General features: G+C 60.9%; 58 protein-coding genes, 1 tRNA gene, 2 pseudogenes and 1 riboswitch (1 of these 62 running past the window's edge). Of the genes and pseudogenes, 31 read left to right on the top strand and 30 right to left on the bottom strand.

The genetic code is table 11. From position 1 onward, the window contains the following. The coding region (locus tag BSG20_RS03725; protein ID WP_177309805.1) for a transposase at positions 1-346 on the top strand (346 nt) is incomplete at its 5' end. Positions 347-473: 127 nt separating this feature from the next. Here BSG20_RS03725 and nrdE read toward each other — a convergent pair. Genes nrdE through nrdH form a run of 3 tightly spaced genes read right to left on the bottom strand, consistent with a single transcriptional unit; the run spans position 474 to position 3,243 of the window. Next, complete coding sequence (nrdE, locus tag BSG20_RS03735; RefSeq protein ID WP_072369212.1) at positions 474-2,627, bottom strand: class 1b ribonucleoside-diphosphate reductase subunit alpha; 2,154 nt, start codon at positions 2,625-2,627, stop codon at positions 474-476. Further along, entirely contained in the window at positions 2,615-3,010 is a 396-nt protein-coding gene (nrdI, locus tag BSG20_RS03740; RefSeq protein ID WP_072369214.1) for a class Ib ribonucleoside-diphosphate reductase assembly flavoprotein NrdI, read from the bottom strand. The genes nrdE and nrdI overlap by 13 nt, the downstream gene beginning before the upstream one ends. A gap of 11 nt (positions 3,011-3,021) precedes the next feature. Further along, positions 3,022-3,243: a glutaredoxin-like protein NrdH gene (gene nrdH, locus BSG20_RS03745; RefSeq protein WP_072369216.1), complete on the bottom strand. Its 222-nt coding sequence runs from the start codon at positions 3,241-3,243 to the stop codon at positions 3,022-3,024. Between the two features lie 255 nt (positions 3,244-3,498). Next, positions 3,499-3,723, bottom strand: a riboswitch (cobalamin riboswitch). Between the two features lie 123 nt (positions 3,724-3,846). On the opposite strand from nrdH, the pseudogene BSG20_RS35475 reads away from it, so the two are divergent. Then, positions 3,847-3,933, top strand: a pseudogene (locus BSG20_RS35475) (3-hydroxybutyryl-CoA dehydrogenase); the annotation flags it as partial. Positions 3,934-4,041: 108 nt separating this feature from the next. On the opposite strand, the gene BSG20_RS03755 reads toward BSG20_RS35475, so the two are convergent. Then, complete coding sequence (locus tag BSG20_RS03755) at positions 4,042-4,572, bottom strand: hypothetical protein (RefSeq protein ID WP_072369221.1); 531 nt, start codon at positions 4,570-4,572, stop codon at positions 4,042-4,044. Positions 4,573-4,814: 242 nt separating this feature from the next. Continuing rightward, entirely contained in the window at positions 4,815-5,477 is a 663-nt protein-coding gene (tlpA, locus tag BSG20_RS03760; RefSeq protein WP_072369223.1) for a thiol:disulfide interchange protein TlpA, read from the bottom strand. A gap of 41 nt (positions 5,478-5,518) precedes the next feature. On the opposite strand from tlpA, the gene argH reads away from it, so the two are divergent. The 6 genes from argH to BSG20_RS03790 all read left to right on the top strand — a co-directional run bounded on the left by argH (position 5,519) and on the right by BSG20_RS03790 (position 12,415). After that, positions 5,519-6,919 (top strand): argininosuccinate lyase, encoded by a 1,401-nt coding sequence (gene argH / locus BSG20_RS03765; RefSeq protein WP_072369225.1) that lies wholly within the window; start codon positions 5,519-5,521, stop codon positions 6,917-6,919. 77 nt (positions 6,920-6,996) lie between these two features. Further along, entirely contained in the window at positions 6,997-7,191 is a 195-nt protein-coding gene (gene lptM / locus BSG20_RS03770) for an LPS translocon maturation chaperone LptM (RefSeq protein WP_072369228.1), read from the top strand. Positions 7,192-7,203: 12 nt separating this feature from the next. Continuing rightward, a complete protein-coding gene (gene lysA / locus BSG20_RS03775; protein ID WP_072369230.1) occupies positions 7,204-8,472 on the top strand; it encodes a diaminopimelate decarboxylase in 1,269 nt (422 codons plus the stop codon). Positions 8,473-8,699: 227 nt separating this feature from the next. Continuing rightward, positions 8,700-11,342 carry a TIGR02302 family protein gene (locus BSG20_RS03780; protein ID WP_177309812.1) on the top strand — a complete coding sequence of 881 codons (2,643 nt, stop codon included), beginning with the start codon at positions 8,700-8,702 and terminating at the stop codon, positions 11,340-11,342. A gap of 118 nt (positions 11,343-11,460) precedes the next feature. After that, positions 11,461-11,793, top strand: a complete 333-nt coding sequence (locus BSG20_RS03785; protein WP_072369234.1) for a hypothetical protein — start codon at positions 11,461-11,463, stop codon at positions 11,791-11,793. A gap of 172 nt (positions 11,794-11,965) precedes the next feature. Next, positions 11,966-12,415 carry a hypothetical protein gene (locus BSG20_RS03790; protein ID WP_072370129.1) on the top strand — a complete coding sequence of 150 codons (450 nt, stop codon included), beginning with the start codon at positions 11,966-11,968 and terminating at the stop codon, positions 12,413-12,415. Positions 12,416-12,744: 329 nt separating this feature from the next. Here BSG20_RS03790 and BSG20_RS03795 read toward each other — a convergent pair whose 3' ends face one another. From BSG20_RS03795 to BSG20_RS03805, 3 genes are all read right to left on the bottom strand, one after another. Beyond that, complete coding sequence (locus tag BSG20_RS03795) at positions 12,745-13,104, bottom strand: response regulator (RefSeq protein ID WP_007789408.1); 360 nt, start codon at positions 13,102-13,104, stop codon at positions 12,745-12,747. A gap of 118 nt (positions 13,105-13,222) precedes the next feature. Then, complete coding sequence (gene hpt, locus BSG20_RS03800) at positions 13,223-13,765, bottom strand: hypoxanthine phosphoribosyltransferase (protein ID WP_024316197.1); 543 nt, start codon at positions 13,763-13,765, stop codon at positions 13,223-13,225. A gap of 64 nt (positions 13,766-13,829) precedes the next feature. Beyond that, on the bottom strand, positions 13,830-14,459 hold the full coding sequence (locus tag BSG20_RS03805) for a hypothetical protein (RefSeq protein ID WP_244541244.1): 630 nt from the start codon (positions 14,457-14,459) through the stop codon (positions 13,830-13,832). A gap of 203 nt (positions 14,460-14,662) precedes the next feature. Between BSG20_RS03805 and ftsE the strand changes: the two genes are divergently transcribed. The 4 genes from ftsE to BSG20_RS03825 all read left to right on the top strand — a co-directional run bounded on the left by ftsE (position 14,663) and on the right by BSG20_RS03825 (position 17,984). Beyond that, positions 14,663-15,322: a cell division ATP-binding protein FtsE gene (gene ftsE / locus BSG20_RS03810; protein ID WP_024316195.1), complete on the top strand. Its 660-nt coding sequence runs from the start codon at positions 14,663-14,665 to the stop codon at positions 15,320-15,322. 55 nt (positions 15,323-15,377) lie between these two features. After that, the gene (locus BSG20_RS03815; protein WP_368516298.1) at positions 15,378-16,325 is read left to right on the top strand and encodes a cell division protein FtsX; all 948 of its coding nucleotides are present in this window, start codon (positions 15,378-15,380) and stop codon (positions 16,323-16,325) included. Between the two features lie 69 nt (positions 16,326-16,394). Further along, positions 16,395-17,102 (top strand): YdcF family protein, encoded by a 708-nt coding sequence (locus BSG20_RS03820; RefSeq protein ID WP_177309806.1) that lies wholly within the window; start codon positions 16,395-16,397, stop codon positions 17,100-17,102. Positions 17,103-17,186: 84 nt separating this feature from the next. Continuing rightward, the gene (locus tag BSG20_RS03825) at positions 17,187-17,984 is read left to right on the top strand and encodes a lysophospholipid acyltransferase family protein (RefSeq protein WP_072369243.1); all 798 of its coding nucleotides are present in this window, start codon (positions 17,187-17,189) and stop codon (positions 17,982-17,984) included. 2 nt (positions 17,985-17,986) lie between these two features. Here the strand turns inward: BSG20_RS03825 and BSG20_RS03830 are convergent, their stop codons facing one another. Next, entirely contained in the window at positions 17,987-18,520 is a 534-nt protein-coding gene (locus BSG20_RS03830; protein ID WP_072369245.1) for a gamma-glutamylcyclotransferase, read from the bottom strand. Between the two features lie 51 nt (positions 18,521-18,571). Between BSG20_RS03830 and BSG20_RS03835 the strand changes: the two genes are divergently transcribed. Further along, complete coding sequence (locus BSG20_RS03835) at positions 18,572-19,570, top strand: DUF2125 domain-containing protein (RefSeq protein WP_072369247.1); 999 nt, start codon at positions 18,572-18,574, stop codon at positions 19,568-19,570. Between the two features lie 269 nt (positions 19,571-19,839). On the opposite strand, the gene BSG20_RS03840 is transcribed toward BSG20_RS03835, so the two are convergent. The 3 genes from BSG20_RS03840 to BSG20_RS03850 all read right to left on the bottom strand — a co-directional run bounded on the left by BSG20_RS03840 (position 19,840) and on the right by BSG20_RS03850 (position 22,752). Next, positions 19,840-20,766, bottom strand: a complete 927-nt coding sequence (locus BSG20_RS03840) for a prephenate/arogenate dehydrogenase family protein (RefSeq protein ID WP_047521569.1) — start codon at positions 20,764-20,766, stop codon at positions 19,840-19,842. Continuing rightward, positions 20,763-21,872, bottom strand: a complete 1,110-nt coding sequence (gene hisC / locus BSG20_RS03845) for a histidinol-phosphate transaminase (protein ID WP_072369249.1) — start codon at positions 21,870-21,872, stop codon at positions 20,763-20,765. Before hisC ends, BSG20_RS03840 begins: the two co-directional genes overlap by 4 nt. A gap of 103 nt (positions 21,873-21,975) precedes the next feature. Continuing rightward, entirely contained in the window at positions 21,976-22,752 is a 777-nt protein-coding gene (locus BSG20_RS03850) for a class I SAM-dependent methyltransferase (RefSeq protein ID WP_024316187.1), read from the bottom strand. A 54-nt stretch (positions 22,753-22,806) separates the two neighbouring features. Here BSG20_RS03850 and gloB point away from each other — a divergent pair, with 54 nt between their 5' ends. Next, complete coding sequence (gene gloB, locus BSG20_RS03855; RefSeq protein ID WP_072369250.1) at positions 22,807-23,577, top strand: hydroxyacylglutathione hydrolase; 771 nt, start codon at positions 22,807-22,809, stop codon at positions 23,575-23,577. Beyond that, entirely contained in the window at positions 23,577-23,999 is a 423-nt protein-coding gene (locus tag BSG20_RS03860; protein ID WP_072369252.1) for a cupin domain-containing protein, read from the top strand. Before gloB ends, BSG20_RS03860 begins: the two co-directional genes overlap by 1 nt. On the opposite strand, the gene yddG is transcribed toward BSG20_RS03860, so the two are convergent. Continuing rightward, the gene (gene yddG, locus BSG20_RS03865; protein ID WP_072369254.1) at positions 24,000-24,896 is read right to left on the bottom strand and encodes an aromatic amino acid exporter YddG; all 897 of its coding nucleotides are present in this window, start codon (positions 24,894-24,896) and stop codon (positions 24,000-24,002) included. Between the two features lie 32 nt (positions 24,897-24,928). Then, on the bottom strand, positions 24,929-25,705 hold the full coding sequence (locus BSG20_RS03870) for a DUF3108 domain-containing protein (protein WP_072370132.1): 777 nt from the start codon (positions 25,703-25,705) through the stop codon (positions 24,929-24,931). Positions 25,706-25,943: 238 nt separating this feature from the next. Here BSG20_RS03870 and rpmB point away from each other — a divergent pair, with 238 nt between their 5' ends. The 3 genes from rpmB (at position 25,944) to BSG20_RS03885 (ending at position 27,556) form a co-directional block, all read left to right on the top strand. Further along, positions 25,944-26,240 carry a 50S ribosomal protein L28 gene (rpmB, locus tag BSG20_RS03875; protein WP_024316182.1) on the top strand — a complete coding sequence of 99 codons (297 nt, stop codon included), beginning with the start codon at positions 25,944-25,946 and terminating at the stop codon, positions 26,238-26,240. A gap of 116 nt (positions 26,241-26,356) precedes the next feature. Further along, a complete protein-coding gene (locus BSG20_RS03880) occupies positions 26,357-26,992 on the top strand; it encodes a queuosine precursor transporter (protein WP_072369255.1) in 636 nt (211 codons plus the stop codon). A gap of 222 nt (positions 26,993-27,214) precedes the next feature. Beyond that, positions 27,215-27,556: a hypothetical protein gene (locus tag BSG20_RS03885; RefSeq protein WP_072369257.1), complete on the top strand. Its 342-nt coding sequence runs from the start codon at positions 27,215-27,217 to the stop codon at positions 27,554-27,556. 258 nt (positions 27,557-27,814) lie between these two features. Here BSG20_RS03885 and BSG20_RS03890 read toward each other — a convergent pair whose 3' ends face one another. Further along, complete coding sequence (locus BSG20_RS03890) at positions 27,815-28,777, bottom strand: AraC family transcriptional regulator (protein WP_072369259.1); 963 nt, start codon at positions 28,775-28,777, stop codon at positions 27,815-27,817. Positions 28,778-28,904: 127 nt separating this feature from the next. Here BSG20_RS03890 and BSG20_RS03895 point away from each other — a divergent pair, with 127 nt between their 5' ends. After that, positions 28,905-29,792, top strand: a complete 888-nt coding sequence (locus BSG20_RS03895; RefSeq protein WP_072369261.1) for an SDR family oxidoreductase — start codon at positions 28,905-28,907, stop codon at positions 29,790-29,792. Between the two features lie 10 nt (positions 29,793-29,802). Here BSG20_RS03895 and BSG20_RS03900 read toward each other — a convergent pair whose 3' ends face one another. The 4 genes from BSG20_RS03900 to BSG20_RS03915 form a co-directional block, all read right to left on the bottom strand. Next, positions 29,803-30,834 carry an esterase-like activity of phytase family protein gene (locus BSG20_RS03900; protein WP_072369262.1) on the bottom strand — a complete coding sequence of 344 codons (1,032 nt, stop codon included), beginning with the start codon at positions 30,832-30,834 and terminating at the stop codon, positions 29,803-29,805. A 20-nt stretch (positions 30,835-30,854) separates the two neighbouring features. Continuing rightward, positions 30,855-32,756, bottom strand: coding sequence for a cobaltochelatase subunit CobT (cobT, locus tag BSG20_RS03905; RefSeq protein WP_072369264.1), 1,902 nt, complete (start codon positions 32,754-32,756; stop codon positions 30,855-30,857). A gap of 12 nt (positions 32,757-32,768) precedes the next feature. Continuing rightward, positions 32,769-33,761, bottom strand: coding sequence for a cobaltochelatase subunit CobS (gene cobS, locus BSG20_RS03910; protein ID WP_024316174.1), 993 nt, complete (start codon positions 33,759-33,761; stop codon positions 32,769-32,771). Positions 33,762-34,075: 314 nt separating this feature from the next. Continuing rightward, positions 34,076-34,687, bottom strand: a complete 612-nt coding sequence (locus BSG20_RS03915) for a J domain-containing protein (protein WP_007528067.1) — start codon at positions 34,685-34,687, stop codon at positions 34,076-34,078. Between the two features lie 100 nt (positions 34,688-34,787). On the opposite strand from BSG20_RS03915, the gene BSG20_RS03920 reads away from it, so the two are divergent. Continuing rightward, positions 34,788-35,069: a BolA family protein gene (locus BSG20_RS03920; RefSeq protein WP_037081939.1), complete on the top strand. Its 282-nt coding sequence runs from the start codon at positions 34,788-34,790 to the stop codon at positions 35,067-35,069. Positions 35,070-35,139: 70 nt separating this feature from the next. On the opposite strand, the gene BSG20_RS03925 is transcribed toward BSG20_RS03920, so the two are convergent. The 4 genes from BSG20_RS03925 to BSG20_RS03940 form a co-directional block, all read right to left on the bottom strand. Further along, entirely contained in the window at positions 35,140-35,619 is a 480-nt protein-coding gene (locus BSG20_RS03925) for a DUF2938 domain-containing protein (RefSeq protein ID WP_072369266.1), read from the bottom strand. 68 nt (positions 35,620-35,687) lie between these two features. Continuing rightward, positions 35,688-36,998 carry an HlyC/CorC family transporter gene (locus tag BSG20_RS03930; protein ID WP_072369268.1) on the bottom strand — a complete coding sequence of 437 codons (1,311 nt, stop codon included), beginning with the start codon at positions 36,996-36,998 and terminating at the stop codon, positions 35,688-35,690. Beyond that, a complete protein-coding gene (gene aroB, locus BSG20_RS03935; protein ID WP_072369270.1) occupies positions 36,995-38,125 on the bottom strand; it encodes a 3-dehydroquinate synthase in 1,131 nt (376 codons plus the stop codon). The genes BSG20_RS03930 and aroB overlap by 4 nt, the downstream gene beginning before the upstream one ends. Beyond that, entirely contained in the window at positions 38,122-38,712 is a 591-nt protein-coding gene (locus BSG20_RS03940) for a shikimate kinase (protein WP_072369272.1), read from the bottom strand. Before BSG20_RS03940 ends, aroB begins: the two co-directional genes overlap by 4 nt. A 147-nt stretch (positions 38,713-38,859) precedes the next feature. Here BSG20_RS03940 and BSG20_RS36280 point away from each other — a divergent pair, with 147 nt between their 5' ends. The 5 genes from BSG20_RS36280 to BSG20_RS03965 all read left to right on the top strand — a co-directional run bounded on the left by BSG20_RS36280 (position 38,860) and on the right by BSG20_RS03965 (position 42,651). Further along, positions 38,860-39,036, top strand: a complete 177-nt coding sequence (locus BSG20_RS36280) for a hypothetical protein (RefSeq protein ID WP_037122335.1) — start codon at positions 38,860-38,862, stop codon at positions 39,034-39,036. Positions 39,037-39,040: 4 nt separating this feature from the next. Further along, positions 39,041-39,994 (top strand): site-specific tyrosine recombinase XerD, encoded by a 954-nt coding sequence (xerD, locus tag BSG20_RS03950; protein WP_072369274.1) that lies wholly within the window; start codon positions 39,041-39,043, stop codon positions 39,992-39,994. A gap of 63 nt (positions 39,995-40,057) precedes the next feature. Further along, a complete protein-coding gene (locus BSG20_RS03955) occupies positions 40,058-41,011 on the top strand; it encodes an acetyl-CoA carboxylase carboxyltransferase subunit alpha (RefSeq protein ID WP_024316165.1) in 954 nt (317 codons plus the stop codon). Between the two features lie 187 nt (positions 41,012-41,198). Continuing rightward, positions 41,199-42,422 (top strand): L,D-transpeptidase family protein, encoded by a 1,224-nt coding sequence (locus tag BSG20_RS03960; protein WP_072369276.1) that lies wholly within the window; start codon positions 41,199-41,201, stop codon positions 42,420-42,422. Positions 42,423-42,426: 4 nt separating this feature from the next. Further along, the gene (locus tag BSG20_RS03965; RefSeq protein ID WP_072369278.1) at positions 42,427-42,651 is read left to right on the top strand and encodes a sulfurtransferase TusA family protein; all 225 of its coding nucleotides are present in this window, start codon (positions 42,427-42,429) and stop codon (positions 42,649-42,651) included. A 1-nt stretch (position 42,652) separates the two neighbouring features. Here BSG20_RS03965 and BSG20_RS03970 read toward each other — a convergent pair whose 3' ends face one another. Beyond that, positions 42,653-43,813, bottom strand: coding sequence for a CobW family GTP-binding protein (locus BSG20_RS03970; RefSeq protein WP_072369280.1), 1,161 nt, complete (start codon positions 43,811-43,813; stop codon positions 42,653-42,655). Positions 43,814-43,825: 12 nt separating this feature from the next. Continuing rightward, complete coding sequence (locus BSG20_RS03975; RefSeq protein WP_072369282.1) at positions 43,826-44,950, bottom strand: D-alanyl-D-alanine carboxypeptidase family protein; 1,125 nt, start codon at positions 44,948-44,950, stop codon at positions 43,826-43,828. 159 nt (positions 44,951-45,109) lie between these two features. On the opposite strand from BSG20_RS03975, the gene BSG20_RS03980 reads away from it, so the two are divergent. The 3 genes from BSG20_RS03980 (at position 45,110) to BSG20_RS03990 (ending at position 47,282) form a co-directional block, all read left to right on the top strand. Beyond that, the gene (locus BSG20_RS03980) at positions 45,110-46,273 is read left to right on the top strand and encodes a M20 aminoacylase family protein (RefSeq protein ID WP_072369284.1); all 1,164 of its coding nucleotides are present in this window, start codon (positions 45,110-45,112) and stop codon (positions 46,271-46,273) included. Between the two features lie 72 nt (positions 46,274-46,345). Further along, positions 46,346-46,422 (top strand) — tRNA-Arg (locus BSG20_RS03985). Positions 46,423-46,751: 329 nt separating this feature from the next. Continuing rightward, positions 46,752-47,282, top strand: coding sequence for a dihydrofolate reductase family protein (locus BSG20_RS03990; protein WP_072369286.1), 531 nt, complete (start codon positions 46,752-46,754; stop codon positions 47,280-47,282). Positions 47,283-47,839: 557 nt separating this feature from the next. On the opposite strand, the pseudogene BSG20_RS03995 reads toward BSG20_RS03990, so the two are convergent. Then, positions 47,840-48,974, bottom strand: a pseudogene (locus tag BSG20_RS03995) (IS110 family RNA-guided transposase). A gap of 159 nt (positions 48,975-49,133) precedes the next feature. On the opposite strand from BSG20_RS03995, the gene rpiB reads away from it, so the two are divergent. After that, positions 49,134-49,583, top strand: coding sequence for a ribose 5-phosphate isomerase B (gene rpiB, locus BSG20_RS04000; RefSeq protein ID WP_072369288.1), 450 nt, complete (start codon positions 49,134-49,136; stop codon positions 49,581-49,583). 226 nt (positions 49,584-49,809) lie between these two features. Here the strand turns inward: rpiB and BSG20_RS04005 are convergent, their stop codons facing one another. From BSG20_RS04005 to BSG20_RS04020, 4 genes are read right to left on the bottom strand one after another with little or no spacing between them, the layout of a single operon-like run. Next, positions 49,810-50,607, bottom strand: coding sequence for a 3-methyl-2-oxobutanoate hydroxymethyltransferase (locus tag BSG20_RS04005; RefSeq protein WP_072369290.1), 798 nt, complete (start codon positions 50,605-50,607; stop codon positions 49,810-49,812). Between the two features lie 29 nt (positions 50,608-50,636). Then, on the bottom strand, positions 50,637-51,863 hold the full coding sequence (locus tag BSG20_RS04010) for an NAD(P)/FAD-dependent oxidoreductase (protein WP_072369292.1): 1,227 nt from the start codon (positions 51,861-51,863) through the stop codon (positions 50,637-50,639). A 10-nt stretch (positions 51,864-51,873) separates the two neighbouring features. Next, positions 51,874-52,188, bottom strand: coding sequence for a MocE family 2Fe-2S type ferredoxin (locus tag BSG20_RS04015; protein WP_072369294.1), 315 nt, complete (start codon positions 52,186-52,188; stop codon positions 51,874-51,876). Positions 52,189-52,221: 33 nt separating this feature from the next. Then, a complete protein-coding gene (locus BSG20_RS04020) occupies positions 52,222-53,310 on the bottom strand; it encodes a fatty acid desaturase family protein (RefSeq protein ID WP_072369295.1) in 1,089 nt (362 codons plus the stop codon). A 143-nt stretch (positions 53,311-53,453) separates the two neighbouring features. Between BSG20_RS04020 and BSG20_RS04025 the strand changes: the two genes are divergently transcribed. Then, on the top strand, positions 53,454-54,485 hold the full coding sequence (locus BSG20_RS04025; RefSeq protein WP_083539839.1) for a LacI family DNA-binding transcriptional regulator: 1,032 nt from the start codon (positions 53,454-53,456) through the stop codon (positions 54,483-54,485). A 114-nt stretch (positions 54,486-54,599) separates the two neighbouring features. Beyond that, positions 54,600-55,214, top strand: partial view of a phosphoethanolamine transferase gene (locus BSG20_RS04030; protein ID WP_072369296.1) — the start only. Its footprint extends 1,056 nt past the window's final position; the window shows 615 of its 1,671 coding nt (coding positions 1-615); it begins with the start codon at positions 54,600-54,602; its stop codon lies beyond the right edge, outside the window.

The following is a 55,214-nucleotide window of genomic DNA, read 5'->3' on the forward strand; positions in this document are numbered from 1 at the left end:
TCCCTACTGCGACACCGACGCCATGAACCAGCATCTGCTCGAAATCAGCCAGGCCGTCGATGAAGGTGCTCATGCCGTGCTGATCGTTGATCAGGCTGGATGGCACGTCACGCCGAAACTCAAAGTACCCGACAACATCACGCTGCTGTACCTGCCGCCGCGATCGCCCGAATTGAACCCTGTCGAGAGCCTGTGGCAGTTTATGAGGGAGAACTGGTTGTCCAACCGGATATTCAAAGACTACGACGACATCGTTTCCCATTGCTGCGACGCATGGAACAAGCTGGTCGCGCAGCCGTGGAAGATCATGTCGATTGGAATGCGTGATTGGGCGCACCGGTTTTGATTAGCGCTCGTTGGTATCAGGCGGTTCCAGACCTCGAGGTCCTTGTCGTCCTCGACACGGTTCCAGTTGATGGCGCGCACGCGACTTGCGGGCTTGATTTGGATATTCATTGGACGTCCTTGCAAAGTCAAAGTGTGCAGGAAACGCAGCCCTGCACCTCGGTGCCGGACAACGCCATCTGGCGCAGGCGGATGTAGTAGATGGTCTTGATGCCCTTCTTCCAGGCGTAGATTTGTGCCCGGTTGATGTCGCGGGTGGTTGCCGTGTCACGGAAGAACAGCGTCAGGGACAGCCCTTGATCGACATGCTGAGTCGCCGCCGCGTAGGTGTCGATGATCTTCTCTGGCCCGATCTCGTAGGCATCCTGGTAATATTCGAGATTGTCATTGGTCATGAAGGCCGCCGGATAGTAGACACGGCCGATCTTGCCCTCCTTGCGGATTTCGATCTTCGAAACGATCGGATGGATCGAGGAGGTCGAGTGATTGATGTAGGAGATCGAACCGGTCGGCGGCACAGCCTGCAGGTTCTGGTTATAGAGGCCCGAGGTCATTACCGCCTGCTTCAGCACAAGCCAGTCTTCCTGCGTCGGAATATCGATGCCGGCTGTCTCGAAGAGTTCCTTGATCCGCTCGGTTGCCGGCACCCAGGCCTGCTCCGTGTATTTGTCGAAGTATTCGCCGGTTGCATACGTCGAGTTCTCGAAGCCCTTGAAACTTTTGCCGCGCTCCCCCGCCAGCCGGTTCGAGGCACGGATGGCATGGTAGGTCACCGTGTAGAAATACATATTCGTAAAATCGACGCCTTCGTCCGAACCATAGTAGATGCGCTCGCGGGCGAGATAGCCGTGCAGGTTCATCTGGCCGAGGCCGATCGCATGGCTGTCGTCATTGCCCTTCTCGACCGACGGTACCGAGGCGATATGGCTCAGGTCGGAAACGGCGGTCAGCGCGCGGATCGAAGTCTCGATCGTCTTGCCGAAGTCGGTGGAATCCATCGCCGCGGCGATATTGAGCGAGCCGAGGTTGCAGGAGACGTCCTTGCCCATATGCTTGTAGGAGAGATCATTGTTGAACTCGCTCGCCTCGCTCACCTGCAGGATTTCCGAGCAAAGGTTGCTCATCGTGATGCGGCCGGCGATCGGATTGGCGCGGTTCACCGTGTCTTCGAACATGATGTAGGGATAGCCGCTTTCGAACTGGATTTCGGCGATCACCTGGAAGAAGTCGCGCGCCTTGATCTTTTTCTTACGGATGCGGCTGTCGGCCACCATCTCGCGGTACCTTTCCGTCACCGAAATCTCGGTGAAAGCCGCGCCATAGACCCGCTCCACATCGTAAGGCGAGAAGAGGTACATGTCCTCGTTGTTCTTTGCGAGCTCAAAGGTAATGTCGGGAATGACGACGCCGAGCGACAGTGTCTTGATCCGGACCTTCTCATCGGCATTTTCGCGTTTGGTGTCGAGGAAGCGCATAATGTCGGGATGGTGCGCATTGAGGTAGACCGCCCCTGCCCCTTGGCGTGCGCCGAGTTGGTTGGCGTAAGAGAACGAATCTTCCAAAAGCTTCATGACAGGAATGACGCCGGAAGACTGATTCTCGATCTGCTTGATCGGAGCACCTGCTTCCCGCAGGTTCGTCAGAGAGAGTGCAACACCCCCGCCGCGCTTCGACAACTGAAGCGCCGAATTGATGCCTCGCGCGATCGACTCCATGTTGTCCTCGACGCGCAGGAGAAAGCAGGACACGAGTTCGCCGCGTTGCTTCTTCCCGGCATTGAGAAAGGTCGGCGTCGCGGGCTGAAACCGCCCGGCGATGATCTCATCGACCATATCACGGGCGAGGTTTTCGTTGCCGCAGGCCAGCGTCAGGGCAACCATGCAGATGCGGTCCTCGTAGCGCTCCAAATAGCGCTTTCCGTCGAAGGTCTTCAGCGTATAGCTGGCGTAATACTTGAAAGCCCCGAGGAAGGTTGGGAAGCGGAACTTTTTCGCATAGGCATGGTCGAAGAGTTCGCGCACGAAGTTGAACGAATATTGATCCAGGACCTCCTGCTCGTAATAGCCCTCGGTCACCAAGTAATCGAGCTTTTCCCTGAGGTTATGGAAGAACACGGTGTTCTGGTTCACATGCTGCAGGAAATACTGCTTGGCCGCCAGCCGATCCTTGTCGAGCTGGATTTTGCCGTCCTCGTCATAGAGGTTCAGCATGGCATTGAGGGCGTGGTAGTCGAACGCGGCTTCTGCTGCCTTCAGAGGTCGATCGAGCGTTAGCGTGTCCAAAATCGTTCCAATCCGTGTCTGACGTTGTCGACATCCGCCGCCGTGCCCAGCAGCTCGAACCTGTAGAGGTACGGAACCTGGCACTTGGCGGAGATGATGTCGCCGGCGATCCCGAAGGTCGCTCCGAAGTTGCTGTTGCCCGCGGCGATGACCCCGCGGATGTTCGAACGGTTTTCCGCGTCGTTGAGGAAGCGGATCACCTCTTTGGGCACGGCCCCCTTGCGGCCTTCGCCGCAATAGGTGGGGACGATCAGAACGAAAGGACTGCCAACCGCAAGGTTAGCGTCGCCGCCGATCGGGATGCGTTGGGCCGGCAGACCCAGCTTTGTTACGAAGCGATGGGTGTTTTCCGACCGACTGGAAAAATAGACGATCTCGCCCATCGTCCTTGCCGTCACACCAGCGCGCTGATCATATCGGGGCGAAACCCGGCCCAATGCTGCTCACCGGCGACGACCACGGGCACCTGGCGATAGCCGAGCCCCTGCACCAGTTCGTAGGCCGCAGAATCGGTGGAAACGTCGATCACGGTGTATTTGATGCCCTGGCGGTCGAGTGCGCGGGTGGTCGCGGTGCACTGGACGCAGGCCGGCTTGCTGTAAACAGTAATGCTCATCAATATATCCTCGTGTATCAGGAAGGCATAAGGGATCGTTCGGACATCCGCCGATGTCCGTGCGACAGGAACTCGAAAATGAAGACAGCTATTGCCGATTGCCGGGCACGCTAAATGCCCGTCACTCGCGCAGATGCAAATCGAAACTCAAGGACATAAGACTTCACCCCGAAGTGGCTCATGCGGGGCATTAGCGGAAGCGAAGATCGCGGCATCGTGCACAATCCAACGCTCGCCATCCGGACACCCCGCCCGTGGACGTTGCTGATCGAGGCAGGTCTCCTGGCTTGCAGGTCATAGCGCTCATTCTCGCCTTCCCGAAATCAAAGACTTCAGTGGCTTTGTCGAACGAATGCTCGCCGCTTACAGTTGCGGGGGCAGCTCCGGCATTGCTCGGCCCATCATGGACGTCGCGCACCGTATTCCCGTCTTAGCTTCCGATCCTTGCGAATCTGAAGAACCTCGAACACTACATATAGTATATGAGGTTAATTTCCCGTCAATGGCTATGTTCACACCAGCCGGTGAAAGTCTGGGAAATCGCGATGCCACTCCGGAGGGTGTCGCACGGATCGACCTGGATCGTAAATTGGAGCAGCTGGTAAACATGTCGAGGCCGGCTGGCTTTGCCGCAAGTCCGGCCGTGGCTTCTACGACTATCGCAGCGAACCGCCGGACCCGACCCGCTGAGACGCCAAATGATCTCGCGGATCGGCGGGTTCCATTCCTGCTATTTGAGGTTGGCTGCTCACACCAGATCGATAAGCTGATGATGTGACCTGGCAAAAACTACAACGCCTATACGCCACGAGCGTCGCGCTTTGCCTGTGAAACAGCGCCAGCCTTCCGCAATCTACCTCGCTCCATAGGACGGATGAGATTTTTGCGCTTTGAACTTTCGATCGAGTGCATGCCTGCATGAGCCTGGCGTGCGTTAAATGACTCGTCTTTCTCGCTTTTCGCTTCTTTCTTTCGCGCCAACACGGCTCGCATGTTCTCGACCATCTGAACTTTAGCGAGCATTCTACGCCGACGCGCCTGTTCGGCATTTACACTACGCACGCCCATTGCCAGAACTTCGAGTTTGGCTCTCGTGCCCGTATCCTTGCGCGCCGGCGCCGCCCCTTTGGGTTGCGCCTTGCCTCTCATTTCCCTGCGCTGTCTATTCGCCTCGCTTTGCGCACGATCGCGCCTTTCACGTATTCGCTTGGCGAGGTCCGAGAGATCAGCATCCGGCAGGCCCTGCATTGCCGGATGGTGGGTTTTTTGAACGAGTTGCCATTCGTCCGCTGTTAGCAAACGCTCTGCCTGCTTGCGCGAAATTGCCATCTACGCCTCCTACGCTGTCGCACCAGTAAACTGACTTGCGTTCGATAGGGCTCGCCTGCCCCTTGAGCGAAGCGAGCTAAAGCTTCAAAAGCTTGGGAGACGCCGTCTCCTTCGCGGATTCGACTTAAGCACGCGACTTCGTCTCGTTCACAATCTAGCGACGCACGGCAAGGTCCGCAATGGGCCTTCAATATCGGTGGTCGTCTGGCGTCTTTCGAGGGAGTATTCTAAGTTGTCGACGCTCACGACCCCACGGCACCCTTGATCAGCGCCTTGGCATCTTCGCTATCCCAGGCCGCCGGCCCGTTCATGGCAGAGATCAGGCAGCCCTTGTCGTCGATCAGCAGCGTGACGGGCAGGCCGAACGCCAGGCCCTGCTTCTTCAGGCTGTTGAACACCTCGATCGTGTTGTCGCGATAGAGCTTGAGCGCATCGACGCCGATCTCGCTCAGGAAAGCCTTCGGTTTCTCGTCGTCGCCGGTATCGATGTTGACGGGAACGACCTGGAACCTGTCGCTGCCCAACTCCTTCTCCAGCGCGTTCAGGGCCGGCATTTCCTCGCGGCAGGGCACGCACCACGTCGCCCAGAGATTGAAGAGCACGGTCTTGCCGGCGAAGTTGTCGAGCGTCATCGGCTTGCCGTCGGCGCCCTTGAAGGCGACAGTGGTGAGCTTGCGGTGCTCGTCGGCGGCAACCATTGCTGCGACCTGGCCCTTCAAGAGCGGCGAAATCCTGGCGGCGACGTCCTTTGCCGCCGCGCATTCGCCCGATGCCGTTTGCGCCCCGCCATTGCCAGACCCGGCTTCCCTGATGTAAACCGCTGCCGCACCGGCAATAATGCCTGCGACGGCCGCGATCCCGATGAGCTTGAGGGATGGCAGGCGCAGGGGCGTTCTTGTCGTCATTTCGTTCTCCGAGACACGCGTTCTTCAAGGCAGGCATCTTCATGGCCGACAGCACGGACACCAAATCCTCCAACCAGATGTGGGGCGGACGTTTCGCTTCCGGCCCAGATGCGATCATGGAGGAGATAAATGCCTCGATCGGTTTCGACAAGAAGCTGTTTGCACAGGACATCCGCGGCTCGATCGCGCACGCCACCATGCTCGCCCACCAGGGCATCATTCAGTCCGATGATAAGGACAAGATCGTCGAGGGGCTAAACACGATCCTGTCAGAGATCGAAAGCGGCAATTTCGCATTCTCCCGCCAGCTCGAAGACATTCACATGAATGTCGAGGCACGGCTCGCGACGCTGATCGGCCCGGCCGCCGGCCGCCTGCACACCGCCCGTTCGCGCAACGACCAGGTCGCGCTCGATTTCCGCCTCTGGGTGAAGGAAGAGCTTGAGAAGACCGAGCAACTGCTCACCAACCTGATCGCCGCCTTCCTCGACCGCGCCGAAGAGCATGCCGAAACCGTCATGCCGGGCTTCACGCATTTGCAGACGGCACAGCCCGTCACCTTCGGCCATCACTGCATGGCCTATGTCGAAATGTTCGGCCGCGACCGCTCGCGCGTACGCCATGCCATCGAGCATCTCGATGAAAGCCCGATCGGCGCGGCGGCGCTGGCCGGCACCGGCTATCCGATCGACCGCCACATGACCGCCAAGGCGCTCGGCTTCCGCGAACCGACCCGCAACTCGATCGACACCGTCTCCGACCGCGATTTCGCCATCGAGTTCCTGGCGCTGGCCGCCATCTGCAGCATGCACCTGTCGCGTCTGGCCGAAGAGATCGTCATCTGGTCGACCCCGCAATTCGGCTTCGTGCGCCTGTCGGATGCCTTCTCCACCGGCTCGTCGATCATGCCGCAGAAGAAGAACCCCGACGCCGCCGAACTGGTGCGCGCCAAGACCGGCCGCATCAACGGCTCGCTGATCGCGCTTCTGACCATCATGAAGGGCCTGCCTCTCGCCTATTCCAAGGACATGCAGGAAGACAAGGAGCAAGTCTTCGACGCCGCCGAGAGCCTGGAACTGGCCATCGCTGCCATGACCGGCATGGTCCGCGACCTGACGATCAATACCGCGCGCATGAAGGCCGCAGCCGGTTCCGGCTACTCGACTGCCACCGACCTTGCCGACTGGCTGGTGCGCGAGGCCGGCCTGCCGTTCCGCGACGCCCATCACGTGACCGGCCGCGCCGTGGCGCTTGCCGAGAGCAAGGGTTGTGATCTCGCCGACCTGTCGCTTGCCGATCTGCAGGCGATCAATCAGGCCATTACCGACAAGGTCTACGACGTGCTGACGGTCGAGGCATCGGTTGCAAGCCGCAAGAGCTTTGGGGGCACGGCACCTGAGGAAGTGCGCAAGCAGATCGCCTACTGGCGCGCCCGCAACTGACCTCAACAATCAGGGTGCACAAGGTGGATAAACTTCGCTATGAAGGTGTCCACCAGTGCCGCTCCAAGAGGAATTCCATGCAGAAGAGCTTGCCGCAGATCGTCCGCTTGACGGTTGTTTTCGCCGTAATCGGCCTTGCCGTCGCCGGGTGCGGGCGTAAAGGCGATCTCGATCCGCCGAGCGCGAACGCAACGAAGACCGGCGACTCGTCGAAGCCGACGCCGCAGCCAGGCACCGTGGATAGACCCTTCATCCTCGATCCGCTTCTCTAAGAGGCAACTGACGTGAACCATTTCCAGTATCGCGACGGCGTCCTCTACGCCGAAAACGTTCCCGTTCCGGAGATTGCCAAGGCCGTCGGCACACCTTTCTACTGCTATTCCACGGCGACGCTCGAGCGCCACTATCGGGTGTTCGCCGAAGCATTCAACGATGTCGACGCCATGGTCTGCTACGCCATGAAGGCGAATTCCAATCAGGCCGTACTGAAGACGCTCGGCAATCTTGGCGCCGGCATCGACGTCGTCTCCGAAGGCGAGCTGCGCCGCGCGCTCGCCGCCGGCATCCCGGCATCGCGCATCATGTTCTCCGGCGTTGGCAAGACACCGCGCGAAATGGACTTTGCGCTCGAGGCCGGCATCTACTGCTTCAATGTCGAGTCCGAGCCGGAACTCGAGATCCTTAACCAGCGCGCCATCAAATCGGGGAAGAGGGCACCTGTCTCCTTCCGCATCAATCCCGATGTCGACGCCAGGACGCATGCGAAGATCTCGACCGGCAAGAAGGAAAACAAATTCGGCATTTCCTGGGAACGCGCCCGCGCCGTCTATGCCCGCGCTGCGACCCTGCCCGGCATCGACGTGACCGGTATCGACATGCATATCGGCAGTCAGATCACCGAACTGCAGCCGTTCGAGGACGCCTTCAAACTGCTGCGCGAGTTGGTGAGCACGCTACGCGCTGACGGCCACGACATCCATCACGTCGATGTCGGCGGTGGCCTTGGTATCCCCTACCGGGATGACAACAACCCGCCGCCGCATCCGGAAGCCTATGCCGAAATCGTCAAGGGCCAGCTGCGCGAACTGAATTGCAAGATCGTCACCGAGCCCGGCCGCCTGATCGTCGGCAATGCTGGCATCCTGGTGACCGAAGTGATCTACGTGAAAGACGGCGGCGAAAAGACCTTCGTGATCGTCGACGGCGCAATGAACGACCTTATACGCCCGACCCTTTATGAAGCCCATCACGAGATCCGCCCCGTCGTGATTTCCGCAGCAAACGCGCCGCGCATCAAGGCGGATGTTGTCGGCCCCGTCTGCGAAACTGGCGATTTCCTGGCGCTCGACCGCGAAATGGCGATGCCGAAACCCGGAGATCTTTTCGCCATCAGCTCCGCCGGCGCCTATGGCGCGGTGCAGGCCGGCACCTACAACAGCCGCCTTCTGGTTCCCGAAGTGCTGGTCAAGGGTAGCGATTTCCACGTGATTCGACCGCGCGGGACCTACGAAGAGCTCATTGGTCTCGATTCCGTCCCGACCTGGCTGGGCTGATCACGCTCTCGGTGATGGCATCACTTTTTGGCGAAGAGCCGTGAAAAACCGGCATTGGCCGGCGCTTGCCCTCGCCTTCGCCACAAAGAATGTTATCTTTGACAGGGAGCGAATTCCCCCGGCGATCGCCGGAAGTGCACTCTGCCCTCGAACGCCAGCTCGCGGAGACCGGATTGAATAAGAGCTCCAGCAGCGAGAAACACGGTGCATTTGCCCTGAGGCCGTCCTTGGCTCGGCTGGTTGCGGCGAAGCGCTTTCTGGCGCGCCTGGTCCTGCTGTCCGAGCAGATGCTGCCCCTGTTCCTGCCGATCCTGTCGGTTGTGGCGCTCTATCTGGCAGCGTCGTGGTTCGGTGTCTTCCGCTACGCGCCCGACTGGGTCCGCGTGGCGCTGCTGATCGTTTTCGCGGTTGCCTCTCTCACAACGCTTCTTCGCCTGCGCCGGCTGCACTGGCCCGACACGGCCGCTGCCGACCGGTTGCTCGAACAGCGCAACGGCCTGCAGCACCAGCCGGTGGCCGTTCAGGAAGACGAGCCCGCCACCGACACGCCCTTCGCGCGCGCCCTCTGGCGCGAACACCAGACGCGTATGGCGGAGAAGATTGCGGCACTTGATACCGGCTTCCCGCGTCCCGACATCGCCTCCCACGACAGAATGGCGCTGCGTGCCATCCCGGCCCTGCTTGTGGTGATGGGTTTCGCCTATTCACTATCGATGAACGGCGGCTCGGTCACCGACGCGCTGCTGCCGCGGCCGGCACCGCAAGCCACCGATCCTGCCGTGCGCATCGATGCCTGGGTCACGCCACCCTCCTATACCGGTCGCGCACCGATCTACCTGACGGTCAACGGCACCGAGCAGGCGGCAATCCGCGTTCCCGAACTCTCGACCCTTACGGTCCGTGTCAGCGGCGGCAAGACCGCCGAGAAGGTCGTCTTCCGGCATGAGAATGGCGAGGCACAGAACATCGCCCCGCTGGAGGCGGCCAAGCAGCCCGCGCCTCCAGCGGCCACGCAGACTGAAGGCACGGCTGCACTTCCTGCTCTGTCGGCCGCCACGCATCTGATGAAGCTCGAGGAAAACGGGGAGCTCGAGGTCAACGGCCGCACGTGGAGTTTTGAGGTTATTCCTGACAAGGCGCCCGAGATCGCCTTCAATGGCATGCCGAAGCCGACGGTCAACGGTGCGCTCGAGGTCGGCTTCACGGTCAAGGATGACTACGGCGTACAGGAAGCGCGTGCGGAGATCGTTCCTGTCGACGCCGAGCCGACCGCAACGCCGCTCTATCCGTTGCCCGACTTTCGCCTGGATATCCCCCGCCGCAATTCGCGCGACGCAAAAGGCGTGACCAGCAAGAACCTTACCGAGCACCCACTCTCGGGTAAGCGGGTCCGCATCACCCTTGTTGCCAAGGACGCCGCCGGCCAGACCGGTCGCAGCCCGCCGCACGAGATGACGTTGCCCGCCCGCCCGTTCAACGAGCCTCTTGCCGCGGCCGTGGCCGAGGAACGGCAGGTGTTCTCGCTCGATACCCGGAAGATGCCGGAAGCGATCGCGCTGAACGAAGCACTGACGCTTCGCCCGGAAGAGACGATCCCGAGCCTGACCAATTACCTGCTGCTGCAATCCGCACTGACACGCATGAAGCTCACCAAGGGCGACGAAGCGATGAAGGACACCGCCGATTACCTCTGGGATATCGCGGTCGGCATGGAGGACGGCGACCTTTCGCAGGCCGAGCGCAACCTGCGCAATGCCCAGCAGAACCTGGCCGATGCCCTGCAGCGCAATGCACCTGATCCCGAGATCAAGAAGCTCATGGACGAGCTGCGCAAGGCGATGCAGGAATATATGAAGGAGCTTGCCCAGCGCATGCAGAATGCGCCGATGCAGCCGAACCAGAACGCCCAGAACATCATTCGCCAGCAGGACCTGGAGCGGATGATGGACCAGATCGAGAATCTCGCACGATCGGGCAATCGGGACGCTGCCCAGCAGATGCTCTCCGAGCTGCAGCGAATGATGAACAACTTGCAGGCCGGCAGGCCGCAGCAGGGGCAGCAAGGCCAGGACAACAGCCAGATGCGCCAGCAAATGGACAAGCTCGGCCAGATCCTGCGTGACCAGCAGAAACTGATGGAAGAAACGTTCAAGCTGGACCAGCAGCTGAAGGACCGCATGCAGCGCGGCGATCCCAACATGGGCATGAACGATCCGTTGCTCGACGACATGCCGATGGACAATGACGGCATGCAGCAGGATCAGCAACAGGGTCAGCAGGGCCAGAGTCAGGACCCGAACCAGCAAGGCCAGAACCAGCAGGGCCAAAACCAGCCGGGGCAGTCGCCTTCCGACGAGATGACGGCCGAACAGCTGCGCGAGGCCCTAAAGCAGTTGCGTTCGCGCCAGGACGAACTCGGCAAGCAGCTCGGCGAGTTGCAGAAGGGTCTTGGCGACATGGGCATCAAGCCCGGTCCGGGCTTCGGTCAGGCCCAGCGCGAAATGGAAGGCGCCGGTCGCGAGCTCGGTCAGGGCCACGGCGAACCTGCGATCCAAGGCCAGGGACGTGCACTGGAAGCGCTGCGCCAGGGTGCGCGCGACATGATGAACCAGATGATGCAGGCAATGCAGGGCCAACAGGGACAGGGTCCCCAGGGTCAAGTCGGGCAAGGCAACCAGAACGGCCGCGACCCGCTTGGCCGTCCACGCCGCGCCGAAGGACCTGACTTCGGCGATCAGGTGAAGGTGCCTGACGAAATCGATGTGCAGCGCGCCCGCGAGATCCTGGACGCCATTCGCGAAAAGCTCGGCAACAACCCGCCGCAGGAAATCGAACGGCGCTACCTGGAACGGCTGCTGGACATCCAGTAACCCAACTGTGCCAATTCAGGTCACAATAGCGTGAGATTCGCTGCCTCCACGCCGCAGACTCCTATGTCTACCGTGACGCGGATCGCGCGTCGTTTGGGCACGAGTCGAGGGTATTTCCATGAAAACGGATTTGAAGCTGATCGCAGCTGTCGCGCTTGGATTCGGCATGGCTGCAAGCACAGTAAGCGCAATGGATATCGGTGGTTTCGCCACGACCAACAGCGGGGGCAGGACCATGGCTGCCGACGGCTACGAATCGAGCCGAAGCTGGCGCGGATCGAATGCCTACCAACCGGCTCCTTATAGCATGGAGACGACGGGGAGCATTTCGTCCAACGGCCCCAGAGCACGGCGACCAGTCAATTGCCCGCCGCGGCCCGTTCCTGGCACGCTGCAGACGCAGGGCGGGAACAGTGGAACGACCATAAATCCGGCTTGCCCCGACTATTGAGAAGCCGCGACGGCTGGAACCATCACGCCATCGCCTCCCATCCAGCGAGACGATGGCATAACCAGACGCGTGACATCGTAGACGCCAGAGCTCCAAATTCATCGCCGAGGCTAGCCCTGCCTGGCGAAAGCTTCGTAATGTCACGCTGCAAGTGAATAACGATAGCGATTCGATGGCAATTCTCTTCAAGACGGTAATCGGTGAAAACGCAGCATTTGAGTTAATCGAGAATGCCCTCTCCCGAACCGGCGAATACGACGGCTACCTCAACGTCGTAGCTGACGAGGGCGAGCGAACTCTCTCCTGGTCCCCGGGCATGCACGCCGAACAGTTCCAGGCGGAGATCACGGAGATCCTTCGTTCGACATGGGACATTTGTCGCTTCTGGGTGATCTACGAGCGGCGTGACGATCGGCAGGATGCCGAAGCCAATGCCATCCGCAATGCGGCGTTCAGGCTGACGCGCGGCTATGCCGGCGTCATCGTCGTGACCCTCAGCCTGCTCCACAAGCGCGATAGCCTGGCCGATATCGAACTGATCTTCGTGTGCTTTCAGCAGGATTTCCAGCGACGCAATTTCCGCGTGCGCTACGAAGGCAAGTTCATTCGCGACGAGAACTGAACAGCCGAGGCAGTGCGCTGACGCAACTCCCTGGTTTGAGGAAGGATCCGAGAGCAATAGGCAGTGCTTTGCCGGTGGCTTGACCCGAGCACGCAAACACCGTCACCGCAGCGCAAGAAACAAGTCCCGCCAGCCCGGATTCAACCTCGATCAGTTCGACCCTCCCACCGAGGGTCAAGCGCCAGGATGACGAGAGGATACGGGAGCAAGGGCGCACGAAATGATCTCCCTTGCAACCGAAAATGGGACCCGGTTTCGGGATAAAGACGTGGCTGGCCAAGACAAACGCGCGAAAGCGCGACAAGCGAACCTGAAAGATCGTGACGCGCTCAGGCGGCCAACGCACGCGCGACTGCCTTGCGGATGTCGGGCAAGGCAAAGGGCTTCGAGACGACATCGACGATCTTTTCCGCCAGGTCGTCAGCGCGTTCGCGCTGTTCCGCGTAGCCGGTCATCAGCAGGATTTTCAGCGCCGGGAAGGCCGATTTTGCCTGGTGCGCCAGTTCGATGCCATCCATGACGGGCATGCGGATATCCGAGAGCAGCAGGTCGTAGACGCCGTCTCTGAGTTTTTCCAGTCCTTCCGCACCGTCGGCGGCTTCTTCGGTCTCATGACCGTCAAGACGCAAAGCGCGGGCTACGAAAGAACGCAGGGAGTCCTCGTCTTCCGTAATCAGAATTTTTGCCATGGTGTGCATCACTCCGTTTCATGCCCCGCAACGGAAATCACACGACTTTCCTTTGCGATCGGTAAACGGCGGCAAGGGATGGACGGGATGGTTAACAACCCGTCTTGTCCCGGCACATTCAGGCGTCGCCAGTGACGACGCCGACAAATGGAAGCTCGCGGAAGGCATAGGCGACATCCATTCCGTAGCCGACGACGAAATAGTCGGGGCATTCGAAGCCGACATAGTCTGCTTCCAGCTTTTCCTTGCGCTTCACGCTCTTGTCGAGGAGCACGGCAATGGTGACGTGACGCGCGCCGCGCTCATAAAGCAGTTCCTTGGCAAACAGCAGCGTGCGGCCGGATTCCAGAATATCGTCGATCAGAAGAACGTCGCGATCCTTCACGTCGCTGTCGATATCCTTGACGATTCGAACGCCTTGCGAAACCGTGCCGGTGCCGTAGCTCGACAGCGTGATGAACTCGACTTCGGGCGCCAGGCCGCTGTCATGCAGCGCGCGGATGAGGTCGGCGGCGAAGATGAACGAGCCCTTCAACACGGCAATGACCAGCAGATCCTTCGTGGGTCCCGCTGCAATCTGCTTCGCCATGGCATGGTTGCGTTCCGCAATCTGCTCAGCGGTGAAGAGTGGCTCGATGTTTTTTCCGCGCACGACGGGCATAAGAAGGCTTTCTCCATGAATAGGAGCACAAGCCGTTACCACAAACAGCGGGGCGAAACACCCCTTACGGCATGAACGAAAGCCGGACTTCCGGCATTTTTCCACCCGCGTACTGGACTCTCGTTGAAAACCCGCGGCTCTGGCCACCGTAGATGACATCCGCAGGCGGGTTGATAACGATGCTTGTCGTCAGCTGCTCGCCGGCAAAAAAGTCGGCGCGGATGGGGCGCACGACCTGCGTCGTGCCGCTCTGATTGTCGATGATGCCGTTCATGAGCAATACCCGCATCCCGTTCGCATCACGGGGCGTCATGGTGACGTGCGAGAAATGCAGCGGCGAGTCCGTTGATCCAGCCTCGCTTTGCGAGAAACCGGAGAACCCCCCGAAGAGGCCGAATACCAGCACCGAAAGCGCAAGTACGAGCGTGGCAAAGGTCTTGACCGATGCCTGCTGCAACCAGGCTTCGCCCATCCGAAGGAGCGCCGATGTGCTCGACGACTGCGAAGGACGCTGGCGATTGTCAGTGAAGCTGCGGGCATCAAAGCCCCGGGTACGACCGTTCGCAATCACCACGAATTCGGCATCGGCAACATCGGCCGGGCGAGTTCGGCGGGCCTCACGCTTGGTCGGTTCGGGCGGCAGAAAATCATAGGCGTGACCGGGCGCCTGGCGTCTGAACGAGGAGGAGGTCATGATGACGGCCTTTCCGGTGTCCACATGGTTTCAGGCCGGACGGAAATCCGGCATTGAAACGAATCCTGCTCAGTCGTAAATTTCAATGGTTAATGCTTCGCAAAGATCGCCATCAAAGCGGCGTCTTTCCGGTAAAATTTACTGGTTGTTAATGGTGTTGGTTAACAAGTCGTGCGGTGAACAAACAAAAGACTGATCTGCCGTTGATCCACTTCGAAAATGTCGGTTTGCGCTATGGGATGGGGCCGGAAATCCTCCGGGACCTGACGTTCGACATTCCGAAAAAATCGTTTCAGTTCCTGACGGGGCCTTCGGGCGCCGGCAAGACCACGCTGCTGCGGCTGCTGTTCCTTTCGCTGCAACCGACCCGTGGACTGATCCGCATGTTCGGGCGCGACATTTCCGATATTCCGCGCCCCGAGCTGCCACTGCTGCGGCGCCGTGTCGGCATCATCTTCCAGGAATTCCGTCTGCTTGACCATTTGACCACCTACGAGAACGTGGCGCTGCCGCTGCGTGTTCGCGGCAAGGACGAAAGCTCCTACAAGACCGATGTGCTTGAGCTTCTGAAATGGGTTGGTCTTGGTGAGCGCATCAACGTCTTGCCGCCGGTTCTGTCAGGTGGCGAAAAGCAGCGCGCCGCGATCGCGCGTGCCCTGATCGACCGTCCCGAGATCCTTCTGGCCGACGAGCCGACCGCGAACGTCGATCCGCCGATGGCCCGCCGTCTGCTCAATCTCTTCCTCGAACTCAACCGTCTCGGCACGGCGGTTGTCATCGCGACCCACGATCTGGCGCTGATGGACCAAGTGGAAGCCCGCCGCATGATTCTCTCGGAAGGGCATCTCGAAATCCATGACTGAAGCTGCCCCCAAACCGCCGGCAGAGGCTGCTTCCCGAAGCCAGAAGCGGCCGGAGATGAAGGTGCGCCCGACGGCGCCGATCCTGCCTTCCGCCAATATCCAAGGCAACGCGCTGATGGTGGTCATTGCCATCATGGCCTTCCTTGCCTGTCTGACACTCGGCGGCGTCAGCATGGTCCGCTCCACCGCGGCAAGCTGGGAGAGCCAGATTTCCCGCGAGATCACCATCCAGATCAGGCCCGACGAGGGTCTGGACATGGACAAGACGCTGACACAGGCGCGAGATCTCGCGCTCACCTTTGTCGGGACAAAGGACGGCCAGATCGTCGACGAGGCGGCAACGGCCCGTCTGCTCGAGCCCTGGCTCGGCACCGGGCTTGACATCAAGGAACTGCCGGTTCCGCGGCTCGTGATCATCACCATCGATGAGAACAACCCGCCCGATTTCGAGGCAATGCGCTCGCTGCTCAAGGAAAGCATCCCGCAGGCTTCGCTCGACGACCACCGCACCTGGGTCGACCGGCTGGTTTCGATGGCCCACACTACCGTCATGATCGGCACCGGCATCCTGCTGCTGGTCTTTTCGGCGATGGTGCTGACCGTCGTTTTCGCGACCCGTGGCGCCCTGTCCGGCAATCGCCACATCGTCGAGGTGCTTCACTTCGTCGGCGCGGAAAGCTCGTTTGTCGCCACAGAGTTCCAGAAGCATTTTCTGAAGATCAGCCTCAAGGGATCAGCGGTCGGCAGCGCCCTTGCCGCGCTCTTCTTCATGACTGCCGGCTTCCTGCAGAGCCACACCTTGGCTACCCCGCAGACGGACCAGGCAACCGCTCTCTTCGGCACGTTTTCGGTCGGTGCGCTTGGCTATGCCGGCATCTTTGCCACCATGATCGTCATCGCCCTGCTGACGACCTTCACGGCCAGGCTGACGGTTATGCGAACCATTTACGAGATCGACACGCTGCGTTCCGATCCGACACGCGCCGATGGGCTCGTGAATTGAACTTTACATGCCTTTTTTGCCTTGAAAGCGTCTGTTCGCCGCCGCAATCTGCATATATTTTTCTGATTCATGAGCATGGGCAACTTTTCGCGCACCCCGATTCGCCCTGGAACGGAGCTTGCTCGCTCCGACGGGCGACCTGTGCGTGGTCCGGTGCGTCGAATGCTGCGCTGGGGCGGCGTTGCCTTTGTGCTCATTGTCGCGCTGATTTTTGGCGGCTTCCTTCGCTTTGCCGATTCCGTTACGACCTTGAAGCCTCCGCTCGATCCACGCGCGGATGCGATCGTTGTTCTGACAGGAGGCTACCAGCGCATCGACCAGGCCGTCGAGCTACTTCAGAAAGGTGCCGGCAAGCGCCTGCTGATTTCAGGCGTGCACCCGGCAACCACGCCGAAGCAGATCCGCAAGATGACCCAGGCTTCGCCGGAGCTTTTCTCCTGCTGCGTCGACGTCGGCTACGATGCGCTCGACACGATCGGCAACGCCCAGGAAGCATCGAACTGGATCCATCAGCGCGGCTACAAGAGCGTCCTCGTCGTCACCAATAACTATCATATGCCGCGCAGCCTGGCGGAGCTCGCTTATGTCGATTCCGAGACCCAGTTCATTCCCTATCCTGTTGTGAACACGGATCTGAAGACCAGCAACTGGTTCACCGATCCCAACGCCGTGCGGGTCATGCTTGCCGAATATGCGAAAGTGCTCTTTGCCGGCGCGCGCAATCTGACGGGTCTCGGCCGTCATGCAGGGCTGCGCTCGGCCGGCGTCTCCGGCTAAAGCCGAGGGAAAGCTTTTTCTGACGGCCAATATCGTGTAGGAGGGCGCAACCGCCTTTTGCGGACATTGGCCTTGGGAAAGTTTATGATCGCCCTGCGTTCCGTTCTCTTCAACACGATCTTCTACGTCAACCTCATCGTTCGCATGATCGTACTGTCGCCCTACTATTTTGTCGCGCCGCGCAAGGACGCATACCGCATACCGAAGAACTGGGCGCTGTCGAGCCACTGGTTGATGGAGAAGATCGTCGGTACGACCTTCGAGATCGAAGGCATGGAGAACCTGCCTGATGGTGGCTATATCCTGGCACCGAAGCATCAGTCTTTCTGGGATACCTACGCCCTGCTGCCTTGGCTGAAAGACCCGGTCTATATCCTGAAGCGTGAGCTGATGTGGATCCCGCTCTTTGGCTGGTATGCCAAGAAGCAGCGGATGATCCCGATCAACCGCGGCGCACGCGGCAAGGTCATGGTCGAGGCGTTGAGGCGCACCAAGGAAGAATTGGCAACCGGCCGGCAGCTGATCATCTACCCCGAAGGCACGCGCCGCCCGCCGGGCGCCGAGCCGCTCTACAAATACGGCATCGCTCGCATGTACCGTGACCTGCAGCTACCGGTCGTGCCGGTCGCCATGCATCCCGGCCTCTTCTGGCCGCGACGCAGCACGATGCGCTATCCCGGCCACTTCAAGGTCCGGATACTACCGCCGATCCTGCCCGGCATGGATCCCGATGCCTTCTTTGCACATCTGATTGAGGTGACCGAGAAGGCGAGCGATGAACTACTGGTCGATACCGTCGAGCGCAATCCGAACCTGCCGCTTCCGCCGACTGCCACTCGCCGGCTCGCGGAATTGCAGAAGGTCAATGCCGCGACGGCTTGACCTCAGGCCGCCTTTCTCAGCCGTTCCACTTCGCCGACCACCTGCTCCAGCCAGTGATCGCGAATGCCCATCTCCCGCAAATGCGCCAGCGTATTGAAGACGTATGCGTCGTTTGGTCCTGACTGGCCTTGCGCACCGTGGACAACCCGCGCCGCCGCGATCGCATCGAGCCCGCCGGCATATTGCGTATGGCTGCGATCGACGACATAGGCGATCGCCTTGCTTGCCCTGCCGTCCGCCAGCTGCAACGGCAGGCAGCGTTCGAGATAGACGTTGGTTACGAGCTCGCGCTCCCTGAGATAGTCGATCGTTTCGTCCCACTGCTCCGGCGCGATCCGGAAGGCCATTCCACGGCAGGAACCACCACGATCAAGGCCGAGCACCAAGCCCGGATCCCGTTGCGTGCCGCGATGCACCCAGGAATGCACGCAGAGCGAACGCCTATAGCCATAGACAAGAGCCTGAGAACGCTCCAAAAACGCGAAGCCCGGATTCCACATCAGTGATCCGTAGCCAAATACCCAAAATTCGTCCATATCGCACGCCAGACCGACATTCCCACTCGCGGCACACCATTGGAGAACATCATGGCAGCGTCAAGCCCATCCCGCAGCGGCAGAAAATTCTGGATGCTCGGCGGCGGTATCGTCTTGGTGATCGTGCTTTATACGGGTGCTTGGTTCTATGCCGCGTCCCAGTTGAAGAACACCGTGCTGAGGGCGATCGCACCCGGCAATACTGCAGGCGTCAGTGGCGCGTGCACGGATATCGATTTCCGCGGCTATCCATTCCGCATCGGCCTGTTCTGCTCGAAGGTCGACGTCGACGATACCGTCAACGGCGTATCGGCAAGCTTCGGCCAGCTGCGCTCCGCAGCGCAGGTCTACGCTCCCGGCCATATCGTATGGGAGCTCGATTCACCAGCCGAGATCCGCAGCGCCCATGGCCTGTCGCTCAATGCCGAATGGGCGAGCCTGCAATCCAGCCTGATCACAAAGCTGAAGGGTATCGACCGCTCGTCGATGGTCATCGACGGGCTCAAGGGGACCGCCGTCTCCTCGCAAACGGGCCAGACGATCGACTTCGACGCCGCCCATACCGAAATCCATCTCCGCCAGAACGGCGGCGATCTTGACGGCGCGATCTCCGTGACGGATTCCAAAGCCGCCATCAAGGATTGGCCTGCCTTTCCCAAGCTTTCGGCGAGTGCCGACGTGACGCTTGCCGGCAAGGCCGGCATGATCGACGGCAGCGACCAGAGGGGGCTCTTCGGCGCCAGTGGCGAACTGCGCAAGGTCGTGGCCGACATCGGTGACGGCAAGGTCATGACCCTGAGCGGCCCCTTCTCCTTCGACGAGGAGGGCTATCTGTCAGGCAAGTTCAAGCTGGAGATCGAGCAGCTTGGCCCCTGGCGCGACAGCATCAAGCAGACCTTCCCTGACATCGCCAAGACGGTCGACACAGCCGCCAAGTTGCTCAAGGCGCTGGCCGACGGCGGCGACAAAGTTTCCGTTGATCTCGTGGTGGCGCGTGGCAACGCCACGGTCGGCGGCTTCATCCCGCTCGGATCGATCCCGCCGATCTGAGGGTTAGCCGTGACCCCGCCTCATCCCTGCGCTTGTCGCAGGGATGCAGCCACCGCGCCTCCGCGCGGTGAACGACCGATATTGCGCTAGCGGGAGCTTCCCGGGACGAAAGACTTGGGGTGCACTGGATTCCTGTGACAAGCACAGGAATGAGATGCCGGGGCAGCCTACTTGCCAACCCTCGACCATCCTGCGGATGAGAGAGGGGCGAAGCGGCGCGGTCAACTCCTATGCTCGTCACCGTGACGGCATGTCTCCAAGTCCGTACCCTACTTCTTTTCGAGCGGGTGGGGACGGCCGAAGTCCGGCGCGTCGACATCCTGACCGGCCTGGACGATGGAGCGGCGGATAGCGCGGGTACGGGTGAAAAGATCGAAGATCTTGTCGCCCTCGCCCCATCGAATGGCCCGCTGCAGATAGGCGAGGTCCTCGGAGAAGCGCGCGAGCATTTCGAGGATCGCATCCTTGTTGTGCAGGCAGACGTCGCGCCACATCGTCGGATCGGAGGCGGCCAGACGCGTGAAGTCGCGGAAGCCGGAAGCGGAATACTTGATGACTTCCGATTCGGTGACCGCCTCAAGATCATCTGCCGTACCGACGATGTTGTAGGCAATGATATGCGGCAGGTGCGAGACGATGGCGAGCACCTTGTCGTGATGCTCCGGATCCATCTCGTCGACCTTGGAGCCCAACGATTCCCAGAACTGTCGCAGCGTCTTCAACGCCGTCTCGTCAGTGCCTGAAATCGGCGTGAAGATGCACCAACGGCCCTCGAAGAGCCCGGGGAAGCCGGCATCCGGACCGGATTTCTCCGTACCCGCAAGCGGGTGGCCGGGGATGAAATGAACGTGTGGCGGCATATGCGGCTGCATCTGTGCGATGACCGAAGCCTTGGTCGAACCGACATCCGTCACGATCGCACCTGGCTTCAGGCTGCCGGCGATTTCTTTCGCAACGCTCTCGGACGCCCCAACGGGCACCGACACGATGACCAGGTCCGCGTCCTTTGCGGCATCGGCCGACGACGTCGTGTAGCGGTCGCCGAGTTGCAGTTCCTCAGCTCTCTTCAGGGTATCGGCGCTGCGGGTCGCAATGACGACCTCCTTTGCCAGGCCAAGCCGCTTGACGTCATAGGCAATGGAGGAGCCGATCAGGCCGATCCCGATCAGCGCGATGCGATCGAACTGCACGGTCATGACTTGCGTCCCACAAACTCGCCGAGCGCTTCGATGACGCCACGGTTCGCCTCGTCCGGCCCGATGCTCATGCGCAGCGCATTCGCGAATCCGTAGCCCTTGACCGCACGCAGGATGTAGCCGCGGCTGGTCAGGAACGCATCGGCTTCGGGCGCCCGCTTGCCATCAACGTCTGGGAAGTGGATGAGGACGAAGTTGGTGACCGACGGCGTCACCTTCAGACCGACAGCCTCGAGTGCGACCGTCATCTTCTCGATCCACATCTGATTGAAGGTTACGGCTTCCTGCACAAATGCCTGGTCGCGAATGGCTGCGGCACCGGCGGAGATTGCAGCCGAATTCATGTTGAACGGACCGCGGACACGATTGACCGCGTCGATGATGTCGGCGGGCGCGTACATCCAGCCGACGCGAAGAGCGGCCAGGCCGTATACCTTGGAAAAAGTGCGCGTCATGACAACGTTTGGATTGGACGAAACGATCTCGATTCCGGCTTCGTAGTCGTTGCGGCGCACGTATTCCGCATAGGCCGCATCCAGAACCAGCACGACATGCTTGGGCAAGGAGGCATGCAGACGACGGATCTCGCTGACCGGAACATACGTGCCAGTCGGATTGCCCGGGTTGGCAATAAAGACCATTTTGGTCTTGGGCGTAACCGCGGCAAGGATCGCATCGACGTCAACGGTCGCGTCCTTCTCCTTGACAACGACCGGCGTGGCGCCCGCACCCATGATCTGGATTTTGTAAACGAGGAAACCGTGCTCTGTGATGAGCGCTTCATCGCCGGCGCCCAGATAGACATGGCAGAGCAGGCCGAGCAGCTCGTCCGAGCCGTTGCCGCACATGATATTAGCCGGGTTAAGACCGTGAACGGCCCCGATGGACTCCCGCAATTCGATGGCCTGACCGTCAGGGTAGCGTTCCAGATTGCCGGCGGACTCACAGAAAGCTTCGATCGCCTTCGGGCTCGCGCCGAGCGGCGTTTCGTTGGACGAGAGCTTATAGACGCGTGCGACGCCCGGCGCATGTTCCTTGCCCGGCACATAGGCTGCGATGTCCATAATACCGGGACGCGGAACGGGCTTGCTCTTCTCTTCGCTCATGGGTCGACCTTGGAAATACCGGGGAATTTCGGCTGAAAACTGCCCTGTGGCAATAGAACGGAAAGGCGGTTTTGTCGAGTGCTGCGGGACCTAGGGTCAGGACCTAGCGGCTGCGCGTCGTTGGAACGCCATGCGGCGCCAGAACCGGCACGAAGACGCGACGCGAGGCGCGGGCGGCAACCGGCAAGCCCTGATAGAGCCGCTTCTGCGCCTCGACGATAATGACGCCTGAGAAGGCCGGCCATAAGGTGCGTCCCACGCGGTCGAAGACACTGCGCAGACGCATCATCGTGCGAAGCTTTGAGGGCGGAAAGAACAAGGCCTCCGCCGTCGCGCCGGGCGTGAAATTGGTTTCCCGCAGGAGATTCGTCAGCTGTCCTCGCGAATAGGGACGCCCCGAGCCAAACGGCGTGTGTTCCATGCGCGCCCAGACACCGCGCCGGTTCGGTACGACAATGACCAGACGCCCGCCTGGTGCCAGCACCCGCCACAACTCCTTCAGGGTTTCCCGCGGGCTCTCGGCAAATTCGAGCGAATGGACCATCAGCACCCGGTCGATCGAGGAATCGGGCAGCGGCAATTCCTCGTCGAAGATCAGGGCCGTCGTGGAAAGCGCGCCCACCGGCCAATTCACGGCGCCTTGCCCTGCCGGCATGAAGGCAAAGGTTCTCTCCGTGTCGGGCTGGAAGCGATCAAGGAAGGGAACGACATAGCCCAGACCAACGAGACGTTCCTGCGGCAGCCGGACCCACAGCGAGGAGAGCGCCATGGCGATCGACTGCTCGGCAATGCGTCCGAGGTCGGAATGATAGAACTGGCGTAGGTCAACAATATCAGCGTGCATCAAGGCAAATGTTATCAGTGGGCGGTTGGACTTCAAGGCGGGACTCTCTACATTCCCGGTATACCCGCGATAAAGAGGCTGCCTGAGACTATGAAACCTTTGGATTTAGACGTTTTTCTCTGCCGTTCCGACAATTTCGGCGTGTTGGTGCACGATCCTGAAGCCGGCCTGACGGCGTCGATCGACGCGCCCGATGCTGCCGCAGTGCAGCAGGCTGCCTCCCGCCGCGGCTGGACAATCTCGCATATTTTCACCACGCATCACCATACCGACCACGTCGAAGGCAATCTCGCGCTGAAGGAGCAATATGGTTGTGAGATCATTGGCCCCGTCAACGAGGCCGTGGCGATCCCCGGCCTCGACAAGACGATGGCCGACGGCGATACCTTCCTGTTCGGCGACCATACGGTACAGGTCATCGAGACCCCTGGGCACACGGCCGGCCATATCTGTTACCACTTCATCGACGACAAGCTGCTCTTTGCCGCTGACACGCTGTTTGCGCTCGGCTGTGGTCGGCTCTTCGAGCGTCCGGCCGCCGATATGTGGCACTCGCTTCAGAAGCTTGCCGCGCTGCCCGACGAAACGGCCGTCTACTTCGGCCACGAATATACCCTGTCAAACGCGCGCTTTGCGCTCACCATCGATCCGGACAATCAGCGCCTGATAGTCCGTGCGGCCGAGATCGAGGCCCTGCGGGCGGAGAACAAGTTCACCATTCCGACGACCCTGGCGCTGGAGAAGGAGACCAATCCCTTCCTGCGCGCCGCCGACCCTGCGATCCGCCGCAGCCTGCTGATGGAAACAAAGACCAACGAGGAGGTCTTCGCGGAGATCCGCCGACGCAAGGACAATTTCTAATGTCCCCGGACGATATCATTCGCGAACTTGGAATGGAGCCGCATCCCGAAGGCGGCTGGTATGTGCAGACCTTCCGCGACACCGACGGTGGCTCGCGCGGACATTCGACGGCGATCTACTATCTCCTGAAGGCCGGCCAGCGTTCCCACTGGCATCGTGTCCACGACGCAGCCGAGGTCTGGCACTACTATGCAGGAGCGCCCCTTGCACTGCACCGCGCCGACGACGAAGGCAGAAGTGAAACGCTGAGGCTTGGTACCGACATCCTGAAAGGAGAGCGGCCGCAGGCGATCATTCCAGCCAACTGGTGGCAGTCCGCCGCAACGCTCGGAGATTACACGTTGGTCGGCTGCACGGTCGCACCCGGGTTCGAATTCTCAAGCTTCGAAATGGCGCCGCCCGACTGGAAGCCCGCCGCCTGATCATTCCGCGGCGATGGCTTGCTCCGCCGTTGCGGCCTTCCGCCGAAACATGTCCTGCGCCGCCAGCACCGCCCCGCCTGTCACGAGCAGGCAGGCGAAGGCGATCCGCCAGCTTGGGTCGGCAAAGCCGAAGATGGTCAGGATGAGCGTCGAAAGCAGCGGCGCGGCATAGCTCGCCGAGCCGAGGATCTGGATGTCGCCATTTTTGACGCCGAAATCCCACGCATAGAAGGCCGCACCCACCGGGAACAGGCCGAGGCCGAGCACACCCAGCCATTCAAGGCCCGTTTCCGGCCAGATCGTCGTCTCAAGGCCGAGGTGGCAGATCAGCGACAGGATAGAGGTCGCCATGCAGAAACCGGTGACGACATCGGTCGACACAGCATCGAACCGCCGCGTCAACAGCGAATAGCCGGACCATGTGAAGGCGCAAAGGAAGGCAGCGCCGTAGCCGACGGCATAGGCGCCATCGAAATTGATGCCGTTGCGCCCGACGATCAGGAAGGTGCCGCAAAGACCGGCCAGGGCGCCGACGATATGATACCAGCGCAGCCGCTCTCCCGGCAGTAGCGCCGATCCGACGACGATCAGCAGCGGCCAGAGATAGGCAATCAGCCCTGCTTCGACCGCCGGCGCATTGCGAAGCGCCGTGAAGTAGAGGAAGTGATAACCGAACAATCCCGCAATCCCGACGATCCAGACCTTGGCCGGCTGCTTGAGCAGCGCCAGCCGCGACGGATTGAGGGTGAGCACGACGATGCCGGGAATGCTGCCGATGGCAAAGCAGATTGCCGACAGCTGGAACGGCGGCATTTTGCCGGAGGCGGCCGTCAACAGCGCCAGAAACGACCACATGAGGATGGCCGTAAAGCCGATTAGCGTTGCCCGAAGCTTCACCTGCCCCCCCTTTTGCGGAGACCCCTGCTCCGTCAGCTTGCGCCGTATTTCACGGCGGTGATCGTCACCGGCCCGTATTGCGTGGGAATACGGACGTAGACCGGAGCATATACATTCGCCGTATCCGACTTGGCAAACCAGATTTCCATCCGGCTGCTCTTGCTCAGATAGTCGATATCGCTGCGACCCTTCTTGTAGCCGGAGCGAGGGACGAACCGAACACTGCAGACCGTCGCCTTGCCGCTGAAGCCCGCCGTCGAGAAATTCTGCGCGCCCTTGGGAGAGAGCACCAGATCCATGCGCATCTCGCCATCATAGATCGGCAGCTTCTGCGCGCAGACATCGGCGTCTCCAGGGAAGATCAGACCTGAGATCGGATCGAGGACGGAACGCATGTCGCTGGCCGGTACGTTGACCCAGTTCTTCGGCAGCCGGCGCGGCGGCTTGACTGTCGTCGAGGTGATATTGCCGTTGCTGTAACGCACTTCGTATGTCCGGGCGCGTTTGCCGCTCTTGTAGTAGAGATAGTAGCGGGATGCCTGTAGCCGATCGCCGCGCAGCACGCCGTCGACGCTCGTCTTGGCGGAGATATTGGTGACGAGATCGGCAAGGCCGGCCGAACTGATGTCGCCAGATACCCTGTAGCTCTTGTCGTCCTCGATCTTCGTCAGGAAGGCCGCGCGCGCAATCGTCAGAATGCCAAGCGAAACCCTGTATTCCGTGCGATGCACGATCTCGCTTGCCCCGGCCGGAATGGCCATCAGCGCAGCGACCGTGGAAATGAAAATGCGTTTGCCCAGATGAGCCATGAAATGAACCTTGTTCGGGCAGCTCGTAAAGCCGTTCATCACGGTCTATACGCCTGTCTCACGACGAAGCAAACACGAGCTTTTTGACAGAATTGCGGGAAATGCCAAGGTTTGGCTTGACGCGCACGGCCTGTCTGACTATAGAACCGCAACTTTCCAATCATGGCCTGTTGGATTGCTAGCCCGGTTTTGCGTGGGCGTGCAACTGATGGCCGAGAAAAACAAGAATAGGTGTTCCATGTCCCGCATGTGCGAATTGACCGGCAAGGCAGTCCTGACTGGTAACAATGTCAGCCATGCCAACAACAAGACCAAGCGCCGGTTCCTCCCGAACCTGTGCCAGGTTACGCTGATCTCCGACGCGCTCGGCCAGCGTTATCGTCTTCGCGTTTCGGCTGCTGCTCTTCGTTCCGTTGAGCATCGTGGCGGTCTCGATGCCTTCCTGCTGAAGGCAAGTGAAAACGAACTGTCGATGCGCGCTCGTCTGCTGCGTCGCCAGATCGTCAAGAAGACTGCCGAAGCCGCTGCTGCGTAAGCTTCGACTGCTTCTTCTTTCATACGGCTTCAAAAGGCTTGCACGGATGATATCCGGACAAGCCTTTTGCTTTGCCGGTCTGTCCCTCGAACTGGTGGCATACCCAGGATAAAAAAATGCTGACGACGCGCTTCACGCTTATCTATGTCACACTGATGACGCTGGTCGTCGTCGCCTCGAACTTCCTCGTGCAGTTCCCATTGAATGCCGAGCTCGCCGGCATCAATCTGGCCGACATCCTGACCTGGGGTGCCTTCACCTATCCGGTCGCCTTCCTGATCACGGATCTAACCAACCGCCAGTTCGGCCCGCAGGCTGCCCGCAAGGTCGTCTTTGCAGGCTTTGTCGTCGGTGTGGCGCTGTCCTTCTATACCTCGGTTCCGCGTATCGCGATCGCCTCGGGTTCGGCCTATCTCGCCGGCCAGCTGCTCGATATCTCGGTCTTCAACCGCCTGCGCCGTCAGGCCTGGTGGCGCGCGCCGCTCGTCGGCTCGCTGATCGGCTCGATGCTGGATACGGTGATCTTCTTCTCCTTCGCTTTCGCGGCCTTCTTCGTCGTCATCGGCCCGAACGATCCCTTCGCGCTCGAACCGGCCCCGATCCTCGGCGTCTTCACCGCAGAGGCGCCGCGCTGGATTTCCTGGGCGATCGGCGACTTCGCGGTGAAGATGATCGTCGGCCTCGTGATGCTGCTGCCCTATGGCGCACTGATGAACGTGCTGCGCCCGGTGCAGGCCGCGCCCGCGCGCTAAACAGGCGCCCGCCGCCCCATTCTTAGCTATTCGGCGGAGCTTTTGCTCCGCCGTTTCTTATTATTGGCAAGGACGCCGGGACGATTTGCCGAAAGATTCTCGCCGCGACACTTTGCTGCCACGCTCGAATGCAAAAAAATCTATGTATCCCATTGCGGCGGTGGTTTTTGATGACGTTTTTATGACAGAAAGTGTCGCAACCGCATCAAACTGGAGGCAAGCGTGAGTGAGAAGCGGAAGCGAGTTTATGAGGCGCTATTGGATGGCGCGACGGAAGGTCTTTTTGGCAATGCGCTTTTCGATTTCGTGCTGGAACGGTGTCCCAAGGCCACCAGCAAGAAGATCGTGCGTGCCTCTTTGCTGGCCCTGACCGATCCTGACGTCACCGACCGGAACGTTCTGCATACGATCTACGCGCTCGCCATCGCCCACCGGATGGATGAAGTCGGCTCAGCCAACGATCCTGACGACGATGAGAATCCCACGGAAAAGAGCCCGGTGCTGCGGAAGCTGAAGAAGAAGCGTCCATCCGCCTCGGCGCCAGTGGAGGCTAGCCAGATCTGAACCGGAGCGGCTTCAGGGCGGGGCATCACCAACGCTGCGGGAGCACAACATCGGAAGCGAAGCGAAACGGTGAAATCCCTCGCCGCAATGTGTGACGGTTGACGACAAGATCGCCACAAACCTAGCAACCAAACTGAGCATCCAATACGACGACCCGAACGATGCCGACGTCTATGTGGATGGTTTTCTGCGCTTCCAGCGGAACGTCTAAGGCGCACTTGCTCGGTTCAAACTGCGCCAAGACACGCGCAACCCGTGCTAGCTGATCGGCGGCTCCGACCTGGCGGCGCTGTCCAAGCTCCGCTCGCGGCGATGCCGGTTGCGGCCGTACTGGCGTGGCGAGAAGCCCATCACCCGCTTGAACGCCGTGCTGAAGGCGGCTTCCGATCCGTAGCCGAGCGATGGCGCGATGCGGGAAATGGGTTCTCTGGAGTTTTCCAGCCGGTCTCCGGCGAGAAGCATGCGCCAATGCACGAGATAGTCCATCGGCGAGGTCCCGACCGTCTCCTTGAACCTGACCGCAAAGGTCGAGCGCGACATGCCGGCGCGCGCCGCCAGTTCCTGCAGGGTCCAGCGGCGGGCCGGGTCGTCGTGCATCGCCGTCATCGCCGCACTCATCTGCTTGTCTGCCAGCGCAAAGAGCCATCCGACGCCGGCCCGGGAACCGTCTGCGAGATGCAGCCGCAGCGCCTGAACCAGGATCATGTGCGCCAGGTGTTGCACGATCAGGAAGCCGCCCGGCTGCGGCTCGCGCAGCTCCTGCATCATCCGCTCCACCGACCAGCGCAGCGCCGCCTGGCCGGGCTCGTCCCTGATGAGGACGATGGGCGGCAGGATACGAAGCAGCAGGCCCGCATGCGCGCCGGTCAGCGCAAAGCGGCTGCTCACCAGAAGGAAATCGTCGCCGCCATTGTAGGAGACGATGCCGCCGGTGCGCGCGGTCGCAAAGACCGCAGCCGCTCCGACCGGCGGCAGCGAAAGGTCCGTCGCCAGGCGAAAAGGACGGCCACTCGGCAGCAGGAAGCAATCACCCGTCTGCAGCCGCACCGCCTCTGGCACGCCTTCCACCGAGAGCCAGCAATGGCCGGAAACCACGGCGGCGCATTTGACGCCGTCTTGTTGATCGGGGAACTGGATCGACCACTCCCCACCCGCCTCGAAGCCCGCAGACAGGTAATTGCGGGGCTTCAGCAGAGACAGGACGTTTGACAGCGGATCCATGAGGCCATTTCGGACGATCGCGAAGACAATACGGACTATATAGCATAGACCGTATTTCCAGAAATCATATCTTGATCCGGACGAGGCCGCGGGCGGCCTGAAATTCAGAGATAGCTAGGAGAAATCGATGCGTGTCTTCGTAACAGGCGCCACGGGATTTGTCGGCTCTGCCGTCGTTCAGGAGCTCATCGGCGCGGGCCACCAGGTCCTCGGCCTTGCCCGCTCGGATGTCGCTGCGGTATCGCTTGCAGCGGCAGGTGCTGCGGTGCATCGCGGCCATCTTGAGGATCTGGAGAGCCTGCGCAGTGGTGCCGCTGCCGCCGACGGCGTGATCCACACCGGCTTCATCCACGATTTCTCCAGGTTCAAGGAGAACTGCGAGATCGACCGGCGGGCCATCGAGACGCTGGCTTTAACGTTGGCGGCAAGCGACCGCCCGCTGGTCATCACCTCAGGAACCGGGCTGCTCCCGAAAGGCCGGTTGACCACCGAGGAGGATGCGCCGACCGCCGCCTCTCCCCGCATCGCCTCCGAAGAGGCCGCCGCCGCCGCCGCATCGCAGGGTGTGCGCGCCATCACGATCCGCCTGCCTCCGTCGGTTCATGGCGACGGCGATCACGGCTTCGTCCCGCTGCTGATCGGCATCGCCCGCGAAAAGGGCGTTTCGGTCTATACCGGCGAGGGAGGCAATCTCTGGGCCGCCGTGCACAGGTTCGATGCAGCCAAGCTCTACAGGCTGGCGCTCGAGAAGGGCAAGGCAGGCGCCCGCTATCATGGCGTCGCTGAAGAGGGCGTTCGGTTCCGGGAGATCGCCGAGGTCATCGGCCACCGGCTGAACGTGCCGGTCGTTTCCAAGTCTTCGGAGGAGGCGGCTGTACACTTCGGCTGGTTTGCTCATTTTGCGGCGATAGACAATCTCGCCTCGAGCAAGCGCACGCGCGAAGAAATGGGTTGGCAGGCAACCGGTCCGGGGCTGATCTCGGATATCGACCGGCCGGTCTATTTTGGCGGCTGACGCCGAGCGGTCATTTCTGCAAAAGAGCCGTGTCGCCGGCTCGCGACGCCACCAGTCGGAACTCCAACATCAGATTGCGTTGCAGGATGGAGTGGTTGTCATCAGAGACGATCACCACATGCGTGGTCCCATCCTCGGCCGCGAAGACATCCAAGCCTTCCATATTGTCGATCTGATAGTTGAAGTCGCCCTGCAACAATATCTCGCCGTCCATAACAGCGCCGGGTCGGATGTCGGCAGCCTTGATGCGGCGGATGCGCATTCCGATGCCTTCTGCGACGTTGAAGCGGCGCTCCAGCAGCAACAGGTCGCCATCCGGCAGGAAGGCTCCGTCCGTCGCGTCGAAATCGCCGTAATGGGCGAGCGACAGACGTCCCTTCAACGGCCCGTCTAGAACCGCGGCATAGGCATTGCCGTCGATGTCTAAGCTGCGTTCGGCCACGATCAACGTCCCGCCCTTGAGGGCGCTGTCCACGGGCGCAATGGCGATGGTCTCAAAGCCGCGGTTGCCGCGCAGTGATCGTTCGGAAAACGGAATGGGAATGGTGTCGATCGCACGCGATGTCTCGAAGCCGGGGTCGGGATAGACGTCGACGCGGTGGTCCTGCTCGAAGGAAACGAGGATCTGGCCGCCATGCAGCGTAATACCCTCGGCATCCATATGCCCCTTGCCTTCAAAGCTCCGCCCGGCGCGATTCTTCATCGGGGTGATCGCGACATCGGCAAGGCCGGACAGGCGCCCCTGCGGATCGCGCTCGATGCGTCCGGTCATCCAGTGGCCGGTATCGAGCACACCCACGAAATCCGTCTTGTCTGATCGAAAACGGATCGACGACAGCGAACCGAACAGCCGTTGGGGAGAGACCATCTCGAGCCCACCGAGGAATTCGAGGGGGCCGAACCGGGTCTCGTCGGAGCCAATCTTGAAGTCAGTGATGATGCGGCTCCTGACCTCGACATCGCCATCGGCAAGCGCTGGCGGCATGGCGGCCGCCAGTGCAAGGGCGATCGATATCAGGTTGGCGAAAGGCTTCCGGAGCATCCAGAAAGCGTCCTTCGCGGTTAGCCGGCGCGGCGGAGGCGACCGCCCCGCGGCTGGACGGTCTTGTCTTCGAAGAGTGACGCAAGCTGCTCGGTCATGGCACCGGCCAGCTCGTCCGCATCGACGATCGTCACCGCGCGCCTGTAATAGCGCGTTACGTCATGACCGATACCGATTGCCAGAAGCTCGACCGGCGAACGCGTCTCGATGCGATCGATGACGGCGCGCAGGTGTCGCTCCAGATAGTTGCCCGGATTGACCGACAGCGTCGAATCGTCGACCGGCGCGCCATCGGAGATCATCATCAGGATGCGTCGCTGCTCGCGGCGGGCAAGCAGGCGGTTGTGCGCCCAGATCAATGCTTCGCCGTCGATGTTCTCCTTGAGCAGGCCTTCGCGCATCATCAGGCCGAGATTGGCACGCGCGCGGCGCCAAGGAGCATCGGCCGACTTGTAGATGATATGGCGCAGATCGTTGAGACGGCCCGGTGTCTGCGGCTTGCCGCTACCAAGCCACTTTTCACGCGCCTGCCCACCCTTCCAGGCCTTTGTGGTGAAGCCCAGGATCTCGACCTTGACGCCGCAGCGCTCCAACGTGCGTGCCAGGATATCGGCGCAGGTGGCCGCAACCGTGATCGGGCGGCCGCGCATCGAGCCTGAGTTGTCGATCAAAAGCGTCACGACGGTATCGCGGAACTGCGTGTCCCGCTCCATCTTGAAGGACAGCGCCTGCATCGGGTCAATGATCATGCGCGTTAGACGCGCAGGGTCGAGGTATCCTTCCTCGAGATCGAAATCCCAGGAGCGGTTCTGCTGCGCCATCAGGCGGCGCTGCAGGCGGTTCGCGAGACGGCCAACCGCACCCTGCAGATGTGCAAGCTGCTTGTCGAGGAAGGCGCGCAGGCGCTCCAGTTCCGCGGCGTCGCAGAGCTCTTCGGCGGTAATTGTCTCGTCAAATTCCTCGGTGAAGACGTGGTAATCGACCTTCTCGTTGAAGTCATCGAAGGGGGTGTTCGGACGGCGGGTTTCGCCCGGCGTCTCGGAATCTTCCTCGCCTTCTTCCTGCATGTCGTCGTCGGAGATTTCGGCGCCTTCGGTGTCGCCGTCCTCCATCTGCTCGTCGGCGACTTCGCTGTCCTCCACGGGCGCAGCGTCGGAACCCGCCTCGTCATCGACCTCGTCCTGATCCTGCTCGTCGCCGTTCGGCTGGTCTTCCTGCTCCGAATCGTCGTCGGAATCGGGCTCGCTGTCATCGTCGCCATACTCTTCCGCCATCTCCATGGCCGAAAGCACGTTGCGGATCGCCTTCGAGAAGGCTGGCTGATCGTTGATGACGCCGGAGAGGTTTTCGAGTTCGGCACCAGCCTTCTCCTCGATGAACGAGCGCCAAAGATCGAGGACCTTGCCGGCGGAGGCTGGCGGCTTCTCACCGGTCAGCTTCTCGCGCACCATCATGGCCATGGCCTCGCCGATCGGCGCATCCTCCTGCCGCTCGATGCCGGAGAAATTCGCCTTGGCGTATTTCTCATCGGTCATCGACCGAAGGTTTGCAGCAACGCCTTCCATGCGCAGCGCGCCGATCGATTCCACACGCGCCTGCTCGACGGCGTCGAAGATCGCCCGCGCGTCGGAGCCTTGCGGCGCCATCGTCGCGTGCACCCTGTCGTCGTGGCAGGCGAGCCTCAGCGCCATCGAGTCGCCGAGGCCGCGCGTGACCGCGAGTTCATGCATCGTCGGACGCTTGGAAAGCTCCGGCAGACGAATCCGCTCGGCGGTCATTCCAGGGCGTTCGTTGGCGAAGGTCACCTCGACGTCGCCGTCGCCGGCAATCGCGCGAACGCTGCCGGTTATCGCCCGGCGCAGCGGCTCGACGTCGACTGGCGAGCCAGGCTTTGCTTTCGAATTGTCACCACGAGCAGCCATGATCGGTCAGCCTTAGGCCTCCAGAACGATATTGGCTGCACTTTCCTTCAGCTCGACGCCGAAGGCGCGCTGATAGTGCTCGGCAACCAGCGGGCGCTCCAGTTCGTCGCACTTGTTGAGGAAGGTGACGCGGAAAGCAAAGGCGATGTCCCCGAAGATCTCGGCGTTTTCCGCCCAGGTGATGACCGTACGCGGGCTCATGACGGTGGACAGATCGCCGTTCATGAAGGAGGCGCGCGTCAGATCGGCAACGCGAACCATCTTGGAGACCGTATCGCGGCCTTCCTTGTCCTTCTGGAACGTCTTCACCTTGGCAGCGACGATGTTCACCTCATGGTCGTGCGGCAGGTAGTTCAGCGTCGTGACAATCGACCAGCGGTCCATCTGCGCCTGGTTGATCTGCTGTGTGCCGTGATAGAGGCCGGTGGTGTCGCCGAGGCCGATCGTGTTTGCGGTGGCAAAAAGTCGGAAAGCCGGGTGCGGACGGATGACACGGCTCTGGTCGAGCAGCGTCAGGCGGCCGGACGATTCCAGAACGCGCTGGATGACGAACATCACGTCGGGGCGGCCGGCATCGTATTCGTCGAAGACGAGGGCGACGTTGTGCTGGTAAGCCCAGGGCAGGATGCCGTCCTTGAATTCCGTGACCTGCAAACCGTCCTTCAGAACGATCGCGTCCTTGCCGACGAGGTCGATGCGGCTGACATGGCTGTCGAGGTTGATACGCACGCACGGCCAGTTGAGGCGGGCGGCGACCTGTTCAATGTGCGAGGATTTGCCCGTGCCGTGATAGCCGGAGATCATCACGCGTCGGTTATGGGCGAAACCGGCAAGAATGGCGAGCGTGGTCTCGCGGTCGAAGAGATAATCGGTGTCGAGGTCCGGAACATAGGCGCTGCCCTGGCTATAGGCCGGCACGCGAATGTCGGAATCGATACCAAAGACCTCCCTGACCGAAACGGTGGTGTCCGGAAGCTCCGAAATATCAAGGTCAATCTTGCTCATCATGTCTCCAAGGCGGGTGACCGACACCCGACCATACTGTCTCAGCCCATATCGCAACCATGACGCCGCAGATTAGGGTCCGCGCTCGCTCATGTCGGAACGTCGGCGATGCTTCTCCGGGACTGAAACGAAACCTCGGGGGCGATAGTCTACCGCTAGCGAGCATTCTTGAACAAAGTCCCGGACAAGAAACGCCGCGCCCGGAAGTGGCCAAGGCGCCTGTGGGACAAACGCAGAAAGTTATGCCGCGATTGCCTGCGGCCTCAGCCGATTTGGGACCATACCTGATTGAAGACCAAGAGCAAGGACGGGAATTAACAAAAACCGTTCTGCTTCAATAATTGATAGGCCTGAATGACGGCGCGGAACCGTTCTTCCGAGCCGCGGTCGCCACCATTGGCGTCGGGGTGGTGCTTCTTGACCAGTTCCTTGTATCGGCTCTTGATCTCCGACGAGGTCGCACTGGCATCAAGGCCCATCGTGTCGAAAGCCTTGGCTTCCAGGCTTTTCAGCTTGCGCTGTTCGGGAAAACGGGGACCGCTTCCCTTGGTGCCGTTGACGAAGCCGAAGGGATCGCGCACGCGGTAGGAACCCGAGCGCAGATCTGAATGCAGCGGGCTGTTCTTGGCGGCCTTGTTGACGCCGACCGTCCAGGTCGGACGATGCCCGGTTATCGCTTCCTTCTGGTAGCGCGCGATTTCGCCGTCGGAGAGGCCGGAGAAGTAGTTGTAGCCCTTGTTGTATTCCTTCACGTGCTCGAAGCAGAACAGAAAGAACTGTCCCTCGGCATTGCGTCCGACGGGAGCGCGATGCACGCCTTTCTTGTCGCAGCCATCCCACTGACAGGAAGGGGGAGCCTGTTCGGTTTCCTGCTCGCGTTTGCGGCGGGTGCGGATGCGGTCGAAATATTTGGAATCGAGTCTCATGGCGGCACTAATTATGGGCCTGCGAAGAGGCGACAACAAGAATTGACAAACCGGAATGTTGCTGGCTTGGTGGGAACCTTTTTCGCAAAGCAACGAGACCATGACCCTGCAGACCCGCATCGAAGAAAAGTTGACCGCCGCGTTCGCGCCAGAGCGCCTGAGCGTGATCAATGAAAGCCATCTTCATGCGGGCCATCAGCCTGACATAACGGGGACCGGCGAGACCCACATGCGGGTGCGCATCGTATCCGCCAAGTTTGCCGGCATGCCACGACTGGCGCGACACCGTGCGATCACGGAGCTTTTGAAGCCAGAGCTGGATGCCGGATTGCATGCGCTCGCTGTCGAACCAGCAGCCCCCGGCGAACCGGTGCGCTGGTAGCGGGCACGAGGCTGTATATGGGTGTTCTGGCCGCTTTTTCCAAGGCGACCGGATACGTCACGGTACCTTTTCAGCGGATCAGAAGCGCCGTCGCATAAAGCCCGAAGCCGAAGATGGTATGCGCCACCAGATTGAGGAAGCGCACCTTGTTCGGGTTCGGCGTCTTCGATGCGGCCCAGCCGATGCCAAGACCAGGCTGCAGCAGGAACCAGCCGGCACCAACGGTGACGATCGCCCAGATCCACGCCGGCAGGAAAGTCGGCTCCGCCAGCCAACCCGGCCCGACGAGCAGCACGAGCAAAATGCCGTAGACAATCCCGACCGCATAATGGCCGATCCAGCCGAGCGCGAGTTCATGGTCGCAAGGTACGGCGGTGCCGATATCGTCGTGGAAGACCTTGCCATTCTTCAGGTGCCAGAACCAGCGCCCGACCGGCGCCCAGTTCGGCAGCGGGCCGCCCGTGGCTTTCGCAAGAACAATTGCCCAGATGTCCATAAGAACGGTCGCCCCGATGCCGATGGCGACAGAACGCCAGAAAATATCAAACATATCAAATCCATAATGGTGATGCCGGCGACGGACCCCTCTCCGGCGCGAGCAATAAAGGGACATCTGCCTCAAGCCGGACCTGCCTCGTTTTCCTCCGCTGGCCGGATACGAAGTTTCGTGATGCGGTTCTTTTCGCGCCTCATGACGATGAAGCGCTTTTCGTGGAAGGTGAAGGCCTGCCGCTCCTCTGGGATGGTCATCGATTCGTGGATCACGAGGCCGGCGATCGTCGTCGCCTCCTCATCCGGCAGATGCCAGTCGAGGGCACGGTTGAGATCGCGGATCGGGACGTTGCCATCGACCACGATCGAACCGTCCGCCTCCTGGCGCACGCCCTGTATGTCGATGTCGTGCTCATCGGCAATATCTCCGACGATCTCCTCGAGGATGTCCTCCAGCGTCACGATGCCCTGCACTTCGCCGTACTCGTCGACGACGACAGCGAAGTGCTGCTTGCGGCGCAGGAAGGCATTTAGCTGCGCTTCGAGACTGGTGCTGTCAGGCACGAACCACGGCTTCTGCGCGATCTTGACGATATCGAGATGTTCCGGCTCGGCATCGCGCTCGGCAAGCGCGCGCAGCAGATCCTTGGAGTGAACCACGCCGATGATATTGTCCGTGGAGCCGCGCCAGAGCGGCATTCGGGTAAAGGGGCTTTCCAGGATCGTCCGTACGATCACCTCGGGCGGATCGTCCGCATTGATCGCCCGCATTGCCGTGCGGTGGACCATAATGTCGGAAAGTTCGAGTTCGCCGAGATCGAGGACGCCACCCAGGCGGTCGCGGTCTGCCTTGACGAACGATCCCTCGCGGTGCAGCAGATCGACGGTGCCGCGCAGTTCCTCGTGGGCGGAAAGCATTGAGGTCTCACGCGAGAGGTTGATCCCAAAGAGCGACAGGATCCAGCGCACGATCGCATTGACAAAGGATGACAGCGGGCCGACGACTGCGACGAACAGCTTAACCGCATAGGCGACATTGAGGGCGAACCGATCCGGCGTCGAAATCGCCCAGCTTTTCGGCAGCACCTCGGCGAAGATGACCAGGATGACGGTCATTGCGAGAGTGGCAAGCGCAACGCCGGAGTTGCCGAACAGCCCGAGAAACAGGCTGGTCGCCAGCGACGAGGAAAGGATGTTGGCGAGATTGTTGCCGATAAGCAGCGCGCCGATCAGCCGGTCGCGGCGTTCGATGAGCCGCCGCACCAGCCCCGCGCGTTGCTCGCCATTGGCTTCGAGCGTGTGGATGCGGCTGCGGGAGACCGCCGTCAGCGCCGTCTCCGAGCCGGAGAAAAATGCGGACATGAGCACGAGGGCCACGATGGAGACAATTTCCGGCCAGGATGCGGAAAGAAATGCCAGCGTGCCTTCGAGGGTCATTGCGGGTGTTTCTCCTTGAGGAAGCTCAGCACTTCCGAGGCGGGAACATCATTGGCGACAAAGGACTGACCGATGCCGCGGGTCAGGATGAAGGTCAGTTTGCCGCCCTTCACCTTCTTGTCCTGGGCGATCGCGTCCATCAGCACTTCAGCAGGTGGCAGCGTTCCTGGGATTTCTGCCATGCGCGTCAGCAGGCCGACAGCCTTCAGGTGGCTTTCTACACGGCGTGCGTCGTCCGGGCTCGCCAAGTTCATGCGCGCCGAAAACTCGTGCGCCAGAACCATGCCGATCGACACGCCTTCGCCGTGTACGAGACGCGAACTGTCATAGGCTGTGGCCGCCTCCAGCGCATGGCCGAAGGTGTGGCCGAGATTGAGCAGCGCGCGTTGCCCAGTTTCGCGCTCATCGGCCACGACGACATCGGACTTTGCCTGGCAGCTTGTGGCGATAGCCTCGATTCGGGCGATGCCGCCGGCAAAAACCGCCTGCCAGTTGGCTTCCAGCCAGGCGAAGAAATCCGGCTTGTCGATCAGGCCGTATTTCGCCACCTCGGCATAGCCGGCGCGGAACTCCCGCGCGCTCAGCGAATTCAGGACGTCGGTGTCGGCGAGCACGAGGTCGGGCTGATGGAAGACGCCGACGAGATTCTTGCCGTGCCGGCTGTTGATGCCTGTTTTGCCGCCAACCGAGGAATCGACCTGCGACAACAGTGAGGTCGGCACCTGCACGAAACGCACACCGCGGCGCACGATGCCCGCCGCAAAGCCGGAGAGATCGCCGATCACGCCGCCACCGAGCGCGATGACATAATCGTTACGCTCAATCCGCGCCTCAAGGACCTTGTCGCAAACGGTCATCAAGTGCTCGAAGCTCTTGGTCTTCTCGCCCGCCGGCAGCACGAGGGTTGCGGAGGCGATGCCTGCCGCCTCGAGGCTTTGGATCAGCGCCTCAAGATAAAGCGGCGCCACGTGCTCGTCGGTGATGACGGCCGCTTTCCGGCCCTTCAGGCGCGATGCGATCTCTGTACCGGCACGGGCGATCAGGCCTGGTCCGATCAGGATATCGTAGGCGCGCTCGCCGAGCGGCACGTGAACCTTGCGTTCAAAGGCGGAGGCAATCGCATTCATCGGGCTGCACTTTCGGTTCGGGCATCGATCACGGCTTGGAGAATCTCATCCGCCATCAGTTCCTTGCGCACATCGCGCGAGAGGACGGTGAGGTCGGCGAGCTCGTAGATCGGATAACGCGCGTTCATCAGGTTTTCGAGGGTCTGCTTGGGGTTCTCGGTCTTGAGCAACGGCCGCGTATCGCGCTTGCTGACCCGCTCCCAGAGAACGTCGAGGTCCGCCTTCAACCAGATGGAGACGCCGCCCTTCTTGATATGCTTGCGCGTCCGGTCGTTGATGAAAGCGCCGCCGCCGGTGGAGACCACGCGCGGACCGTTCTTCAGCAGGCGCTTCATCACGCGGGTTTCAAGCGCGCGGAACTCTTCCTCGCCGTAAGCGGCGAAGAGCTCGCCAATGGACATGCGGGAGACCTTCTCGATCTCGGCGTCGCTGTCGACGAAAGGGATGCCGAGCTGATGGGCGACGATCCGACCGACGGAGGATTTGCCTGCGCCCATCAATCCGACCAGGATCAGATTGCGAGAACCGAGCGCAGCACGAGCCCTGTCTTTCAAGCTTTCGGCAACGGTCAGAACTGGGTGGCTCATTGGTCCATTCACACTTTGTTTGCGAACGGTATCGACAAATGCAGGTGTAGCGTCAAGTCGCGGGCAAGGGAAACGTGGTTCAAATCGCGCCTTCTTGCACTTGCAAACATGCTTCTTCATAAAGAAGCAGAGCCATGGAGTTGCTGAATGCCGAGTTTGTTCCGTTTTCTCGCCGTTTTGGCGGTCATCGCCGGTGCGATATACGGAACGATGTGGGCACTTGTTGTTTTCGTGGAGCCGCAGGAGCGCGACGTGACGATCCGTATTCCCTCCGAGCGGATCAACCCTCCGTCGACCGGCGCCATCAACCCGTCCAAGAAGTGAGACGATGAAGGATCTCGGCTGGGTTCGCGTCGAAGCCTTTCTGGAAATGATGAGCGCGGAGCGGGGTGCGGCCGCAAATACGCTCTCCTCCTATGAGCGCGACCTCGACGATCTGCACGCCTTCCTGAACGGCAAAGGCATCCGCCTGATGGACGCGGCGTCGGCGGATCTTTCGGCCTATCTTTCCTCACTCGCTTCCCAAGGGTTCAAGCCTTCCTCCCAGGCACGGCGGCTGGCTGCGATGCGCCAATTCTACAAATTCCTCTATGCCGAGGGCCTGCGCACCGACGATCCGACCGGCGTTCTCGATGCGCCGAAGAAAGGCAGGGCACTGCCGAAGACGATGGGCGTCGACGAGGTCGGCAGGCTGCTGGAGCAGGCCGAAACCGAAGCTCAGGATCCTGCGCCCGGGCAGCTGCAGCGACTTCGGATGCTGGCTCTTCTCGAACTGCTCTACGCGACGGGGATGCGTGTCAGCGAGCTTGTTTCGCTTCCCGCCCGTGTGCTCGATCAGGACGGACGCTTCCTGATGATCCGCGGCAAGGGCAACAAGGAGCGGCTTGTGCCGCTATCGCAATCGGCAATCGCGGCGCTGAAGCTTTATGGTCGCATGCTCGCCACCGATAACGCCGCCGCCAATGTCCAGAAGGAAAACCCCTGGCTGTTTCCGGCTGCATCCAAGGAAGGCTATCTGCCGCGGCAGGTTTTCGCGCGTGATTTGAAAAATCTTGCGATCCGCGCGGGCCTCACCCCATCTATGATCTCGCCGCACGTCATGCGGCATGCATTTGCAAGCCATCTTCTCGCCAATGGCGCGGATCTTCGCGTCGTTCAGGAGCTGCTGGGGCACTCAGACATTTCAACCACGCAAATCTATACGCATGTGTTGGAGGAACGGCTTCAACAACTGGTCCAAACGCACCACCCCCTTGCCAAACAGGCCAAAAAGCAGGAATAGGACCGGCAACAAAGGGCGCGCTCTCAAAAGGCCGCCCCGGCAAAAGGAACGGAAACGCACCTCATGCACAACTATCTCGACTTCGAAAAGCCGATCTCCGACCTCGAAGGCAAGATCATCGAACTGAAGAAGCTCGCCTCAGAAGACGAGAGCATCGACACATCCGATGAAATCGGCAGGCTCGAAGTTCGCGTTCGCGAAGCGATGGTCGACATCTATTCGAAGCTCAACGCCTGGCAGAAGACGCAGGTTGCGCGCCATCCGCAGCGACCGCATTTCGTCGATTATGCCAAGACGCTGTTTCAGGAATTCACGCCACTCGCCGGCGACCGCAAGTTTTCCGAAGACGCCGCGATCCAGGCAGGGCTTGCCCGCTTCCGCGGCCAGCCTGTCGCCGTTCTCGGCCAGGAAAAGGGCAACGACACGAAGAGCCGCCTGAAACACAATTTCGGCAGCGCACGTCCGGAAGGCTACCGTAAGGCGATCCGCATTCTCGAGATGGCTGACCGCTTCGGTCTCCCCGTCATTACGCTCGTCGATACGGCAGGCGCCTATCCGGGCGTCGGCGCCGAAGAGCGCGGCCAGGCCGAAGCCATCGCCCGGTCGACGGAAATGTGCCTCTCGGTAAAGGTACCGATCGTTTCCGTCGTCATCGGCGAAGGTGGCTCGGGCGGCGCGATTGCAATCGCCACCGGCAACCGCGTCTACATGCTGGAGCACGCAATCTATAGCGTGATTTCGCCGGAAGGCGCGGCCTCGATCCTCTGGCGTGATTCCGCCCGCGCCAGGGAAGCCGCCACCAACATGAAGATCACGTCTGACGACCTGAAGTCGCTCGGCATCATCGACGGCATCATCAGCGAGCCGCTCGGCGGCGCGCATCGTGATCCAGACAGCGTGATCGCCGCGACAGGTGATGTCATTGCCAATGCTCTCGGGGAACTTTCCAATCGCACGGGAGAGCAGCTTCGCAACGATCGCAGGCAGAAATTTCTCAACATGGGCCGCAATTTGTAGTACACAAACACGCCGCTGCGCTGTGAATGAGGCCAAACCTTGGCCACAATAATGTTATCAATAACTTTCCTACTTGCGGGGACGCGCGCGCTTCATAGGCTGCTAAGAGTTTGTGAACCATAGTCAGCCTATGATTCGCTCCGCGCTCGTTGAGGCCGGGTTGCATACTGTTGATGGGCTATTTTGAATGCGCATTCGTCATTTTGCTTATGTTTCCCTGATGGCGCTGGCCTTGGCCGGCTGCAACGATGCATTGGAAACCGCCCAGGTGGACCTCTCGAGGGTCAAGAACAAGGTCGAGCAGCCGCTGCCGCCGCGTATCCTGTCCGAGATCGCCGCCAAGGGCATGCAGCGCAATTCGCCGATCATGATCCGCATCTTCAAGGAAGAAGGCGCGCTGGAGATCTGGAAGGCGAAGACCGATAATCGCTTCGACAAGATCGCCGACTATAAGATCTGTGCCTGGTCGGGGCGCCTCGGTCCGAAGGTGAAGGAGGGTGACCGGCAGGCGCCGGAAGGCTTCTACAACCTGAGCCGCGCCAACCTGAATCCGAATTCCAAGTATTATCTCGCCATCAACACCGGCTTTCCGAACCGCTATGACGCGGTCAACGGCCGCAGCGGCACCAATCTGATGATCCATGGCGCCTGCTCGTCGTCAGGCTGCTATTCGATGACCGACCAGCAGGTGCTTGAGATCTACGCCTTCGCCCGTGATGCCTTCGCCGGCGGCCAGTCGACGGTGCAGCTTCAGGCCTTCCCCTTCCGCATGACCGCGGAGAACATGGTGCGGCATCGCCTGAACCCGAACATCGAGTTCTGGAACATGCTGAAAGTCGGCTACGACAACTTCGAGGTCACGAAGCGTCCTCCTGAGGTGAATTTCTGCGAGAAGAAGTACGTCTTCAACCAGCAGGCAACCGACAACGCCACCTTCAATCCGGCCGGAACGTGCCCGGCAATGTCGACGCCGCCGGCGCTGACGGCCGCCCTTGCCTCCTACGGCAAAACCTACGACGCCGACTATTCCAAGGCCATGAAGAAGTATGACGGCATGGCCTGGTACGATCCGAGCGAGGCCGAACGCAAGGCTGTGGTCGCCAAGCTGCGGAAGGGTCGGGAGCTCGCCTATGCACCGACCGGCACCTCGCTCGAAGCGGGCAAGATGGTCAAGGTCGCAGAACTCGAAGAAATGGCGGCCAGCAAGACCGCGTCCACGGTGGCCTCTAATGCAGCGCCCGGCGCTGCCCCGGCGACGCCCGAAGCAAAGGCGATCGCAATCGCCGCTGCCGTTCCGGCCCAGGTTCCCGTCCCCACGCCAAGCCCCCTGGCATTCGCGCCGGTGGAGCAGTCGGTGCCGGTGGAGGTCGCCTCAAAGAAACCGTTCTGGAAGTTCTGGGGCAAGGATTGATGGCGTGAGCGCCATTCTCTATGACCTGCGCGGCCTCAAGTGCCCGCTTCCGGTGCTGAAGACACGCCGCAAGATGTCCTCTCTGCCGAAGGGTGCATTGATCCGCGTCGAAACAACCGATCCGCTCGCCGGCATAGACATCCCTCACTTCTGCAGCGAAGACGGCCACGAGCTCATCGAGGCCGAAAAGACCGAGGCAGGCCACCGCTTCCTCATCCGCAAGGGATAGATCAGAACCGCATGCCCGGCACGGCGAGTGGATTGTCGTTCAGCGCCGTGCGATCCGGCGTGTCGACACGCGGCTTGCCGAGAAATGCATCGAACAGATCCTTGACGAAGGCTTCGGGCAAATCCCTGGTGATCAGCACCATGCGCGTGCGGCGGTCCTCAGGGTCAGGCCAGGCCGGCAGGCGTGACGGCGGGTGGAAGATGCTCTGCACGCCGTGAAGCACCAGCGGTCGATCTGGCCGGTCGGATACCGCCACGATCGCCTTCATCCGCAACAGCTTTTCGCCGTGCGCCGAGCGCAAGAGATCGATGAACATATCAAGCGCCATCGGGTCGATTGGGTTGTCCTCGACGATCGAGAAGGACCGGATCGAGGAATCGTGGCGGTTCACGTCATGCGGGTCCTGATGATCGTGTCCGTGATGATGATGGTGATGATGTCCGTCAGCCCCATGGTGATGGTGTTCATGGGGGTGCGCATCATGCGCATCCTCGTCCCGCAGCCAGCGACCGACGTCGGCGATCTTGGTTGCCGGATCATAGAGACCATTGACCAACACACTCGCCTGTCCGGCTTCGACGCTGTCGGCATCCATCAGCGCCGCACGCGGGTTGAGTGCATCAAGACGCGCTTCCAGCACCCGCAACACCTCCGGCGGCACCATCGTCCGCTTGGAGATGAGCAGCCGATCGGCGACTGCCGCCTGCTTGACCGCTTCCTCGTGATTGTCGAGTGTCTGCGAACCGTTGACCGCATCCACCACCGTCACGATGCCGTCGAGATCGAAATTGGTGGCGACGACGGGGTTGCCCATGATCGCCTGCATGACCGGTGCCGGATCGGCAAGCCCCGTCGTCTCGATGACGACCCGGTTGACCGGCTTGACGCGACCGGTCTGCACCGCATCCATCAGATTTGCCAGCGTATCGACCAGCTCGCCGCGCACCGTGCAGCAAAGGCAGCCATCCGAGAGCTCGATGATCGCGTCACCTGAGCTTTCCACAAGCAGGTGATCGATGCCGACGTCACCGAACTCATTGATGATGACAGCGGCATCCCTCATCGCCGGATCCTTGAGGATGCGGTTCAGCAGCGTCGATTTGCCGGCACCCAGAAAGCCGGTCAGGATGGTGACCGGTATCCGATCGGAAGCAGCGCTCATCTCAAACTGACCTTAGAAAGAGGTCGGACGCGGCAGCGGCACCGGCACGTTGGCGATCGTCCCGGCGGTATCCGCAGTGGCCAATTTGTCCGGCTGCGGTTCGTTCTGACCCGGAATAAGTCCCGCGAAGACGAAATTCGGCTCGTGGTCCATTTCCTGGATATAGGGCGACAGGACCTTCATGCGGCCGACCTCGTCGCGCGTTTCACTGCGGACCTTGGCGCCCTTGGCGCTGCAGATATCGGCGGTGATGTCGGTCACCTGATCCTGGCCCGGCCCATAGGGTCGCAGCGAACTGAGCGTGTCGGACGCGGCAAACTGCGAGGTGAAGCCCTTCTGCAGCAAGTCAGCGGAGGCATCCGCACGGGCCGCAAGGCTGTCGGTGCCGAGTACAACGGAGATCAGCGTGCGGCCGCTGCGGGTTGCCGAGGCGATCTGGTTGAAGCCCGAGGCGCAGATGAAGCCGGTCTTCATGCCGTCCGCGCCTGCGAAGCGGCCGATCAGGGCGTTGATGCTCGGCACATTCTTGGTGCCCGTCGTGATGCCCTCAAGCGAGAAGTATCCGGCATATTGCGGGAACTCGCGGCGCAGCGCGACGGAGAGAACCGCAAGATCGCGAGCCGTCGTGTACTGGCCTTTGCCGGGCAGGCCGTTGGGATTGACGAAATGCGAATCCGTCATGCCGAGCTTCGCTGCCTCGGCGTTCATCTTCAGCACGAAGGCTTCCTGCGTGCCGCCGACGGCCTCAGCAACGGCAACCGCGATGTCATTCGCCGACTTGACCATCAGGATCTTCAGTGCGCTGTCGAGCGTCAGTTTTTGTCCTGGCGTGAAATACATCTTCGCCGGCGGCTGGGCGGCCGCCCGCTTGCTCATCACAACAGGCGTGTCGAGACTGATCTGACCGGCGCGAACCGCATCGAACACTGTATAGACGGTCATCAGCTTGGTCAGCGAGGCGGGATACCATTTACGGAACGCCTCATCGTGCTCCAGCACGCGGCCGCTCTGGACATCGACGAGAATATGCGGGTTCGCATAGGCCTGGGCGGAGGCCGAAAGAGCGACAGCGGCTGCAAAAGCTGCGATTGAGAGCGGCCGCAAAGCGGCAAACAAACGGTTCTGGCGCGTCGACACGGTTCGTCCTTAAAGATGTCCGGAAGTCTCGAAAGTTTCCCCTATTTAACGTATATGGCCATGACATGGCAAAGGGCCTTGATTAAGTTATTTCTGCGGCATCGTGTCCCCGCGACCCGGTTCCGTCCCCGTTTCGATTTTCACGACAGGAAAGCCAGCATGCCGATTTTGAACAGAGCCGCCGAACTTCAGGACGAAGTGACAGAGTGGCGACGGCATATCCATGCGCGTCCCGAACTTCTCTTCGCGGTCGAAACCACCGCCGCCTTCGTGGCCGAGAAACTCAAGGAGTTCGGTGTTGACGAGATCGTCACCGGCATCGGCAGGACCGGCGTCGTCGGCCTGATCAAGGGCAAGGGCGAAGGCGCGCGCACCATCGGCCTGCGCGCCGACATGGATGCCCTGCCGCTCACCGAAATCAGCGGCAAGCCCTGGGCTTCGACGACCCCGGGCAAGATGCATGCGTGCGGCCACGACGGCCATACCGCCATGCTGCTCGGCGCGGCGAAATATCTGGCCGAGACACGCAACTTCAACGGCAATATTGCGGTCATCTTCCAGCCGGCCGAAGAAGGCGGCGGCGGCGGCAACCTGATGGTCAAGGACGGCATGATGGAGCGCTTCGGCATCGAAGAGGTCTACGGCATGCACAACTTGCCGGGCCTTCCGGTCGGTCACTTCGCCATCCGCAGCGGCGCGATCATGGCCGCCACCGACGAATTCACCATCACCATCAAGGGCCGCGGCGGCCATGCGGCACAGCCGCACCGGACGATCGATCCGATCGCGATCGGCGCGCAGATCGTCAGCAACCTGCAGCTGATTGCCTCCCGCAGCGTCGACCCGCTGCGCTCGGTCGTCGTCTCGGTCACCAAGTTCAATGCCGGTTTCGCGCACAACGTCATCCCGAACGATGCGACGATCGCCGGCACGGTGCGCACGCTCGACGAAGAGGTGCGCAACCTCGCCGAGACGCGCCTGAAGCAGGTGGTTAACGGCCTGGTTGCGGCCCATGGAGCCGAGGTCGACATCGACTTCAATCGCAACTATCCGGTGACCTTCAACCACGCGACGGAAACCGGCCACGCGCTGCGCATCGCCGGCGAGATCGCCGGCGCCGGCAATGTGAATGCCGAGATCGACCCGATGATGGGCGGCGAGGACTTCTCCTACATGCTGAACGCCCGTCCGGGCGCATTCATCTTCATCGGCAACGGCGACACGGCCGGCCTGCACAACGCCGCCTACGATTTCAACGACGAAACCATCGCCCACGGCATCTCCTACTGGGTGCGGCTTGCCGAACAGCGCCTCGGTGCCTGAAACCGACTTCATGCGGGCATTGCAAAAGAGCTTGGCTTCCGGCCAAGCCTTTTGTATGCATGACGCTCAAGTGGTCCCGTAGCTCAGCAGGATAGAGCATCAGATTCCTAATCTGAGGGTCACGCGTTCGAATCGCGTCGGGATCACCAGTATTTTCAAAGATTAACCTTCGATTTCGCCAAAGTGTCACGTTCGTGCATCTGTTCACGTTGATGTCAGTGATTCACGTGTCGTCGGCAGCGTGAATAGACGTCATCGAATCTGACGCTTGTTACCCGCCTAGAAGACTCCGTCCCGGTCGTGGAAGGGCGTTCCGACCCTGCCCGGAAGCAGAAATTCCAATGTCGCACGAGGGTGGTTGGCGGTCCTTTGGTTATTCGTCACTCCGACAACGCGGCGCGCAGTTTATGCCCAACCTCACTTTTGCCTAATGTCGCCTCAAGCTATTCTGAATACCCTGCGGTGGAGATTTTGCAGCATGGCGAAGCTCATCTTTGGAATGAACCAGTCCCTCGACGGCTACGTCGACCACCTGGAAATGCCGACGGGCCCCGCGCTCTTTCGTCACTGGATCGAGCAAGTCCGCGACCTGACGGGCAGTGTCTACGGCCGCCGCATGTACGAGATCATGCGTTATTGGGACGAAGACCGTCCTGAGTGGAGTGCGGAGCGACGCGCATTCGCGGCGGCGTGGCGGCGCCAGCCGAAGTGGGTCGTGTCGCGCTCGTTGAAGTCAGTCGGCCCCAACGCCACACTTGTCGAGGATGACATCGAGGCGGTGATACGTGGCCTGAGGGCTCGGCTCGTTGGGGAGATTGCAGTTTCCGGACCAGACCTAGCACGAAGCCTAACCGACCTTGGTTTTATTGATGAGTATCGACTCTACTTCCACCCCGTCGTGCTTGGTCGCGGCAAGCCATTCTTCGCCGGCCCGCGGCCACCACTCCGCCTTGTCTCCACCGATCACGTCGGCGAGGACGTGATTAGGTTGACGTACGTTCCTGCTTAATCGCGCGTCTCGCCAGACGGACTGCGCCGCCGCGTCAGGTCCGCTTTGGGTCGAGTTTCCCCTTTGGTCGCCGGCCGAAGATCGGACATCCAGTGCGGCGATGGGCCGCCGCACTGACATGCCCAAGGGGCCATCGGACTCGCTTGAGCCATCCGATAATGATCGGAAACGAAAATGACGCGCTGGCTTTTGCAATGAACGCGGCGCGAGGCTCGTGCATCTCTAAGAGAGGCATGGTAGCTCTTATGTTCACTTGCAAGCTCGTTAATCATTACTCTTTCTTTTCCGGCCTTGAGGACGAAAGCACATGCGTGAAGCTGTTGAACACAGCAGGAGGCAGGGCATTTAGACGACGGCTGGCATACTCTTATGCGCGGGTTGGGTACCGCATTTCCGTGTGTTCGTCTGGGGCTGCCTCTGTCTAGGGTCGGGCGTGGATGTTATCCGCCACATAGCTACGACGAGGGTTCCCCACCGGAGCCCTGCCTCCAACTTTGTCCAACAGCAGATGATTTCTAATTTGGATTATGCTTCTCTCTTCAAGCTGAGCATCGGCATTAGCCTTTTGCTGTAGGAGCGACCTCCTGCCCAATCGCCCACAGGAATGCGGCCATTTCTCTGGCAATGGCGGTGACTGCGATGACTTTCGGCTTGCCTGCCGCCACCAGCCTTCGATAGCGCGCGCAAAGTCGCACTTGCCCTTTCCAGGCAATCTCTCGAACAGCCCTTGGCAGGTCCTCCAGGCGCGCCTGGATCGTCGGGCTTACACGGGCCGGGAAGCGATATGTCCAGGCCCCTTCTATGAGGACTCGACGCGCCCGTATGTTGCCCGCCTTGGTGATCCCACCACGCTTGACCCGTTCGCCCGTTGAGCTTTCCGACGGCACAAGACCCAGATACGCCATTAACTGACGAGGATTATCAAAACGCCTGACATCGCCGATCTCGACCACAAAGGTGACCGCGGTCATCAACGCGACGCCACGCATCGCTTGGTAGGCGGCCACAACCGGGGCCATCGACCAGGATGCCGCGGTCTCCACCACCAGCTGGGTCAGCCTGTCCAGACGCACGCCGGCATCCTCGATGGCCTGGCAATATTCTGCCAACAGGATTTGGTGGGCGGGATGATCGAAGGCCTGGCATGTCAGCCATCGGACATGGGCGCGCGTCCATGGCGTGCGGCCGGTATAGAGCCGGCCGTGCCGCAGGAGAAAGGACTGGAGTTGCTGACGTGCCTGCTTCAACGCGTCGTTGGTCGCTTCGCGAGCCCGCACCAGGTCGCGGATCGCCTCATGAGCTTCGTCCGGAACCCAGACCGCGGTCAGCGCGCCCGCCCGGTGCAGGCGCGCCAGGCTCATGGCATCCCGCCGGTTGGTCTTCACCCGGTCGCCAGCACGCTTGGGCACCAGCACGCTTGGGCACCAGCGATGGCGCCACGACCATGCAGTCATGCCCCAGTTCGACAATCTGCCGGTAGAGACCATACCCCGTGGGACCCGCCTCATAGCAAAAGTGAAGCTTGGCTGCGCGCTTGGAAAGCTTGTTGACCATCGATGCCACCGATGACGGCTCCGACGAGATGTCGCCTAAAAACCGTACCTCGCCGTTGCGTGCTCCGTCGGCAATAGCCACCGAAATCTTCGGCTTCGACGTATCCAAGCCGATGAAAATTACGCTATCGTCTTTCATGGTTCGCCCTCGCTAAGCTTGGGGCTCGGCTCCGGCCAATCCGGAGCAACCCCCGAATTCAGCTTACCGCGGGGGCGGGCCACCTTCACCCCGCGAACATACGGTCTAGGGTGCATCGTCAAGACGCCAAATTGTCTTGGGAAACGGGACGACTTCTGCATGACAGCCAGCAACCGCATCGCCCTCTCCAGCGACCACGCCGCCATTCAGCTCCGACAGGCCATTGCCGGTCATGTTGCGGCGCAAGGCTGGGTAGTGGTCGATATCGGACCGACAACGCCGGAGAGCACACACTATCCTAAGCACGGCGAAGCGGCGGCGCGGCTCGTCGCCTCCGGCGATTGCCGGTTTGGCATCATCCTATGCGGCACCGGCCAGGGCATCATGATGGCGGCGAACAAGGTAAAGGGCATCCGTTGCGGCGTCTGCGGCGACACATTCTCAGCCCGCATGATCCGCCAGCACAACGATGCCAACATGCTTTCGATTGGCGTGCGCGTGGTGGGCGAAGGGCTGGCGCTCGATATCGTGGATGCGTTCCTGACCGCTCGTTTCGAGGGCGGCCGGCATGCGACGCGGGTGGAGATGATTGAGGCACTGGAGGGGTAGCGCCGTCCTTTTCTCCTTCTTCTTTGGGTTCCCGCGATTATGCCGATCCGCCGCATGGCCAGGAACAGGCATGTCAGCCCCAATGCTGTGCCATGCCGTATAATGAAGCCGCGCAGAGGTCAGTTTGCCAGGCTCGGGATGGATTAAGACCAATATCGAGCACGCCCACTGAGAAGAAGGATCGGCGGTTCATGCGCGGCGATCAAGAAGGCGAAATGTCCGGCAATTAGAGTCGGGACAGAAACCTCTCCAACTCCTCGGCATCAACAGGGACGCGATGATGTTCCTCGGGATAGGCGCCGCTTGCAATGTCGGCAGCGTATTCGCGGAATGCCGCGATCCGTTCCAGCTGGATCCGATCATATTCTGCCGCGAGGTTGCGATAGACTTTGGCGTGGCGCGGATAGTGCCCGCGGTTCAGGCCCAGCACGTCCTCGGAGAAGAGATATTGGGCATCGCAGCCGCTGCCGGCTCCCATGGAGATCAGCAGCATCGAGGTCCGTTCCGAAATCGCCGCAGCGACCTCGGCCGGCACCACCTCTATTTCCGCGCTGAAAGCACCCGCGGCCTCCAGATCCTTCACCTGCTTGTAGACGAAGGCTGCCGATGCCGCCGTCTTCCCGACGGCCCGAAAGCCGCCCGTCCATGTGGAGTGCGACGGAATGAGCCCCGTATGGCCGCAGACGGGAATATGTTCGTCGCGCAGCCGCCTGATCGTCTGCAGGCTGGCAGCGCAGTAGATGGCATCGGCTGAGGCCGCCCGCATCGTCACGGCGGAGCGCAGGATCTCATCGGTGGTGGCACCGCTCTGGCCGTACTCGCCGCCGGGGATTGCGAACCGACCGGGAGCGGCATCGCGAAACTGTGGATCGAAGAGGAGCTCGGGAGGAACCGAAATCAGATCGATGCCGGCGGCCTCGGCCGCTTCGGCCTCCTCGAGCACGACCACGCGTAGCATGCTGAGCTGCCGCTTGCCCTTCATCGCCAGGAGGTCATGCACAGTCGGTCGCACTTGTTTGTTCATTGCCGATACCTTGAGACTACGGTCGCCACTCAGGCGGCCAGGAGGGATTTCAGTTTGACGTTGCTTGCGACGAGGGCCGCCGGATCCGGATGGGCGCGCGCCGCGATCAGCATTTCGGCAAGCCGTATATCGCGGCCGACCGCATTGCCGCGACCGATGCCGCTTGCCGCAAGCAACCGGCCGGCTTGATCGAGATGGAACAGGATGAAGGCGCCATCGGGAAGATCGCGTCGCAGATGCTGAACGGCGCCCTCCGCCAAGCCGGCGATCTGCAGCGTCACATCGTATTGATCGGACCAGAACCAGGGTACGGCGGAAACGGCTTCGCCAAGCCCGATCATATTGGCGGCGGCAAGTGCCCCCTGCTCCTGGGCATTGCGCCAGGATTCGAGCCGCACGCGGCGGCCGCCATAGATCGCCAGCGGGAACGAGCAGCAGTCGCCGGCTGCGTAAATGTCAGGTGCCGAGGTGCGCAGGAATTCGTCGACGGCAATGCCGTTGTCGATCTTGAGGCCGGCGCGAGCGGCAAGATCCGTATTGGGAACGGCGCCAATGCCGACGAGCACGAGATCTGCCTCGACAGTGTCGCCATCGACCAGGCGGATGAACGCCCTTTCGCCCTGTTCCGTTACACGGTTGATGACAACGCCGCAGCGAATGTCGACGCCTGCGAGCGAATGGCGTTCGGTGATGACGCTGGCAACCTCCTCCGGCACGCCGCGCTTCAGCACGCGCTCCAGTCCTTCGAGAACCGTCACACCAGCTCCAAGTGCCCGCGCCGTCGCGGCAAGTTCCAGGCCGATAAAGCCGCCGCCGATGATCGCGATGTGCTTGCCGGGCACCATGGCCTTGCGAAGGGCAACCGCGTCCGCGTGCGTGCGCAGCGAACGGATATGCTCGCTCTCCGCGCCGATCCCCGGAAGCGGCCGTGCGCGAGCGCCGGTGGCAAGCAGGAGCTTGTCATAGGCAATGGTACGGCCATCGGAAAACGCGACTGACTTTGCCTCGGGATCGAGACCCTGAATTGTGACACCCGTCAGCAGCCTGATGCCGCTTTCGACATATTTGGCCGGCTCGGCGATGAATTTCGGCGCCGCGGAACGCTCGTCGCTCGCCTTTGAAAGCGGCGGCCGCTCGTAGGGCGCGAGCGACTCGCTACCGATCAGCGTGATCTCGCCGTCATATCCCTTTTCGCGCAGGGCAAACGCCGCACGTGCGCCGCACTCCCCTGCCCCGATGATCACGAAATGGGTCATCACAGCCTCCTCAGATCGAGATGAAGACGGCGCCGCCTTCGACTTTCACGGGATAGGTGCTCAGGTTGACGCAAACCGGCGCCCCCTTGGCTTCACCCGTCTTGTAGTTGAAGCGGCCATTGTGCTTCGGACATTCGATGATCTCGTCCATGACGAGGCCATCGGCAAGATGGACGTGCTCGTGGGTGCAGAGCCCGTCGGTTGCGAAGAACTCGTCATCTGGGCTGCGGTAGACCGCAAACGTCCTGCCCGCGTGATCGAAACGCATGACATCCTCCTCGTCGATGTCCTCGACCGCACAGACCTCGATCCAATTTCCGCTCATCTTGTCCTCCCAAACTCTTCGTTTCGCGCCGGGCTATTGGGCCGCCGGCGCAAGCTTGCTGTGGAATTCCTCGCGATAGGGCCGCGCCGTCGCCGGCAGCTCGCGTTTGAGGAAATAGTCCTCGTTGCGCAGCTGGCGCAGAAATGCCGGGATCATTTCGCGATAGCCGGACCAAATCGACGGATTGGCCACCGGCAGATCGTGCTTGATCATCGCATGCAGGCGCGGCAGCGCGTGGTAGGGCACCATCGGGAACATGTGATGCTCGACGTGGTAGTTCATGTTCCAGTAAATGAAGCGGCTGACCGGGTTCATATGGACCGTGCGGCTGTTTAAACGGTGGTCGATGACATTGTCCGCGAGACCGCCATGCTGCAGCAGGCCGGTCAGCACATGATGCCACGCGCCATAGAGCCGGGGCAGGCCGATCAGCATCAGCGGCAGCATGGAGCCCATCGCAATCGCAGCCGCGATCGTTACGACATAGATCGCAAGCCAGCTGCGCGCGATAAAGATGGCGCGCGGCTGTTCCATCTCAGGAATGAAGGTCTTCTCCTCCGCGCTGATGACGCCAAAAGCATTGCGCAGCATGTCGACCATTGCATGCCAGACATCGAGAATGCCGAAGAAGTTCAGGATCAGCCGCAGCAGATCCGGCGGGCGCATCACTGCAATTTCGGGGTCCCGGCCGACGATCACGGTGTCGGTGTGATGGCGCGTATGGCTCCAGCGCCAGGTCACCGGATTGCGCATGATCATGAAGCAGGCGATCTGATAGACCGCATCATTCATCCAGCGCGTCTTGAAGGCCGTACCGTGGCCGCATTCGTGCCAGCGGCTATCGGATGCAGAGCCGTAAAGCACCCCATATGCAAGGAACAATGGCAGAGAGAGCCAGGATCCCCAGAAATAGATACCAAACCCCGCAAAGACGATCATCGCCCCGAGCCAGATGATCGTGTCGCGAATGGCCGGGGCGTCGGAACGCTGCATCAGCGCCTTTATATCCTTGCGCGCAACCTCGGTGTGATACCACTGCGCGGCCGCCAGTCCCATGTCGACGGCCGTTCGGCCGCTTTCGCCGAGCAGGCTGTAGTCTCGCTTCTTTGTCTGGTCTGCCATTTTTATCTCCCACAAGCCGTCCCTCCCGGCCCGTCCAACAGAGATTAGGTTGACTTTCGTCATGCGACAATGCAGCCTTGATGTATTCTATCAAAACACATCATTGCGATGGCCTCACGATGAGGGATTCTTGCAAGGGCACGATGGTGAAGCGACCAACGATACAGGATCTGGCGGATGCTTCCGGCGTTAGCGTGGCGACGGTCGATCGTGTGCTGAACGGTCGCCATCGCGTTCGGGAGGAGACGGCACGACGCGTCTATGACGCGGCAGCCTCGATCGGCTACCATGCCGTCGGTCTGCTCCGGCAGCGGGTGTTTCAGGACCTCCCGCATTATCGGCTGGGGTTTCTGCTGCAGCGTCCTGCCCAGTCGTTCTATCAAACGCTCGCTCGCGAAATTGAGCAGGCCGTGCACGCCAATACGTCATTCCGCATTACGGCGCAGATCGAGTACGCAGCCGCGTCGACGCCGGCCGCCATCATCGAAAAACTGAAGCTTCTCGCGAGCCGCAATCAGGCGATTGCTTTGGTCGGACCGGACTACCCGGCCGTCACCGCCGAGGTCGAAGACCTGAAAGCCAAGGGCGTCCCGGTCTTTTCAATCCTGTCTGACCTCGCAAGCGGCGTGCGGCGGGGCTACATCGGATTGAACAATCGGAAGGTCGGCCGTACGGCCGCCTGGATGATCGCAAAGGCCGCCAGAAACCCCGGAAAGGTCGCCTGCTTCGTCGGCAGCCATCGTTACCACGGGCATGAGTTGCGCGAGATCGGCTTCCGCTCCTATTTCCGCGAGAATGCCCCTGATTTTGAGGTTCTCGAAACGCTGATCAACCTCGAGACGCCTGAGATAACTCACGAAGCCACTATCAATCTCCTCAAGCAGCATTCGGACCTCATCGGATTTTATGTCTGCGGCGGCGGCATGGAAGGCGCGATCTCGGCTGTCCGCGAAGAGGGCCTTGCCGGCAAGCTTGTCGTCGTCGTTAACGAACTGACACCGGACTCGCGCGCAGCGCTTGCTGACGATGCTGTGACCGTGGTGATCTCAACGCCGATCAAGAACCTCTGTAGCGAATTGATCACGCTGATGACCTCTTCCCTTGGGTCGGAGAATGATACAGTTCCGGGGCAATCGTTCTTACCTTTCGATATCTACACCTCAGAGAATATCTAGCCGCTCGTCGCGCCATTCCAGTGTCACGCCCAATGAACGGCATCGGTCGGCGGTGAGTCCGTTCAGGTGTGCGTCAGTTTCATGACACAATAAGCCGCTACTGCGGTGGACTGAATGTTCGCCCATGCGGACAAACAGGCACCGAGGGCCGCCCTCTTGACACCACCGTCGCTTTATCGGCCAAGAATCGGCAGCATTTCGCTGTCCGCCATCACCGGGCTCTATCTCGTCCTGTTCACGAACCGGACGTTCTGGGGGAAGGTTCACACCTATCTCGCCACGACGCCGACGGCCATCACCGCACTTTACATTGCGATCTCGGTGCTGTTCGTGGCCATCGTCACTGCCTTTTCGGCGAAATACGTCATCAAGCCGGTTTTGATTTTTCTGGTACTTGCGGCGGCACTGGCGGCGTGGTTCACCGACACCTTCGGCGTGATCGTCGACAGCGACATGATCCGAAATGCGATGGAAACGACGCCCGCCGAGGCCAATCACCTGATGACGCCCGGCTTTCTCCTGCATGTCGTATTGTTCGCCGTCATCCCGATCACGCTGATCCTTTGGGTCAAGGTGGTTCACCGCCCCGTGCTTCAGAAGCTCTTGTGGAACAGCGTGACGATCCTCGGCTGCCTGTTGGTATTCGGCGCCGTCGCGGGCGTCTATGCCAAGGAGTATACTGCAGCGATCCGTCAGCACCGAGACATCGTGAAGAGCCTGAACCCCGTC

The sequence above is a fragment of the Rhizobium tibeticum genome (genome assembly GCF_900110205.1).
GTDB classification, from domain to species: Bacteria; Pseudomonadota; Alphaproteobacteria; order Rhizobiales; family Rhizobiaceae; genus Rhizobium; species Rhizobium tibeticum.

Excerpts from the sequence above, each read along its gene's own strand:
- tlpA (WP_072369223.1), bottom strand. The coding sequence starts at position 5,477 with ATGACGACAAGAACGCCCCTGCGCCTGCCATCCCTCAAGCTCATCGGG.
- rpmB (WP_024316182.1), top strand. The coding sequence starts at position 25,944 with ATGTCCCGCATGTGCGAATTGACCGGCAAGGCAGTCCTGACTGGTAAC.
- BSG20_RS36280 (WP_037122335.1), top strand. The coding sequence starts at position 38,860 with ATGCCGAGTTTGTTCCGTTTTCTCGCCGTTTTGGCGGTCATCGCCGGT.
- BSG20_RS03860 (WP_072369252.1), top strand. The coding sequence starts at position 23,577 with ATGTCCCCGGACGATATCATTCGCGAACTTGGAATGGAGCCGCATCCC.
- BSG20_RS03960 (WP_072369276.1), top strand. The coding sequence starts at position 41,199 with ATGCGCATTCGTCATTTTGCTTATGTTTCCCTGATGGCGCTGGCCTTG.
- nrdH (WP_072369216.1), bottom strand. The coding sequence starts at position 3,243 with ATGAGCATTACTGTTTACAGCAAGCCGGCCTGCGTCCAGTGCACCGCG.
- BSG20_RS03915 (WP_007528067.1), bottom strand. The coding sequence starts at position 34,687 with ATGAGACTCGATTCCAAATATTTCGACCGCATCCGCACCCGCCGCAAA.
- BSG20_RS03990 (WP_072369286.1), top strand. The coding sequence starts at position 46,752 with ATGGCGAAGCTCATCTTTGGAATGAACCAGTCCCTCGACGGCTACGTC.
- BSG20_RS03940 (WP_072369272.1), bottom strand. The coding sequence starts at position 38,712 with ATGAGCCACCCAGTTCTGACCGTTGCCGAAAGCTTGAAAGACAGGGCT.
- BSG20_RS03805 (WP_244541244.1), bottom strand. The coding sequence starts at position 14,459 with ATGACCTCCTCCTCGTTCAGACGCCAGGCGCCCGGTCACGCCTATGAT.
- cobS (WP_024316174.1), bottom strand. The coding sequence starts at position 33,761 with ATGAGCAAGATTGACCTTGATATTTCGGAGCTTCCGGACACCACCGTT.
- BSG20_RS04005 (WP_072369290.1), bottom strand. The coding sequence starts at position 50,607 with ATGAACAAACAAGTGCGACCGACTGTGCATGACCTCCTGGCGATGAAG.
- BSG20_RS03830 (WP_072369245.1), bottom strand. The coding sequence starts at position 18,520 with ATGGACGAATTTTGGGTATTTGGCTACGGATCACTGATGTGGAATCCG.
- BSG20_RS03955 (WP_024316165.1), top strand. The coding sequence starts at position 40,058 with ATGCACAACTATCTCGACTTCGAAAAGCCGATCTCCGACCTCGAAGGC.
- BSG20_RS04025 (WP_083539839.1), top strand. The coding sequence starts at position 53,454 with ATGGTGAAGCGACCAACGATACAGGATCTGGCGGATGCTTCCGGCGTT.
- BSG20_RS03795 (WP_007789408.1), bottom strand. The coding sequence starts at position 13,104 with ATGGCAAAAATTCTGATTACGGAAGACGAGGACTCCCTGCGTTCTTTC.
- BSG20_RS03820 (WP_177309806.1), top strand. The coding sequence starts at position 16,395 with ATGAGCATGGGCAACTTTTCGCGCACCCCGATTCGCCCTGGAACGGAG.
- BSG20_RS04010 (WP_072369292.1), bottom strand. The coding sequence starts at position 51,863 with ATGACCCATTTCGTGATCATCGGGGCAGGGGAGTGCGGCGCACGTGCG.
- BSG20_RS03755 (WP_072369221.1), bottom strand. The coding sequence starts at position 4,572 with ATGGCAATTTCGCGCAAGCAGGCAGAGCGTTTGCTAACAGCGGACGAA.
- BSG20_RS03880 (WP_072369255.1), top strand. The coding sequence starts at position 26,357 with ATGCTGACGACGCGCTTCACGCTTATCTATGTCACACTGATGACGCTG.
- cobT (WP_072369264.1), bottom strand. The coding sequence starts at position 32,756 with ATGGCTGCTCGTGGTGACAATTCGAAAGCAAAGCCTGGCTCGCCAGTC.
- hisC (WP_072369249.1), bottom strand. The coding sequence starts at position 21,872 with ATGAGCGAAGAGAAGAGCAAGCCCGTTCCGCGTCCCGGTATTATGGAC.
- BSG20_RS03785 (WP_072369234.1), top strand. The coding sequence starts at position 11,461 with ATGAAAACGGATTTGAAGCTGATCGCAGCTGTCGCGCTTGGATTCGGC.
- BSG20_RS04020 (WP_072369295.1), bottom strand. The coding sequence starts at position 53,310 with ATGGCAGACCAGACAAAGAAGCGAGACTACAGCCTGCTCGGCGAAAGC.
- BSG20_RS03835 (WP_072369247.1), top strand. The coding sequence starts at position 18,572 with ATGGCAGCGTCAAGCCCATCCCGCAGCGGCAGAAAATTCTGGATGCTC.
- BSG20_RS03815 (WP_368516298.1), top strand. The coding sequence starts at position 15,378 with ATGAAGGTGCGCCCGACGGCGCCGATCCTGCCTTCCGCCAATATCCAA.
- BSG20_RS03790 (WP_072370129.1), top strand. The coding sequence starts at position 11,966 with ATGGCAATTCTCTTCAAGACGGTAATCGGTGAAAACGCAGCATTTGAG.
- BSG20_RS03895 (WP_072369261.1), top strand. The coding sequence starts at position 28,905 with ATGCGTGTCTTCGTAACAGGCGCCACGGGATTTGTCGGCTCTGCCGTC.
- BSG20_RS03970 (WP_072369280.1), bottom strand. The coding sequence starts at position 43,813 with ATGAGCGCTGCTTCCGATCGGATACCGGTCACCATCCTGACCGGCTTT.
- hpt (WP_024316197.1), bottom strand. The coding sequence starts at position 13,765 with ATGCCCGTCGTGCGCGGAAAAAACATCGAGCCACTCTTCACCGCTGAG.
- BSG20_RS03840 (WP_047521569.1), bottom strand. The coding sequence starts at position 20,766 with ATGACCGTGCAGTTCGATCGCATCGCGCTGATCGGGATCGGCCTGATC.
- lptM (WP_072369228.1), top strand. The coding sequence starts at position 6,997 with ATGCAGAAGAGCTTGCCGCAGATCGTCCGCTTGACGGTTGTTTTCGCC.
- BSG20_RS03900 (WP_072369262.1), bottom strand. The coding sequence starts at position 30,834 with ATGCTCCGGAAGCCTTTCGCCAACCTGATATCGATCGCCCTTGCACTG.
- argH (WP_072369225.1), top strand. The coding sequence starts at position 5,519 with ATGGCCGACAGCACGGACACCAAATCCTCCAACCAGATGTGGGGCGGA.
- BSG20_RS03925 (WP_072369266.1), bottom strand. The coding sequence starts at position 35,619 with ATGTTTGATATTTTCTGGCGTTCTGTCGCCATCGGCATCGGGGCGACC.
- BSG20_RS03870 (WP_072370132.1), bottom strand. The coding sequence starts at position 25,705 with ATGGCTCATCTGGGCAAACGCATTTTCATTTCCACGGTCGCTGCGCTG.
- aroB (WP_072369270.1), bottom strand. The coding sequence starts at position 38,125 with ATGAATGCGATTGCCTCCGCCTTTGAACGCAAGGTTCACGTGCCGCTC.
- BSG20_RS04015 (WP_072369294.1), bottom strand. The coding sequence starts at position 52,188 with ATGAGCGGAAATTGGATCGAGGTCTGTGCGGTCGAGGACATCGACGAG.
- nrdI (WP_072369214.1), bottom strand. The coding sequence starts at position 3,010 with ATGGGCGAGATCGTCTATTTTTCCAGTCGGTCGGAAAACACCCATCGC.
- BSG20_RS03890 (WP_072369259.1), bottom strand. The coding sequence starts at position 28,777 with ATGGATCCGCTGTCAAACGTCCTGTCTCTGCTGAAGCCCCGCAATTAC.
- gloB (WP_072369250.1), top strand. The coding sequence starts at position 22,807 with ATGAAACCTTTGGATTTAGACGTTTTTCTCTGCCGTTCCGACAATTTC.
- BSG20_RS03920 (WP_037081939.1), top strand. The coding sequence starts at position 34,788 with ATGACCCTGCAGACCCGCATCGAAGAAAAGTTGACCGCCGCGTTCGCG.
- BSG20_RS03825 (WP_072369243.1), top strand. The coding sequence starts at position 17,187 with ATGATCGCCCTGCGTTCCGTTCTCTTCAACACGATCTTCTACGTCAAC.
- rpiB (WP_072369288.1), top strand. The coding sequence starts at position 49,134 with ATGACAGCCAGCAACCGCATCGCCCTCTCCAGCGACCACGCCGCCATT.
- xerD (WP_072369274.1), top strand. The coding sequence starts at position 39,041 with ATGAAGGATCTCGGCTGGGTTCGCGTCGAAGCCTTTCTGGAAATGATG.
- BSG20_RS03930 (WP_072369268.1), bottom strand. The coding sequence starts at position 36,998 with ATGACCCTCGAAGGCACGCTGGCATTTCTTTCCGCATCCTGGCCGGAA.
- BSG20_RS03980 (WP_072369284.1), top strand. The coding sequence starts at position 45,110 with ATGCCGATTTTGAACAGAGCCGCCGAACTTCAGGACGAAGTGACAGAG.